The sequence below is a fragment of the Micromonospora jinlongensis genome, from assembly GCF_013410645.1.
Lineage (GTDB): Bacteria > Actinomycetota > Actinomycetes > Mycobacteriales > Micromonosporaceae > Micromonospora > Micromonospora zamorensis.
This window is the reverse complement of record NZ_JACCHK010000001.1, coordinates 1,481,995-1,539,665: the sequence shown is the minus strand read 5'-3', so window position 1 is coordinate 1,539,665 and position 57,671 is coordinate 1,481,995. Positions and strand designations below refer to the sequence as shown.

Below are 57,671 nucleotides of genomic sequence, written 5' to 3'. Positions count from 1 at the left end.
TCTCAGCGGCGCGGCGCTCGCGGGCACCGAGCAGCTCGCCTCCTACGCCCGCGTCTGGCGGCACCGCTACGGGGGTCAGGTGTTCCAGCAGTGGCCGGCCGCGCTGAGCGCGCTCGCCGGTCTCGACCGGGAGCTGCCCCGCATCCCCGAGTACGTGCGACACGCACGGACCGTCGCGGCGGCGCTCGCCGCCCTGCCCGGCGCGTTGGTGTATCCGGAGCCTCCGCACACCCAGAGATTCCGTCTGTGGCTGCCCTATCCGGCGCAGGCGCTCGATGACGCCGCGCTGGCGCTCGCGGAGGACGAGAAGGTGTGGTTCGCCGCCGGCTGGCAGGAGACGGACGTGCCCGGCATGGCGATGACCGAGATCACCGTCGCCGATCCCGCTCTCGACTGGACCATCGAGGACGTCGCCGAGATCGGCGCACGCTTCCTCAGCCGCGTCCAGGACCGCTGACCCTCCGCCGGCGAACGAGGTCCCACGGGCCGCCGACGGGCTAGATCGGGGCGAGGCGGAAGCCGACCCCGCGTACCGAGTGGATCGTCGTCGCGGCGTTGAGTCGCGCGAGCTTGCCCCGCACCCGGCGGACCACCGAGTGCATGTCGGAGTTGCGGCCGAGGTGCCGGTTGCCCCAGACCTCGAGGTGCAGACGCTCGTAGGTCCAGATCTGCCCGGGCGCGTGCACCAGGCAGAGCAGGACGTCGTGCTCCAACCGGGTCAGGTCGATCTCCTGGTCGCGCCACCGCAGCACCCGGCGGTCGGAGTCGACGGCCAGGTCCGGTGGCGGCGGCTGCGGGCTCGGTGCCACCTCGGCGAGCACGGCGACGGTCTGCGGGGCCGCGACCGGAGGTGCCTCGATCACCCCGAGAAACTCTCGGGCCTGGTCGACGTTCGAGACGATCAGAAAGGCGTCACTGCCGCCGAGCAGCCGGGCCAGGTGTCGGCGTTCGGCCGGCGAGGACGCGATGCCGATGACCAGGCTGGCGACTGGAATTTCCTGCATTCCCCAACCCCTTCCGGTTCCCCAGCTCACTCCGGATGGATTTTCTGCACCGTCGACCAGACATCGATCAGCGTCCTGACCCTAGTGGTGGCTGATCTCGGCTGGGTAAAACATCGTTGCATACAGGCATGTGAATCCCGCTGCCTCGTCCGGGCCCACCCGGCCCTACCGCCGACGATCCGCTTTCCGGAAGCGACGGGGGCGGTTGTGACAGAACCAAGACAATTCGAGTACGGCGTACGGACCTGCCGGGGCGAGCATGGTCGGCATGTCCATCGGATCGTCGTACCCCGTCGGGCGGTCGACGCCCGGTCCGCAGCCGGCGCGACCGCTGCCGCACGCCCACGCGGCGGCGCCTCTCGGCCTCCGGCTACTCGCGGTGGCGCTGTGCTGTCTGCTCGCCCTGACCCTCACCGCCACCGTCTTCGTGCGGACGCACCCCGGCCAGTGGCTGGACGGAGTGCTCCTGCCGAGGGCGGAGCGGGGCGGAGGGTACGAGCAGCAGACCGTCCTGGTGGGTCCGGCCAAGACCGTGCTGGCCACGTTCGGCAGCCCGACGCTGCTCGCTGCCCTGCTCGGCGCGATGCTGCTGGTGGGTGTGCTCCGCCGCCGGCTGGTGGCGGGCATCGTCGGCGTGGGCATGGTCCTCTGCGCGGTGGTGGTGGCCGGTGCGGTGAAGTCGGCGTTGCCCCGCCCCGACCTCCAGATCGAGAGTTCGACCACCCACAACAGCTTCCCCAGCGGCCACGTCGCGGCGGCGACGACACTGCTGCTGGCGTTCATGCTGGTCCTGCCCGGGTGGGCCCGACGCTGGCTCGTGGTGCCGGGCGCGGCAGGTGTCTCGGTGATCGCGGCGGCCACGATGATCGCGGGCTGGCACCGGTTCAGTGACGCGCTCGGCGGCGTACTGCTGGGTGTGGCGCTGTTCTGCCTTGCCGCGGCCTCGCTGGGAGGGTGGCGTGGCGACCACGACAGGGTCGGCGGGCCCGACGGTGGCGCTCTGTGGCGCAGGTTGGCCGAGGCGGCGCTCGCGCTGGTCGCGCTGGTCTGGGCGCTGGTGGTCCTCGTGCCCGGCCTGGTCGCGTCGGTGCAGCGCGGGGCGCTCGTCGCCATCGTGGCGGCTGGCGCGTCCACGATGTTCCTGGTGGGTTCGGTGGTGTTCCTGGTGCGTTCGGCCGATTTCGCGGTCCGGCTCTCCGCCCGCCGTGTCGGGCCACCGCAACCGGTGGCCGAACCCCAAAAGATCTCATGATGGGATACTTGACGACATGTCCCAGGTCCTGCTGATCGAAGACCACCAGACGGTGCGCGACGGGCTTCAGTTGGCGCTCACGCGACAGGGCCACACGGTGCACGCCGTGGGGACGGGGGAGCAGGGCCTGGAGCGGCTGCGCACCACCTCGGCCGACGTCGTCGTCCTCGATCTCATGCTGCCCGGCATGGACGGGTTCGAGGTCTGCCGCCGGATCCGGCAGCTCGGCGACCTGCCGATCATCATGCTGACCGCCCGCAACGACGACATGGACGTGGTGGCGGGCCTGGAGGCCGGCGCCGACGACTACGTGGTCAAGCCCGTGCAGGCCCGGGTGCTGGAGGCACGCATCCGCGCGGTGCTCCGACGGACCGGTGGCGAGTCGCGGCGTCCCGGTGGCGAGCGGGCCGGCCTGGAACAGCACGGCGCGCTGACCATCGACCGGGCCGCGCTGGTGGTCAGCAGGGACGGGGCGCCGGTCAGCCTCGCCCCGACGGAGCTGCGCCTGCTCCTGGAGCTCTCACACACCCCAGGTCAGGTGCTCAGCCGCCAGCAACTGCTGGAGGCGGTGTGGGAACACGGCTATCTCGGTGACTCGCGGCTCGTGGACGCCTGTGTCCAGCGGGTACGCGCCAAGATCGAGGCCGACTCCTCGGCACCGGTCTTCATCCAGACCGTGCGCGGCTTCGGATACCGGTTCGGGCCGCTGTGACACCGTGGCGCTGGGTCGGCGCCCGGGTCTCGGGCCTGCGGGTCCGGCTGCTCCTGGCGTTCGCGTTGCTGGGCGTGACCACGACGGCGGTCGTCGCCAGCGGCAGCTACTTCCAGGCCCGGACCGTCATCCTCCAACAGGCACAGGACGCCGCGGTGATGTCGCTGACCGACCAGATCACCAAGGTCTACCCGATCGCCCAGCTTCCGCCGACCCAGGGCGATCTGGACCTGTTGGCCCAGCGGCTCTCCGACCGGGAGTCGTCCGCGGTGATCGTCTACCGGGACATGCGGTCCCAGGGCGCCTGGGCGTTTCACCTGCTCACCCCCGAGCTACGGCAGGAGGTCGGCGACGGCCGCGTCGCCTGGCAACGTGTCGCGTTCGACGGACAACCCACGCTGCTCATCGGCACCCGACTGGACCTCGAACGACCCGACGGAACGTCCCAGCCGTCCGGGCTGGAGGTCTACTCGGTGCGCAGCCTCCTGGCTGAGCAGCAGAGCATCGACCGGCTCGCCACCCTGGCGTGGCTGACCGGCGGGCTGTCCCTGGTCCTCGCCATCCTGCTGGCCCTGCTGGCAGCCCGTGGTGTGCTGCGACCCGTCCGCGATCTCGGCCGGGCGGCGCGCCGCCTCGGTGAGGGCGATCTGAGCACCCGACTGACGGTTCGGGGCGCCGACGAGCTGGCGGACGTGGCCCGGACCTTCAACGACACCGCGGGCACGCTGGAGCGGCAGGTCGGTGAGCTGCGGCGGATGGAGTCCGACGCCCGCCGCTTCGTGGCCGACGTCTCGCACGAGCTCCGTACGCCGTTGGCCGCGATGACGGCGGTCACCGACGTGCTGGACGAGGAGGCGGACCACCTGCCCGGGGACGCGGGGCGGGCCGCCCGGCTGGTCAGCCAGGAGACGCAGAACCTCACCCAGCTGGTCAACGACCTCATCGAGGTCAGCAGGTTCGACTCCGGCACCGCTCGGCTCGCCCTGGACGACGTGGACGTGGCCGCGGCGGTGACCGCGACCCTGCGGATCCGGGGCTGGCTGGACCGGGTGCGCACCGAGCTGCCACCCGGAGTGGTGGCCCGGATCGATCCCCGTCGGCTCGACGTCATCGTCGCCAACCTGGTCGGCAACGCCTTCCGGCACGGTGCCGAGCCGGTGTCCGTACGCCTGGACGCCGACCCGGACTGGATCACGATCGAGGTGGCCGACGAGGGGCCGGGGCTGGACCCGGAGGTGCTGCCGCACGTCTTCGACCGCTTCTACAAGGCCGACACCGCGCGGACCCGGTCGGAGGGCAGCGGCCTCGGCCTCGCCATCTCCTGGGAGAACGCCCGCCTGCACCGCCACGGCGAGCGGCGGGGCAGTCTCGTCGCGGCCAACCGCTCCGGCGGCGGCGCGGTGTTCACGCTTCGCCTGCCCCGGGACCCGGCGGACACCGGAGGTGCCCGGTGACCGGCCGGCGGACGGGCCGCGCGCTGCTCGCCGGTGGACTGCTGCTCGCGCTGCTCGCGCCTGGTTGTGGGGTACGGCCCAGCGAGGTCATCCGGGGTCGTCCGGCGGTCAGCGGCCCGGCAGTGGGCACGGGGCTCTACCTGCTCGCGCGGGGCGAGCTCGTGCTGGTCCTGCGCCCCGCGAAGGTGGTTCCGTCGCCCGCCGACACGCTCGCCCTGCTCGCGGCTGGTCCGGAGGAGCACGAGCGCGGCCAGGGTTTCACCAGCGACGTTCCGGCCGCGCTCGATCCGGTCACTGTGACGTCGGGGGCCGGTCCGGCCGGTGGTCTCACGGTCCGCACGACCACCGCCGTGCGGACGTTGTCGGCCGACGCGGCCGACCAGATCATCTGCACGGTCACCGACGCCGCCGCGCAGGTCGGCTCCGCGCAGAATTCCGCCCCGGTCACCATCGTCGGGTCCGACGGCGCCCGACCGCCCCGGCCGTGCCCGATCAGGTGAGCGGGCACGGCGACCGACTCAGACCAGGTTGGCCGCTCGTGGCCGGGGCAGCCCGCTGTGGCCGGTCCGGTCCCGGTCGACAAGCGCGCCGGAGATCAGGATGTCGATCAGGGCGGCGAACCCGATGCCGGCCTTCTGCCAGATCTGGGGGAACTGCGACGCGGCGGTGAAACCGGGGAACGTGTTGACCTCGTTCACGATGGGCTCCGGCGACCCTTCGGCGGGCAGGAAGAAGTCGACCCGCAGCAGGCCGCGACAGTCGAGGGCCTGGAAGGCGCGGATCGCGCGGTCCTGGAGCACCTCGGTGGTGGCCGCGTCGAGCGGGGCGGGGATCTGGAAGACCGCCCCGCCGTCGTACTTCGCGTCGTAGTCGAAAAAGCCGGCACCGGTCACCCGGATCTCCAGCGGCGGGCCGGCCTGCACCCGGCCGTCCGGGTGTTGGAGGACCGCCACGTCGATCTCCCGCCCCCGGGCTCCCTGCTCGATGAGCACCTTCGGGTCGACCTGTCGGGCCAGCTCGAGAGCGGCGGGAACTCCCGCCCAGTCGTCCACCTTGACGACGCCCAGGCTGGACCCGGCCCGAGCCGGCTTGACGAAGACCGGCAGGTCCAGTCGTCGCCGGTCGTCGGGCGACAGCTCCTCGCCCGGCCGCAGTGTCACTCCCGGGCTGACCCGCAGGCCGTCCGCCGCGAGGAGCCGCTTGGTGACACCCTTGTCCATCCCGGCGGCACTGGCGAAGACACCGTTGCCGACGTACGGCACGCCGAGCCACTCCAGCAGCGACGCCACTGTGCCGTCCTCGCCGTACGGGCCGTGCAGGGCCGGGAAAACCACATCCTGGGCGCGCAGGACACGCAGCGCCGCAGGCAGTGGCGTCGGGCGTCCGTCGACATGCCATCCGCCGTCGCGGTCGATGAGCACCTCGGTGACCTGGTACCGCTTCCGGTCCAGGTTGGCGAGGATGCTGGCCGCCGAGCGGCAGGACACGTCGTGTTCGCCGCTCTGCCCGCCGTACAGCACTGCCAGTCGGATCGTCATGAGGTCCGTGCCCTTCCCTGGAGGTGGTCGCGGGCCACCCGGGGCCCGATGCAGGTCAAGATCTCGTGCGGGTTCGTGCCCGCCCAGCGGGCCCACTCGACGACCGTGGGTGGGCTCTGGTCACCCTCGGCGGGACCGAACACCACGACCGGGTCGCCGATCGCCACGGGAAGGTCCCCGGCGTCGACGACGCACTGGTCCATGGCGATGCGCCCGACGATCGGGCACCGCCGACCACCGAGCCACACCTCGGCGCGGCCCCCGGCGGCCCGGGGCAGCCCGTCGGCGTAACCGAGCGGCAGCAGCGCCAGCGTGGTCGGCGCCCCGGTCACGTGTTCCGGCCCGTAGGAGACGCCCGTGCCGGCCGGCACCCGCTTGACGTTGATCACGCTCGTGCGCAGTGTCATCGCGGCGTGCAGGCCGAACTCGCCCGGGCCGGTGGCGCCGAACGGGTCGACGCCGTACAGCGCGATCCCGATCCGGCAGAGGTCGAAGCGGGTCCGGGGCGCCGACAGCGCGGCCGCCGAGTTGGCCAGGTGGACGAGATCGGGGTCGAGACCGGCCGACCGCGCGATCCGCAGGGCCTCCTCGAAGGTCGCCACCTGCCGGCTCAACTCGGGAGCGCCGGGCAGGTCCGCGTCGGCGAGGTGGGACCACACGCCGCGCACCCGGATCCCGCCCTCCCGTTCGTACTTGCGGGCCCAGGCGACCAACTCGGACCAGTCGTCCCCGGCGGCTCCGTTGCGGGACAGGCCGGTGTCCGCCTTGAGCTGCACCATCGCCGGTACGCCGTGCAGGTGGACCGCGTCGGCGACGGCGTGCAGGTGCGTCGTCGTGGACACACCGACGTCGACACCACTCTTGATCAAGGTACCGAAGTCGTCGTTCGGCCCGTGCAGCCAGCTCAACGTGGGCGCGGTCACACCCGCGTCGCGCAGGGCCAGCGCCTCGGTCACCGAGGTCACCCCCAGCCAGGTGGCGCCGGCGCGGAGCGCGGCACGGGCCACCCGCACCGCGCCGTGGCCGAACCCGTCCGCCTTCACCACCGCCATCAGGCTGGTGCCGGTGACCGACGTGATGGCCCGCACGTTGCTGGCGATCGCGTCCAGGTCGACCAGCGCCTCGGCCAGGGCGCTCATCCGGCCGCCTCCACCCGACGCGGGCCGGGGAGCGCGAACAGCCAGCCCGCGCGCACCGCCAGGAGCCCGCGGTGGACGGCCAGGCTCAGGGCGATCACCAGGCCGGTCAGCAGAATCGGATATCCGAGCACGATCAGGCCCTGAGCGGACCCACCCAGGCCGGAAACCGGTACGAGCAACAGCCGGTGCAGTAAGGCCAGAACCGGCATGTGGACGACGTAGATCGGCAGGGTGATGCGGCCGAGCCTAGCCAGCGGTCTGCTGATCGCCGACCAGCGGGCCAGTCGGGCGGCGGCGGTCACACCGAAGGCGACCGCCACCACCGAGACCGCCGTCCATACGCCGAACCACTGCTGGGCGCCGGCCACCGCCATCGCGGTGAGCGCGAGGACATAGGCGCCGGAGGTCAGCACGAGCCGACGCCGGCTGGCGGTGGCAGCCCACTGCTGGATCTGCGGCCGCAGGTACAGGCCGGCCAGGAAGAAGACCAGGTTCTGGTAGAGACCGGCGCGGTTGCCCGGGGTGTCGAGCAGGCCGGCGGCGGCGACGGCGGACAGCAGGGCGGCGGGTACGAGCATCAGCGCCCCGGGGGCCCGGCGGGTCGCCTTGGCGATTGTGAAGTACACCGCCAGGGCGTACAGGTACCAAAGGTTGGACGGCGTGATGGTGAGCTGCTCCAGCAGGCCGAGGGCGGAGGTGGCGCGGTCGGTCGGCAGTTGCGGGGCCGCGGCGAGGATGGCGGTGTGGATCAGCAGCCAGACGGCGTACAGGTAGAGGAACCCGGCGATCCGGCTGCGGGCGACGACGCGCCAGGGCCGCTGGGCGGCGTTCGCCGCGAAAACGCCGGAGATGGTGAAGAACAACGGCATCCGCAGCGGCAGGAACTGTTCACCCAGCGTCCCCCACAGGCCCGGCACCGGTACGCCGATGTGCCAGTCGATCTGTAGGTAGTCCTTGACGACGACGTGCCACAGGACGACGAGAATGATGCAGGCGCCCTTCGCGGCGTCGGCCCACTCCGCCCGCTGTGACGGTCCCGCGACGGGCGCGGGCCCGGTCCGGTGCCGGTGGCGGAACCGGACGCGCGCCGTGTCGGGCTCCGTCTCGGGCTCCGTGTCGGCGGGCCTGGGCTCGGTGGGAGACAGCTGTTGGATCACTCATCAGAAGCTGCCAGCCGGATATCCGCAGGTGATCCACGAATTGTCATGAACCGGTAATGGACGTCGCGCGGGCCGGCTCGACGGGGTACCGCCGAGCCGCATGCCGGTGACGCCGAGGAGCACTAGGCTCGTTGCGGAGGTGCCGAACATGAAGCTCGGGCTGCACTACTGGAACTACTCCACCCCGGCCGACCCGGCCGCGATCGCACCCACCCTGGCGGAGGCGGCGACCACCGCCGAGCAGGCCGGCGTCGCGTCGTTCACGGTGATGGACCACTTCTTCCAGATGGACGCGGTGTTCGCGGCCGAGGAGCCGATGCTGGAGGCGTACACCACGCTGGGCTACGTCGCGGCGAAGACGCAGCGGATGACGCTGGGTGTGCTGGTCACCGGTGTGATGTACCGCTACCCGGGGTTGCTCGCCAAGACCGTGTCGACCCTCGACGTGCTGTCCGGCGGCCGGGCCCGCCTCGGCATCGGCGCGTCCTGGTACGAGCGGGAGCAGCTCGGGCTGGGTGTGCCGGTCGTTCCGGTGGCCGAGCGGTTCGAGCGGCTGGAGGAGACGCTGCGCATCTGCCTGCAGATGTGGAGCGCCGACGACGGCCCGTTCAACGGACAGCACTACCAGCTCGCCGAGACCATCAACTCGCCGCAGCCGTTGAGCCGACCGCACCCGCCCATCATGATCGGTGGCGGGGGCGAGAAGAAGACCCTCCTGCTGGTGGCCCGGTACGCCGACGCCTGCAACCTGTTCGGCCGCGGCGGCACCGACGACGTCGCGCGCAAACTGGATGTCCTGCGCGGGCACTGCGCCGCTGAGGGCCGCGACTACGACACCATCGAGAAGACGGTGGTCGCCGACCGGTCGCCCCTCGGCGACACCGACGGGTTCCTCGCCGAGGTGTCCGCCTACGCCGCGCTCGGGGTGACCGAGGTGCAGGTGACGCCGGATCGGCACCCGGTGGAGTTCGCCCAGCGGCTCGGCGACGAGGTGCTGCCACGGTTGGCCGACATCGGCTGATCCCGCTGCGCGAAATTCGGTGGTCGTGGGGCTGTTCGCGGTCTACCGTGGCCCGCCGTGCTCACCAACGAACAGATCATCGAACGGGCCCTGGATCGGATCGAGGCAGGGTACGTCTTTCCTGCGAAGGTCGTGGACATCGACGCCGCGATCCGGCGCCGTCTCGCGGAAGGCGAGTACGACGGCCTGGCCGGGCCGGCGCTCTGCGAGACGGTGACCGCTCACCTTCAAAAGGCGTGCCCGGACAAGCATCTGCGGTTGCTGTGGTCCGACCAGCCGCAGTCACTGGATCCAGCGGACGAGGACGGGGGGCGGGCAGCGTTCCTCGCGCTGCTCAGGGCGGAGAACCAGGGGATCCGCCGTGTCGAGCACCTGGACGGGAACGTCGGGCTCATCGACGTGCGGCGCATCGCGTACGCGAACGAAGGCGCCGAGGCGATCGGCGCGGCCATGCAACTGGTCGCCCTCAGCTCCGCGCTCATCCTGGACCTGCGCGCGTGCGCCGGCGGAGCACCCGAGGGAGCCGCGATGTGGTGCAGCTACTTCTTCCCCGACGATCAGGTGCACCTCAACGACTTCTACGAGCGGTCCACCGGCGCCACCCGCCAGTTCTGGACGACCGCGCACCTTCCCGCGCCGCGCTACACGGACCGCCCGGTCCATGTGCTCACCAGCGCGATCACGTTCTCCGGGGGCGAGGACGTGGCGTACACGCTTCAGGCGCACGGCCGCAGCGTCGTCGTCGGCGAGACGACACGTGGCGGCGCGCATCCGACGGCCCGCCATCCGGTCACCGAACACATCCTCGTGACCGTGCCGACCGCCCGGACCATCAACAGCGTCACCGGCACCAACTGGGAAGGCGTCGGAGTGGTCCCCGACGTTCCCGTCCCGGCCGACCAGGCACTCGACACGGCACTCAAGGCCATCCGGGGCGCATAGGCGCGGTCACGTTGGCGGCCGTTCGCTCTGGGCTCGGGTCGAACCGTCAGCCACCGATTCGCGGATGGCTCACTGAGCCATTCCGCGCAACGTTGTGATTATCGGTCGTGATCGTGTCGTGCGGTCGTGTTCCGTGTGGAGTAGGACGTGGTTGTCGTGCTTGGCCGACATCCGGGCTCGGGGCTGAGCGGATGGTGTGGTCACCTCGCCCCTACTCCAGACCCCGCCCTTCCCTCAGCCCGCCACGTCGTCACGACGTCGACCCCAGCAACTTCGAGGTGCACCAACGGAATTGCTCTGCAAACGGGGGCACGGTCGAGAATGATCCGGTTCCGCTACGTTGTCCCGCATGGATGCTTCAGAGCAGATCCGGGAGACGTCCGGCAGGTTCGAGAATCCCGCGGGTGGCGGAGGCGGGCACACCGACGCTGTTCGGGACGCGGTCTGCGTAGCGCCCGCGGTCGGCGTGACCGTTCAGCCTGAGCACGGACGAGGGCTGTCCTCCCGTACTGCGGAGAACAGCCCTCGCCGGTGATCGGTCAGGCGACTTGGTGACGGGTCAGGCGACCGAGGCCGGGAACCGTTCCCACACCCGGTGTGCGGCCATCAACTGCTGCACCGCCGTCAGGGCCTCGGCGCCGGAGCCCGCCGCCACGATGCCGGGGGTGCCCGCCACCCCGGCCTGCTCCAGCACTGTGACGCCAGCGCCCCAGGCGCCGATCGCCTTGGCGTGCCGCCAGCACTCCTCGACGAGGAGCAGCACGCGGGGGTCCACGGCCGCCGGGCCCGGCCTGCCCGCCTTGTCGTCACGGGCCGGGATGGCATCCGGTGCGGGTGCCGGCGCTCCCGCCAGCAGGACCGCGTCGAACTCCACCGACCGGCCGGTGGCGAAGGTGCGCTGGACCGGCATGCCGCCGACCATGCCGCCGTGCGGTGCGATCAGCAGCGGCACCATGCCGGCGTCGAACACAGCTTGGCGCACCTCGGCGACGCCGTCCAGGTCACCGTCGGGGTCGACCACGATCCCGACCGTACGACCGTCCGCCGGCCACTCCCGGCCGACCTGCGACAGCGCGGGGCTGGGCGTGACATCGGCCAGCGGCACGGTGGGCTGCGGGGCGGGCAGGCCCAGCCCGGTGGCGACCTGCTCGCACAGCACCGGGTCGATGTTGGCGAGGCACTGGAGCTGGCGCTCCTTGATCGCCTGCTCGTAGCACTTGCCCAGCTCGAAGGTGTACGCCCGGATGATGTGCTCCTTCTCGACCGGCGACATGCTCAGCCAGAACAGGCGTACCTGGCTGTAGTGGTCGTCGAACGAGGCCGGGTTCGCGCGTACCTTCGGCGCCTGGGTCACGGTGACCGGCACGTCGACGAACGCGTTCTCGGCGTCGCCCGCCGGGAACGGGTTGCCGCCGTCGAGCGAGTTCGGTCGGTACGGCGCAACGCCGGCGTGCACGGCGTGCTGGTGGAAACCGTCGCGCAGCATGTCGTTCACCGCGGCGTGCGGCCGGTTGATCGGGATCTGGGAGAAGTTGGGCCCGCCCAGTCGGGTGAGCTGCGTGTCGACGTACGAGAAGAGTCGGCCCTGCAACAGCGGGTCGTTCGTGACGTCGATGCCCGGCGGCAGGTGACCGAGGTGGAAGGCCACCTGCTCGGTCTCGGCGAAGAAGTTCGTCGGCGTCCGGTTGAGGACCAGCTTCCCGATGGGCTGCACCTCGGCCAGCTCCTCCGGCACGATCTTCGTCGGGTCCAGCAGGTCGATCCCCGCGAACGTCTCCTCAGGAGTGTCGGGAAAGACCTGGATGCCGAGCTCCCACTCGGGGTACGCGCCGGCTTCGATGGCGTCGTAGAGGTCCCGGCGGTGGAAGTCCGGGTCGATGCCGTTCAGCATCTGGGCCTCCTCCCAGGTGAGGGAGTGCACACCCAGCTTCGGCTTCCAGTGGAACTTGACCAGCACCGTCTCCCCGGCCTCGTTGACCAGGCGGAAGGTGTGCACGCCGAACCCTTCCATGGTCCGGTACGAGCGCGGGATGCCCCGGTCGGACATGTTCCACAGGGCGTGGTGCTGCGCCTCGGTGTGCAGCGAGACGAAGTCCCAGAAGGTGTCGTGGGCGCTCTGCGCCTGCGGGATCTCCCGGTCGGGGTGCGGCTTGGCGGCGTGGATGATGTCGGGGAACTTGATGGCGTCCTGGATGAAGAACACCGGCATGTTGTTGGCGACCAGGTCGAAGGTGCCCTCGTCGGTGTAGAACTTCGTCGCGAAGCCGCGGGTGTCGCGGACCGTGTCGGCCGAGCCGCGCGAGCCGAGCACCGTGGAGAAGCGCACGAAGACCTCGGTCTCCCGGCCCTTCTTCAGGAAGCCGGCCCTCGTGACCGCCTCGGCGTTTCCGTACGCGGTGAACACACCGTGCGCGCCGGCGCCGCGGGCGTGTACCACGCGCTCCGGGATGCGCTCGTGGTCGAAATGGGTGATCTTCTCGCGGAAGTGGTGGTCCTGCATCAGGATCGGGCCCCGGGGGCCCGCCTTCAGCGAATGATCGGTGTCGCGCAGCCGTGCCCCCTGAGAGGTCGTCAGGTACGCACCCTGCTGACCGTTGGCGATCGTCGGCGCACCGGTTTCGGCGCCGGTCGGCGTACGCGTCTGCGGTGCCCCCTGCTCCGGCTTCGGCGGCAGCGGGTCGTGCGGCGTCGTCGGCTCCTCGACGGTGGGTGTCCCGCTGCCCGGTGCGCCGGGAACATCGGGGGACAGGGCGTCGGCGATCTTCTCTGAGGCGCTCTTCACAACGTTCTTGACCGCCTCGGCGGGCTTGCTTGAATCCACTGAACGAACCTCTCCGTGGTGCGTGTCGGGCAGGCGTCTGCCCTGCTACCCCTGGTCACGGGCTCGAAACACAACTGGGTGCGGCATCCGTCACCGGGACTGGTGATTTCACCGATGCGTGGACGGGCGGACAAGCCAAAACTGACGCACGTCGATATCCCTCGACTCTAGGGAGTGCCCGACGTGTCGTCACCAACCACCACCCGTCCCCGTTCCATCGCCGCCCGAGCAACCCGGTTCGCGCTGGCCGCCGTCCTGGCCGCCGGCGGCGTCCTGGCCGGATCGTCCGGCGCCGCCCAGGCTGCGGGCCCGTACGAGCGGGGCCCCGACCCGACCACCGCGATCCTGGAGGCCAGTCGCGGTCCGTTCGCCACGGCCTCACAGAGCGTGTCCTCGCTGAGCGTCACCGGCTTCGGCGGCGGCGTCATCTACTACCCGACCAGCACCAGCGAGGGCACCTTCGGCGCCATCGCCATCTCGCCCGGTTACACTGCCGCCTGGTCCAGCATCAGCTGGCTCGGACCGCGGATCGCCTCGCACGGGTTCGTGGTGATCGGCATCGAGACCAACAGCCGGCTGGACCAGCCGGACAGCCGTGGCCGGCAACTTCTCGCCGCGCTGGACTACCTCACCCAGCGCAGCTCGGTGCGTACCCGGATCGACAGCAGCCGACTCGCGGTGGCCGGTCACTCCATGGGTGGAGGGGGCAGCCTGGAGGCGGCCTCGTCCCGGCCGTCGTTGCAGGCCGCGGTGCCGCTCGCGCCGTGGAACCTGGACAAGAGCTGGTCCGAGCTACGGGTGCCCACGCTGATCATCGGTGGCGAGAGCGACTCCGTGGCGCCGGTCTCGTCGCACTCGGTGCCGTTCTACAACAGCATCCCGGCCTCGGCCGAGAAGGCGTACCTGGAGCTGAACGGGGCGAGCCATTTCTTCCCGCAGACGACGAACACGCCGACCGCCCGGCAGATGGTGGCCTGGTTGAAGCGGTTCGTCGACGACGACACCCGCTACGAGCAGTTCCTGTGCCCCGGCCCGAGCGGTTCGCAGATCGAGGAGTACCGCAACACCTGTCCGAGCGCCTGACCGTGGTCGCGGGGCGGTCGCCGGTGGCGGCCGCCCCGTCCGCGTGTGTGGCCGGGTATTGAAGGTCTTGACGCGATACCCGAGAAACGTACACTGCGAGTGTAAATAAACACCCGCCACGACAGAGGGATGGGTGATGGAGCGCGGCCTCGAACTGCACCACATCGGCGTCCGTTTCGGCGGCCTCACCGCCCTCGACGACGTCTCACTGCGGGTGCCACCCAACCGGGTGGTGGGCGTCATCGGGCCCAACGGCGCCGGCAAGACCACCTTGTTCAACGTGATCTGCGGCTTCGTCGCACCGGAGACGGGTTCGCTCACCCTCGACGGTCGACCGCTGCGGCCACGGCCGCACCGGCTGACCCGGCTCGGCATCGCCCGGACCCTCCAGGGGACCGGGCTCTTCGCCGGTCTGACCGTGCTGGAGAACGTGATGACCGGCGCCTCCCACACCGCCCGGGCGGGCTTCGTCCCGGCGCTGCTCGGGCTGCCGGCCAGCGACCGCGACGAGCGCCGACTGCGCCGCGACGCCCTGGACATCCTCGACGACCTGGGGATCGCCGGGCACGCCGAGGCCGCACCGACCACACTGCCCTTCGCCGTACGTCAGCGGGTCGCCCTGGCCCGTGCGCTCGCCGCGCGGCCCCGGCTGCTGCTGCTCGACGAACCCGCCGGTGGCCTCGGTGCCGACGACATCGCCGAGCTGGCCGAGCTGGTCCGGCAGCTGCCCCGACGCGACGACAACCCCTGTGCGGTGCTGCTGGTCGAACACCACATGGACCTGGTGATGGCGGTCTGCGACGAGCTCGTGGTGCTCGACTTCGGCCGGGTTATCGCCGCCGGCACCCCCGACGAGATCCGCGACGACCTGGCTGTGACGGACGCCTACCTCGGCGCCGCCGTCGAGGAGGCCTACCCGTGAGCGCGGGCAGCACACCCGACCTGCTCGTGGTGCGCGGGCTGGTGGCCGGTTACGGTGCCGCGCCCGTGTTGCAGGCCATCGACCTCACTGTCCCGGCCGGCACGATCGCCGCGGTCGTCGGCGCCAACGGCGCCGGCAAGACCACACTGCTGCGCGCGCTCTCCGGCATGATCCGCCCGGTCGCCGGCCAGGTGCTCCTCGCCGGGGAGGACCTGCGCGGCACGCCGGTGGAGCAGCTCGTCCGACGCGGCATGGCGCACGTGCCGGAGGGACGGGGCGTGATCAGCGAGCTGACGGTCGACGAGAACCTGCGCCTCGGCGGGTTGTGGCGGCGCGACCGGGCCGACGCCGGGCGTGCCCTCGACGAGGTCTACGAACTCTTCGAGCCCCTGGCCCGGCGACGCCGGCACCTCGGCCACCAGCTCTCCGGCGGTGAACGGCAGATGCTCGCGCTCGGTCGGGCCCTCGTCGGCCGACCCCGCCTGCTGCTGCTCGACGAGCCGTCGCTCGGCCTGGCGCCGCGGGTCGTCGCCCGGACCATGGCCCTGCTCCGTCAGCTACGCGACCGCACCGGCCTGACCGTGCTGCTGGTCGAGCAGAACGTCCGCAGCGCACTCGCCGTCGCCGACCAGGGCGTCGTGATGTCCCTCGGCCGGGTGGTGATCGCCGCCCCGGCGGCGAAGCTTCGTGACGACGTCGACCTGCGCCACGCGTACCTCGGTTTCTGACCACCACCTCGTCCCCGGAAGGAGGACTGTTGGACCGCTTCGTCTTCCTCACCATCGACGGCCTGTCCCGAGGCGCGGTGTACGCCGCGTTCGCGCTGGCCCTGGTGCTCATCTGGCGGGCGGCGCGGGTCGTCAACTTCGCCCAGGGCGCGATGGCCGTCGCCGCCGCGTACGTCGCCTACACCGTCTCCGCCGCGACCGGTTCCTACTGGTTGGGCTTCGCGGTCGCGCTCGTCGCCGGCCTGTTGCTCGGTGCGCTGGTGGACCGCGTCGTGATGCGGCACGTCGACCACGCCTCACACCTCAACCCCGTGATCGTCGCGCTCGGTCTGGTGCTGTTGATCCAGGCAGTGCTGGGCATGGTGTACGGCAACGAGTTCCGCCCCGCCGAGGCGCCGTTCAGTCGGTCCGCTCTCACCGTGGGTGGGGTGGCCGTGCTGTCGCCGTACGACCTGTTCGTCTTCGCCACGATCGGGGTGGTGGTCAGCGGGCTGGCCTGGATGTTCGCCCGTACCCCGGTGGGGTTGCGGATGCGCGCGGCGGCCTTCGCCCCCGAGGTGTCCCGGCTGCTCGGGGTCAACGTCGGTGGCATGTTGACCCTCGGGTGGGCGCTCGCCTCCGGGGTGGGCGCGCTGGCCGCCATGCTGGTCATCCCGACCGAGCTGGGCCTGCACCCGCACGCGATGGATCTGGTGTTCGTCTCCGCGTTCACCGCGGCGGTGGTCGGTGGGCTGGACAGCCCACCGGGGGCGGTGGTCGGTGGCCTGGTGGTGGGTCTGTTGCTCTCCTACGTGAGCGGTTACGCCGGCAGTGACCTCACGCCGCTCGCGGTGCTGGTCCTGCTGCTGGCGGTGCTGCTGGTCCGGCCCGGTGGGTTGTTCGCCCCGGTCGCGGCGAGGCGAGTGTGAGCGCCACGACGGCGGCCGTGCCGCCGAAGCAACGGCCGGACGACCCCGCTGACCGCCCCGTCGACCGTCGACGTGGCTCGACCCTGCTGCGCCACCTCGCGATCGTGCTCGTCGTCGGGCTCCTGCTGGTCGGGGTCAGCTACGCCGTCGAGCCGTTCCGCAACTTCCAGCTCGCCACAGTGGCGGCCTACCTGTGCGCGACCGCCGGGCTGACCGTCCTCACCGGCCTCAACGGTCAACTGTCGCTCGGGCACGGCGCGTTGATGGCCACCGGGGCGTACACCGTGGCCCTGTGCCAGAACGCGTTCTCCGACCGGGGGATGACCAGCGGCTGGCTGTTGCCGCTCTCGCTGGTCGCGGCGATCGTCAGCACTGTCGCGGTCGGCGCGGTCGTCGGCGTGGCGGCGGCCCGGCTGCGTGGTCCCTACCTGGCCGGGGTCACCCTGGCGGTGGCCGTCGTCGTGCCGGCGTTGGCCGTCACCTTCGACGGCGTCTTCAACGGCGAGCAGGGGCTGTCGGTGCCGGTGGAGCCGCCGCCGATGTCGCTCGGCCCGTACTTCCCCTACGAGCGGTGGCAGCTCTGGCTCACCGGCGCGGCAACCCTGCTCGCCCTGCTGCTGCTGGCCAACCTCATCCGCAGCCGGTACGGGCGCACCTTCCGGGCGGTCCGGGACGACGAGGTGGCGGCCCGCCTCGCCGGCATCCACGTGGCCCGCACCCAGGTCCTCGCATTCGTGGTCAGTGCCGCCACCGCCGGGCTCGGCGGGGCGTTGCTGGCGGTGCTCGCGCAGAGCGTCTCGCCCGGGGCGTTCTCGTTGACCCTGTCGCTGTTCCTGCTGATGGCCGTGGTGATCGGCGGTCTCGGCCGGCTCACCGGCGCGCTCTGGGGGGCCGTCCTGCTGGTCGCCCTGCCCGACCTCACCCACTCCGCGACCGAGATGCTCACGCTCTCGCCCGCGGTGGCGCAGCGGCTGGAGGGAAACCTGCCGCTGGCGATCTTCGGCCTCACCCTGATCGTCGTCATGATCGCCGCACCCGGTGGCATCCACGGGCTGCTGTCCCGTCTTGGTCGGCGCCTGCGGGCCCGGCGTTCCTGAGCTGCTCCGCGCCCGGCCCCGGCCGGGCGTTCCACCACACACACCGTTCCCCGAACCGGACCGAGAAAGGTCGGTGTTCTCCATGCACCGTTTGGCACAACGTGGTCTCGCGATCGCCAGCACCATCGCCCTGTTGGCCGCCGCCGCTGGTTGCAGCGGCGACGACGGCTCCGGTCCCGGCGCGGCGTCGGTGCCGGGCGTGACCGACACCGAGATCGTCGTCGGCACCCACATGCCGCTCACCGGGCCGGCCTCGGCCGGCTACTCGAAGATCGCTCCGGCGACGAAGGCGTACTTCGACTACGTCAACGCCAACGGCGGTGTGCACGGTCGGAAGATCACCTACAAGGTCATGGACGACGGCTACAACCCGGCGAACACCCAGCAGGTGGTCCGTCAGCTCGTCCTCCAGGACAAGGTCTTCGCGATCCTCAACGGCCTCGGCACACCGACGCACAGTGGCGTGCTCGACTTCCTGAAGACCAACCGGGTCCCGGACCTCTTCGTCGCCTCCGGCAGCCGCAGCTGGGACCAGCCGGACAAGTATCCCGGCACGTTCGGGTTCAACCCGGACTACACGGTGGAGGGCAAGATCCTTGCCACCTACGCGAAGACGAACCTGGCCGGTCAGAAGGTCTGCTTCCTCGGCCAGGACGACGACTTCGGCCGGGACAGCCTGGCCGGCGTGGAGAAGGTGCTCGGTGCGTCGGCCGTGGCGGTCAAGCAGACGTACGTCACCAGCAACACCAACGTGGCGCCGCAGATCGGCGCGTTCAAGGCGGCCGGTTGCCAGGTCGTCGTGCTCGCCACCGTGCCCGGCTTCACCGCGCTCTCCGTCGGCACCGCCGCTCGGCTGGGCTTCAAGCCGCAGTGGCTGGTGTCCAACGTCGGCGCCGACCACCCGACCCTGGCCAAGCAGCTCGGTGCCGCCGCCCCGCTGCTGGAGGGCATGGTCGGCACCAACTACCTGCCGATGCAGAACGACACCGCGAACCCGTGGATCCAGCTCTTCACGAAAATCAACAAGGAGCACAACGGGGACGCGCCGTTCGACGGCAACACCGTCTACGGCATGTCGGTCGGCTACCTCTTCGTGCAGGTGCTGCTCGCCGCCGGCAAGGACGTCACCCGGGAGAAGGTGCTGGACGCCGTGCAGAAGGGCGGCTTCCAGGGCCCCGGGCTGGTGCCGCTGCGATTCTCCGCCAAGGACCACTCCGGCTACGGAGGCCAGCGGCTGAGCCGGGTGACCGGGGGAGTGCAGACCTACTTCGGGCCCGCGTACGAGACCGACGAGGCGGACGGGGCGGTCAACGAGTACACCGCCACCCCGGCCGCGCCGCCGGCGAACGGGGTGCCGACCGTCTCCTGAGAACCCGTACCAGCGACGCCCGACCGGGTGTGGTCTCGCGTGACCACGCCCGGTCGGACGGCTGTGCGCGCTCGGGTCACCGGGTCTCCCGACCGGCTGTCCGGGACGTTGACCGACACCGATCAGTCCTCCTACTATCTGCACCGTGAATGCATATTCGGGTCGGCTCGCGAAACGCGTCGCCATCGTGACCGGCGCCAGCCGCGGCATCGGCCTGGCCATCGCCCAACGCCTCGTCGCCGAAGGCGCCCGGGTCGGGCTGACCGCCCGACATCCCGAGGCGCTCGCCGAGGCGGTCGCCGCCCTGGGCGGGCCGGCGTACGCCGTCGGCGTGCCCGGCCGCTCCGACGACCCCGAGCATCGCGTCCAGGCGGTGCACCAGGTCAGTGAGGCGTTCGGGCCGGTGGACCTGCTGGTCAACAACACCGGCATCAACCCGGTGCACGGTCCGCTGATCGGGCTGGACCTGGCCGCGGCCCGCAAGATCCTGGACGTCAACGTCGTCGCCACACTCGGCTGGGCGCAGGAGGTGTGTGCCGCCGGCATGACCGAGCGCGGCGGCTGCGTGGTCAACGTCTCGTCGATCGCCGGTGTCACGCCGTCGCCCGGCATCGCCTTCTACGGGGTGAGCAAGGCGGCGCTCAACCACCTCACCGCCGGTCTCGCCGTGGAGCTGGGGCCGACGGTCCGGGTCAACGCCGTCGCCCCCGGCGTCGTGAAGACCCGCTTCGCCGCCGCGCTCTACGAGGGTCGCGAGGACGAGGTCGCGGCACGGTACCCGCTGGGCCGCCTCGGCCTGCCGCAGGACGTGGCGGGCGCTGTCGCCTTCCTCGCCTCCGACGACGCCAGCTGGATCACCGGGCAGACCATCGTCTGCGACGGCGGCGTCTCGCTGACCGGTCGAGCCGGATGACAGCCCCGGCGGTCGGCTCGGAACCGCTGATCACCGCCTGTCTAGACTCGGCGGTGCGTCAGGAGGCGCCGTGGCGGTGAGAGGGCGGGGGCGGATGGACGGGGTCGAGGTCGCGAGCCGGGTGGACGGGCGTACCGCCCGGGCCGAGCGCACCCGCGCGGCCATCGTCGAGGCTCATCTCGCGCTCATCGGCGAGGGGGACCTCCGCCCGACCGGGGAGCGCATCGCCGAACGGGCCGGCATCTCGCTGCGGACGCTCTGGACCAATTTCAAGGACATGGAGACGCTCTTCGAGGCGAGCGGCGCGGAGGTGCTCCGCCAGCAGGACGCCGCCTACCGGCCGGTCTCGCCCGGGTTGCCGCTGGCGAAGCGGGTCGACGCGTACTGCCGGCAACGAGCCCGGCTGCTCCAGCTCATCACGCCGTCGGCGCGTGCCGCGCAGATGCGCGAGCCGGTCTCCGACCAACTGCACCGCAACCGCCTCAAGCACATCGACCGGGTCCGCGACGAGGTCGAGGAGCTCTTCGCCGCCGAGTTGGCCCAGGCCGGCCGGGGTCGCGAGCAACTGCTCAACGCCCTGGTCGCGGCGAGCATGTGGCCGGCCTGGTCGATGCTGCGCTACGGCCTCGGGTTGGGCGTGGACCAGGCCCGCGCGGTGATGACCCGGACGGTGGGGGCCCTGTTGGCGGAGGTCTCGGCCGACTGACTCCGGTCCGGCCCGAATCGCCCCCTCTTTCCATTCGGTTTCCGATGAGTGACACTGACATGCATGGTTACTGCATCGAGAGTGCAACTAACCGTGCTGCGTGGCCGGGACGACGAGCGCCGGTCGGTCCGGAGCCTCCTCGACGGCATGCCCCACGGCGGCGGTGCCCTGCTGCTGCACGGTGAGCCCGGATCGGGTCGGACGGCGCTGGTCGGCTACGCCCACCGGCACGCCGAGGGCTGCACCGTTCTCGCCGGGAGCGGGCTCGCCGAGGAAGCCACCCTGCCCTATGCCGGCCTGCAACGTCTGGTCGACCCGGTGCTCGACCGGGCCACCGTCCTGCCGGACGAGCAGCGCCTGTTGCTGCGGCGGGCGCTGGGCGGCGAGAGCTGCCCGTCTGACCGCCGGCTGACGCTGTCGATGGCGGTGCTCGGGTTGCTCACCGCCGCCGTGGGCGACCGTCCGCTGCTCGCCACGATGGACGACGTCGACCGAGGTGACCCGCAGACCGCCCAGGTGCTGGCCTTCGTGGCCCGCAGGCTGCGGCACCTGCCGATTGCCATCCTGCTCACCGCGGACGTGACCGCCACTGTCGACGGGATACCGGCACACCGACTTCGCGCCCTGACCGAGCACGAGAGCGCTGCCGTCCTCACCGACCGGCTCCGATCGTTGATCGAGCGGGGCAGCGGCGACCGGCTTCCCGAGCGGCCTGCCGAGTCGGTCCTGACCGCGCTGGCCGCGATCGGCGGCGGGAACCCGCAGGCCCTGGTGGATCTCGCCGACGTGCTCACCCCGGGCCAGTGGCGGGGGGAGGAGTCGCTACCCGCCGCGCCACCGGCGGACGGTGCTCTGGGCCGGGCGTACCGGGCCCGGCTGGACCGGCTGCCACCGGATACCCGCCGGATGCTGCTGCTCGCGGCGCTCGACGAGGACGGCGAGCCGGGCACCCTGATCCGGGCTGCGGCAGCCGCCGGGTCCGAGATCGAGGCGCTCGCCCCGGCGGAGGTCGCCGGCCTGGTCCGCGTCGAGCCGCGAGGCGTCACCTTTGCTCAGCCCCTGGTGCGCACGATGATCGCGGCCAGCGCCCCACTCGCGGAGCGGCGCGCGGCGCACCGACTGCTCGCCGCTGTGCTGGTGGCCGACGGGCAGCGGCTGCGCCGGGCGATGCACCTCGCCGCCGCGGCGGCGGGCACCGATCCCGCCCTCGCCGACGAGCTGGAAGCGGCGGCAGCCGGCGGCGCTGACGGTTGGGCCACCGCGTCGGCGGCGCTGCGCTGGGCCGCCGATCTCAGCGACCAACCGACCCAGTCGGCCGCCCGCCTGCTGACCGCCGCCCACTACGCCTGGACCGGGGGCCAGCCCGACGTGGCCCGGCTCCTGCTCGACCGTCTCCGCGCCGTCTACCGGGACCCGGCCATCCGGAGCCACGCCGACCTGCTGCGCGGTGAGTTGGAGCTGCGGTGCGGCACCGCCGCACGGGCGTCGGCCAGATTGCTGGCCTCGGCCGAAGCGGTCGCCGGCACCGACCGCGCGCTGGCGATGTCCGGGCTGGTGCGGGCCGGCGAGGCCGTCTGCTTCGCCGGTGACCAGTACCGGTACGCCGAGGTCGGCCGCCGGGCGTCGGCGTTGCGGCGGCCGAACGATCCTCCATCCATGGAGCTGATGGGCAGTCTGGTCGGCGGGGTGGCGGCCACCCTGCGGGGCGACCACGAGCGGGCCGGCCCCGCGCTGCGTCGCGCCGTCGTGCTGGGTGGCCGACTGACCGGGTCGGCGTTGACCCCCACCGCGCTGAGCTGTGCCGCGGCTGCCGGCCTGGTGGTCGCCGTGGACGGCGCGGCACACCGGCTCGCCGATCGCGCCGTCGCGCTGGCCCGGGAGCGGGGTGAGCTGTCCATGCTGTCCCGGGCGCTGGAGTTGCGGGCGGTCGCCGAGTACTGGCTGGGCCGGCACGAGGCGGCGGCGGAAACCTCCCGCGACGGGCTGCGGGTCGCCCGGGCCACCGGTCAGGCCAACTGCGCCAACGTCCACCTCGGCATGCTCGCCGTGCTCGCCGCCGTGCGGGCCGACCGGGACACCAGCCTGCGGCGCATCCGCGAGATGGGCGAGACGCCGACGCCGGGCAGCCGTCCGCACGCGTTCGCCGGGTGGGCCCTCGCGGTGCTCGACCTGGTCGACGGCCGGCACGCCGAGGCCGCGAACCGGCTGGCGTCACTGGCCCGGCTGGGCACCGGGCGCGGTCAGGTTCTCGTGCAGGTGATGGCCACCCCCTACCTGGTGGAGGCGGCGGCCCACCTGCCCTGCCGACCTGCGGCGACGGCTGCGCTCGCCGTGTTCGACAGGTGGGCCAGCAGCACCGCGAGCCCGTTGCGCCGGGCCCTGTCCGCCCGGTGCCACGCGTTGCTCGCGCCGCGCGGCGGCCCCGAGGCCGAGCAGGAGTTCCAGACGGCGCTGCGGCTGCACCCGACGGAGGCCGGCACGTTCGAACGGGCCCGCACCGAGCTGCTCTTCGGTCAGGAACTGCGCCGCAGCCGGCGCCCGCGCGACGCGCGTACGCACCTGCACCAGGCCCGTGAGATGTTCACGCTGCTCGGGGTGAGTTGCTGGGCCGAGCAGGCGACCACCGAGCTGCGGGCGGCCGGGGAGTCGGTCGGTCCGCCGGACCTGCCGGCGGCGCGGCTGCTGACCGGCCAGCAACTGAAGATCGCCGAGCTGGTCGCGGAGGGGGCGACCAACCGTGAGATCGCGGCCCGGATGTTCCTCTCCACCCGTACGGTCGACCATCACCTGCGCAACGTCTTCCACCGGCTGGGCATCCGCTCGCGTACCGAGCTGGCGCGGGCGTTCGCCACCGAGCGGCAGGTCGGGCTGGCCTCGGATCGGTGATCGTCCGGTCTGGACGCGGTAAACTATCACCGCTAGTTTAAGCGTCATGGAGCTCACTCTCTCCGCCGAGCAGGCGGCGGTGCGCCAACTGGCCGCCGAGTTCGCCGACCGGGAGCTGTTGCCGCACGCGGCCGCCTGGGATCGACGTGAGTCGGTCGACCCCGCCATCGTCGGCAAGCTCGGTGACCTGGGCTTCCTGGGGCTGACCATCGCCGAGGCCGACGGCGGCTCCGGTGGCGACCACCTCGCGTACTGCCTGGTCCTGGAGGAGCTCGGCCGGGGCGACTCGGCGGTGCGCGGCATCGTCTCGGTCTCCCTCGGCCTGGTCGCGAAGTCCATTGCCGCCCACGGGTCGGCCGAGCAGCGGGCCGAGTGGCTGCCCCGACTCTGCGCCGGCACCGCCCTCGGCTGTTTCGCACTGACCGAGCCGGACAGCGGCTCGGACGCCGCGGCGCTGCGCACCCGCGCGGTCCGCGACGGCGACGACTGGCTGCTCACCGGAACGAAGACGTTCATCACCAACGGCACCACCGCCGACGTCGCGCTGGTCTTCGCCCGGACCGGCGGCCCCGGGCACCGGGGCATCACCGCGTTCCTGGTGCCCACCGACAGCCCGGGGCTGACCCGACGCGAGATCCACGGCAAGCTGGGCCTGCGGGGCCAGGCCACCGGCGAGTTGGGCTTCGATGAGGTACGCGTGCCCGACGCGGCCCGCCTCGGCCCCGAGGGCGGCGGGTTTCGGCTGGCCCTGGCCACCCTCGCCAAGGGGCGGATGTCGGTGGCCGCCGGGTGCGTCGGCATCGCCCAGGGCTGCCTCGACGCGGCGGTCGGCTACGCCGGGCAGCGGACCCAGTTCGGCAAGCCGATCGCCGGGCACCAGCTCGTCCAGCAGCTCCTCGCCGCCATCGCGGTGGACACCGCCGCCGCCCGGCTGCTGGTGTGGCAGGTGGCCGACCTGATCGACCGCGACCAGCCGTTCGCCACCGAGGCGTCGATGGCCAAGCTCTTCGCCAGCGAGGCCGCCGTCCGCGCGGCCAACAACGCGGTCCAGGTGTTCGGCGGGTACGGCTACATCGACGAGTACCCGGTCGGCAAGTACCTGCGCGACGCCCGGGTCGCCACCCTCTACGAGGGCACCAGCCAGATCCAGCAACTCCTCATCGGACGCGCGCTCACCGGCGTCAACGCCTTCTAGCTCCAAGGAGATCCGGCATGAGAGTCTTCAGCTCGTTCGAGGAGCTGACCGCCGCTGTCGGCGAGACCATCGGGCCCGGCCCGTGGCAGCGCATCGAGCAGAGCCGCGTCGACCTCTTCGCCGACGCCACCGACGACCACCAGTGGATCCACCTCGACCCGGAGCGGGCCGCGGCGGGGCCGTTCGGCGGCACGATCGCCCACGGCTACCTGACCCTGTCGCTGCTGCCGGCCCTGGCTGGCCGGCTCTACCGGGTCGAGGGGGTGGCCATGGGGGTCAACTACGGGCTGAACAAGGTGCGTTTTCCCGCGCCGGTCCGGGTCGGCGCCGCCGTGCGCGCCACCGTCGTCATCGCCGAGGTGTCGCCGGTCAGCGGCGGTGTGCAGCTGGTCGCGACGGTCACCGTGGAGAGCGACAGCGGCGGCAAGCCCGTCTGCGTGGCCGAGACCGTGAGCAGGCTCTACCCCGCCGGTGCTCGGTGATCATCTAGCGGGAACGTCGCTCTGCCCGTACGGGCGGGTGGCTGTTGCGGAAGAAGTTCCGGAACTTGCGGCGGCGCGTTCCCCTTGCCTCCTCCCGGTTCGATGCACACGACCTCACCTTCCTGCGGCACGGGGTGCCACCTGGGCAGCGGTCTCTTGGCGTGATGACCGGGGCGGTCCACGTCTCGTTAAACTTCCGGAAATTCTTGCTCGTCGATGAGTGGCGCTGACATACTCCTCATCCACCGGAGTCGATGACCGAGGGGTTGGCGCCTCTCCCCGGACGCCTTTTCCGTGCGCGGTCCCGGCCCGGCACCCACCACCGCCGGAGCGGTACGTCAGTTGCCCCGCCCCGGGCCCCACGGAAGGAAGAGACATGACCGAAAGGTGCCAGGGGGACACCCGTCCACGGACGGGCCCCCGAGCGCGTACGGCGATCGTTCTCGCCGCCGCGGCTCTGCTCGCCGCCACGAGCGCCGCGTTCCTGCCCGGCACGGCGAGCGCCGGGACGACCCTTGGCGCTTCTGCCGCGGAGAAGGGCCGGTATTTCGGTACGGCGGTGGCGGCGAGCAGGTTGTCCGACGGCAACTACACGACGATCCTCAACCGTGAGTTCAATTCGGTGACGCCCGAGAACGAGATGAAGATCGACGCGACGGAGCCGCAGCAGGGTCGGTTCAGTTACGGCGCCGCGGAGCAGATCGTGAACCACGCACGGAGTCGGGGGATGAGCGTGCGGGGTCACACGCTGGCGTGGCACTCGCAGCAGCCGTCGTGGATGGAGAGCATGAGTGGTAGCGCGCTGCGGTCGGCGATGCTCAACCACGTGACGCAGGTGGCCACGCATTTCCGTGGTCAGGTCGTGGCGTGGGACGTCGTGAACGAGGCGTTCGAGGACGGCAGCTCCGGTGCGCGTCGTAACTCGAACCTTCAGCGCACGGGCAACGACTGGATCGAGGCGGCGTTCCGGGCCGCGCGTGCGGCTGATCCGGGTGCGAAGCTCTGTTACAACGACTACAACACCGACAACTGGACGCACGCCAAGACGCAGGCTGTGTACAACATGGTCCGCGACTTCAAGTCTCGTGGTGTGCCGATCGACTGCGTCGGTTTCCAGTCGCACTTCAACAACGACTCGCCGTACGTGAGCAACTACCGCACCACGTTGTCGAGCTTCGCGGCGCTGGGTGTGGACGTGCAGGTCACCGAGCTGGACATCCAGGGCGCGCCGGCGGCCACCTACCGCAGCGTGGTGGAGGACTGCCTGGCCGTGGCCCGCTGCAACGGCGTCACGGTGTGGGGTATCCGCGACAGTGACTCGTGGCGGGCGTCGCAGACGCCGTTGCTGTTCAACAGCAGCGGTCAGAAGAAGGCGGCGTACGACGCAGTGCTGGCGGCGTTGAACAACGGCACGACGCCGACCGACCCGCCCACCACCCCGCCCACCACCCCACCGACGACCCCGCCCGGCGGCAGTTGCACCGCTACCCTGCAGGACAGCACTCGATGGGGCGACCGGTTCAACAGCCAGGTGACCGTCAGCGGGGCGAGCAACTGGACCGTCGTGGTCGCCGTCACCCCGCCGCAGAAGGTCTCCAACACCTGGAACGGCAGCCCGACCTGGGACAGCAGCGGGAACGTCATGACCATGCGGTCGAACGGCAGCGGCAACGTCTTCGGCTTCACCACCATGGCCAACGGCACCTGGACCCGTCCAGTGGTGCGCTCCTGCACCGCCTCCTGAACACCACCACCACCACCCGCTGATGGGGCGGCGACGGATCCCGTCGCCGCCCCGTCATCTGTGTACTCGTGGACAGCGGTGACATCCAGGTCCAGAAGCCCGCGGGCACGGCGACGTGGACGAGGGGGTCGGCCTCGGGACGAGGAGCGCCCGCCAGTGGTCGGCGATGGCGGGCGCTCGCCGTCGCGGTGCCGAGCTTCTGCTGCCCGGCACCGCGGACGGGTGGTGTCAGACGGTCGTGCAGGCCATGCCGTTGAGGGTGAACGCGGACGGTCGGCCGGCGTTGCCCGTGTGGGTTGCCTGGAAGCCGACGTCGACCGAGGTGTTCGGCGCGATCGTCGCGTTGTAGGAGACGTTGCGGGCGGTGACCGCTCCGCTGGACGGGGCGAAGCTGGCGTTCCAACCGCTGGTGATGCTCTGCCCGCCCGGGAGCGTGAACGCCAGGGCCCAGCCGTTGACCGTTGTGCTGCTCGTGTTGGTCACCGAGATGGACGCGGTGAGACCGCTGTTCCACGCGTTGACCGTGTAGGCGACACGGCAGCCGTCCGACGCGGGCGGCGTGGTCGGTGGGGTGGTGGTCGGAGGCGTGGTGGTCGGAGGTGTGTCGCCCCCGATGCTGCCGGGCACGCTCCGCAGCGCGTCGTACCAGGCCGCGGCCATCTTGCGGTAGCCCGTGGCGTTGGGGTGCACGCCGTCGGCCAGGTCGCCGAGCGTCAGGGCGCGGTACATGTCGACCAGGTGGACGCGTTTCCCGGCGGCGGCCCGGGTCTGCACGATCCCGGGAATCGCGGCGTTGTACGCCCGGACCTGATTGTCCGCGCCGGACTTCGGGACGATCGTCGCGACGAACACGTCCGCGTTCGGTGCGTTGTTGGTGATCTTGTCGACCAGTGCGGCAAGCCGACCCGGGGCGCCCGACGTGTCGCCGTACATGTCGTTGGTGCCGATGTGCAGCAGCACGGTCCGGGGATTCGTGGCCCGCAACCAGGTGACGACGTTGGCGTCGATCTGCGCGATCGTCCAGCCGGAATGGCCCTGGTGGTCGTGGTCGCCGAGGCTGGCGGGACCGTTGAACTGGGAGCCGACGAAGTCGACGCGGTACCCGCCGGTCGCGAACCGTTGCCAGAGCTCGATCCGGTAACCGCCGGGAACGTTGAACCCGTCGGTGATCGAGTCGCCGAGGGGCATCACGCGTACGCCGCCGTTGGATTCCGCGCTCGCTGGTGTGGTCGCGATCGGCACGGCGGCGACCATGGCGGCGACGGCGGCCAGGACGGCCCACCACCGGCGAACCGATCGGGGTCGCGACGTCGTCGTGCTGGCGGCGGGTGGGGGAGGGACGGGACGGTCGAGGGTCGAACTGCTCATGGGGCTTCTCCTGGTGGGGGTACGCGGCGGCGGCCACCGAGAGACGGTTTTTGCCACGACGCGGTACGCGGAGGTGGGGGTGCGCACAACGACCAGGAACCGGACGTCTTCACTGGCGGTCGTGGCGGTGAACCTGGCACCGGCCGTCGAGGATCTGGCGCGACGGACCGATGGGCCGTGGGCGGAAGTGTGCCCTGCACCCCGCCTGACGCACCATAGCGTGTTATCGCTAACATCGGCAATGCATCAACGAACGACTATGAATCATCGGTGGCCGCTCAGGCCGGGGGTTGTGCACCGCTGAGGTGGTCTCCTGGACGTTCCCGCGCCGGCTGCCGTGGTCGCGCCGCTTCACGCCATGATCGACTCGGTTTCCCAGGAAGGCGCGGAGTCCGGACCGGTGCGACACCCCGGTTTCCTGAAAGCCGTGTCGATCATGGCGGGGCACCGACGTCGATCATGGAGGGGTACCGGCGTCGGCCATGGTGGGACGCCGAGTCGATCCTTGCGGCCCCGCCATGTGCCCGAGGCCGACGCCGCCGACGGGTGAAGAGAACAGCGGTCCCGGGGCGGAGTCCTGCCACGTGTCAGGGTTGGAGCACCGAGTCGAGCCAGCGCAGCTGCCGCCGGACGTGGACGGCCTCACCGCCCTCGTGACCGTTGAACGGGTAGACGTGCATCTCCCGCTCCGGCCGGACCGGCCTCCCGTTGCCGGCGCCGTAATGGTTGTAGGCGGCGAAGGCTGTGCGCGGCGGGCAGACGGTGTCGCGTCGGCCCACCCCGAAGTGCGCGGGCGCCGTAGCGCGCCGAGCGAAGTTCACACCGTCGACGTAGGACAGGGTGCGCCACACGGACTCCTCGGCCTCCCGCTGCACGGCCAGGTAACGCGCGATCTCGCCGTACGGCGCGGGTTCGCTGAGCTGGACGGCCCGTCGCATGTCGCAGAGGAACGGCGCGGTGGTCAGCACCGCGCTCAGGTCGGCGACGAGACCGGCCACCGCCAGGGCCAGACCGCCGCCCTGGCTGTTGCCGACCACGGTGACCCGGTCGACGTCGACCCCCGGCAGAGCGCGGACCGCCTCGACCGCTCGGACCGCGTCGGTGATCAGACGGCGGTAGTGGTAGTCACGCGGGTCGTGGATGCCCCAGGTGACCGGCGAGGGTCCGCCCGGCGCGCCGTGCGGGTCGGGGGTGTCCCCGGCACCGTACTGACCCGCCTGACCCCGGTTGTCCATCAGCAGGTGCGCGTAGCCGGCCACCGGCCAGGTCAGCCGCTCGTGTGGCAGGCCACGGCCGCGGCCGTACCCGGCGTACTCGACCACGGCGGGCAGCGGCTCGGGTCGACCGGCCGGGCGGGTGTACCAGGCCCGGACGGGGTCACCGCCGAAGCCCGCGAACGTGACGTCCCACGAGTCGAGCAGTCGCAGGTCGGTGGGCTCCGGACGGACGTCGACGAGCACCGGTCGGGCCGCCGCCTCGGCGAGCGTGTCCCGCCAGAACCTGTCGAAGTCGTCGGGCTCGGCGACCTCGGGGACGTACCGCTGGAGTTCGTCGGGGATGAAGGCGGAGTCAGACACGGGTCCTCGCAGGGGGCCGGGATCAGTGCGGGTCGGCGGGGGGTGCGGTGCTCTCCCGGACGACCAACTCGGTCACCAGGTCGATCCGGCTGGTCGCCGGCTCGTTGCCCCGGGTCAGGTCGAGCAACATCTGGGTGGCGATGCCAGCCATGTCGCGCAACGGCTGGTTGATCGTGGTGAGAGCCGGGTCGGTCCAGGCGGAGACGGGCAGATTGTCGTACCCGATCACCGAAAGGTCCTCGGGCACTCGGAGGCCGCACTGGCGTGCGGCCCGGAGCACCCCCATGGCCTGGATGTCCGACCCGGCGAAGATCGCCGTCGGTCGGGACGGTTGGCGGAGCAGTTGCAGCCCGTGGGAGTGCCCGGCGCCGGCGGAGAAACTGCCGTAGCGGACCAGCTCGCGGTCGACCGCTATCCCGGCCTCCTCGTGGGCCGACTGGAAGCCGGCGGCGCGGGCGCGGCTGCAGAGCACGTCGGGTGGCCCGGAGATGATGGCGATCCGCCGGTGCCCCAGATCCAGCAGGTGCCGGGCGGCGAGCAGGCCGCCGTTCCAGTTGTTCGAGCCGACGGTGGGCACGGACGCCGAGGTCGCGCTGTCGGTGTCGACGACGACGAACGGTATGCCCTGGCGCCGCAGGTGCTGTTGTTGCGCCTCGGCCAGGTGGGAGAGGACGAACACCACGCCCAACGGCCGGTCGGCGAGCAGCGCCTCCAGCCATCGGGCCGGCGGGCGGTGCGCGCCGTCGAGTTGGGCGACCGACAACCCGATGCCGGCCGCGGTGGTCACCGCCTCCACGCCACGCAGGATCTCCATCGCCCATCCCGTGTCGAACTCGTGGAAGACGAGTTCGACACGTCCTCCGCCGGGCGAGGGCCGGCGGGCGCGGCGCTGGTACTGGTGGCGGTCGAGACTCGCCTCCACCCGGGCTCTGGTGCTGGGAGCGACATCGCCACGTCCGTTGAGGACCTTGGACACCGTCGCGACCGAGACGCCGACATCGTTGGCGATGGTCGCGATGGTGGTGGAGGCGGGTGGGTCGAGCGGGCGGTGCTCTGTCATCGCGACCTCAAGCAGCATCCGAAAGTTTCGGCAGACCTTAACACGATCAGCCGACCACACCAGCCGGTGCGACGGTCGGTCCGGTCGTGGATGAGCCCGTACGTGGCGCGTGCGCCACGGAGTGCCGTCGGTGGAGTCACTGTGTGCAGGATGTGGCCACTGGGCGTCCGATTGAGACTCTTGACACACATCGATGGGGACCTTAGGTTGCCGAAAAGGTTGCGCGGATTTCCGGAAAGTTTCGGATCGTGAAAAAGTCCGCTACGCAACGGGTTCCACGAGGGCACGGGGACGTGGCCGGAGCTGAGGGGTCAAGGCATGAGTAGTCAGTTGTCCGGGGACAGCGACACCGCGCCGTGGCGCGATCCGCGGCTGACGCCGGCCGAGCGGGCCGAGGCGCTCCTGCCGATGATGTCGCTGGAGGAGAAGATCGCCCAACTCGTCGGCGTGTGGGTCGGCGCGGAGGCCACCGGCGAGGGTGTGGCGCCACACCAGTCCGACATGATCAGCGAGCTGCCGCAGTGGAGCACCGTCATCCAGCACGGGCTGGGTCAGCTCACCCGCCCGTTCGGCACCGCGCCGGTCGACCCGGTGCTCGGCGCCCGGTCGCTGGCGGCCTCGCAGGCGCAGATCGTGGCCGCCAGCCGGTTCGGCCTGCCTGCGCAGGTGCACGAGGAATGCCTGACCGGGTTCGCCGCGTGGCGGGCCACCGTCTACCCGACCCCGCTGAGCTGGGGCGCGTCCTTCGACCCCGACCTGGTCGAGGCGATGGCCGACCGGATCGCGCGTTCCATGCGCGCCGCCGGCGTACACCAGGGTCTCGCCCCGGTCCTGGACGTCACCCGCGACTACCGCTGGGGTCGCACCGAGGAGACGATCGGCGAGGATCCCTACCTGGTGGGGACGACCGGTGCCGCGTACGTGCGGGGCCTGGAGCGAGCCGGCGTGGTCGCCACGCTGAAGCACTTCGCCGGTTACTCCGCCTCCCGTGGCGGACGCAACCTCGCGCCGGTGCCGATGGGCCCCCGGGAGCTGGCCGACGTCATCCTGCCGCCGTTCGAGATGGCGCTGCGCCACGGCGGTGCCCGCTCGGTGATGAACTCCTACGCCGAGATCGACGGCCTGCCCGTGGCCGCCGACCAGGAGCTGCTGACCGGGCTGTTGCGCGACGAGTGGGGCTTCACCGGCACCGTGGTCGCCGACTACTTCTCCGTACGCTTCCTGGAGACCCTGCACGGTGTCGCCGACGGCGCCGCCGACGCGGCAAGGCTCGCCCTGCGGGCCGGCATCGACGTCGAACTGCCCACCGTGGACACCTTCGGCACCCCGCTGGTGGAGGCGGTGCGCCGTGGCGAGGTCGACGAGGCGTTGATCGACGGCGCGCTGCGCCGGGTGCTGATCCAGAAGATCGAGATCGGTCTGCTCGACGAGGGCTGGCAGGAACTGCCCGACGACGTGGCGTCGCTGCGTCTGGACGACGAGGCCAGCCAGGACGTCGCCGTACGCCTGGCCCGGGAGGCCGTCGTCCTGCTGCGCAACACCGGGGTCCTCCCGTTGCCCGTCGGCAACCGGGTCGCCCTGGTCGGCCCCGTCGCGGACGACCCGATGGCCATGCTCGGCTGCTACTCGTTCCCCAACCACGTCGGCGTCCACCACAGCGAGTTCGGGCTCGGCCTGGACATCCCCTCGCTGCGAGACGAGCTGGCCCGACGCGTCCCGCTGCTCAGCCACGAGCGGGGGTGCACCATCACCGGTGCGGACACCTCGGGCATCCCGGCCGCGGTCGCCGCGGCTGCCGCCGCCGACGTGTGCGTGCTCGCCGTCGGCGACCGGGCGGGGATGTTCGGTCGGGGCACCTCCGGCGAGGGGTGCGACGCCGCCGACCTGCGACTGCCCGGTGTGCAGGCCGACCTGGTCCGTGCCGTCCTCGCCACCGGCACCCCTGTCGTCCTGGTGCTGATGACCGGCCGCCCCTACGCGCTCGGCCCGGAGTTCGACGCCGCGGCGGCCGTCGTGCAGGCGTTCTTCCTCGGCCAGCTCGGCGGGCAGGCGCTCGCCGAGGTGCTCACCGGCGCGGTCAACCCGTCCGGGCGGCTGCCGGTGAGTGTGCCCCGGGACGCTGGCGGACTGCCGAGCACCTACCTGGCACCCCCGCTCGGCCGGCGCAACAAGGTGTCCTCGATCGACCCGACGCCGGCCTACCCGTTCGGTCACGGGCTGAGCTACACCACCTTCGACTGGTCCGACGCCACAGTTGTCGAGCCGGCGGGTGGCGCGCCCGACCAACCGGCGGCGTGGCCGACCGACGGCGAGGTGCGGGTGCGGATCACGGTCGCCAACACCGGCGACCGGGCCGGCACCGAGGTGGTCCAGCTCTACCTGCACGACCCGGTCGCGCAGACCACCCGCCCGGTGGTCCGCCTGGTCGGCTACACCCGACTGCCGTTGGAGCCCGGCGAGGTGGCGCACGTGACCTTCGGCGTACCGGCCGACGTGGCGTCGTTCGTCGGCCTGTCCGGTCGGCGGATCGTCGAGCCCGGCGAGGTCGAGCTGCGGTTCGGCAGGTCCAGCGGCGACGTGGCGGCGGCCCTGTCGCTGCGGCTGACCGGAGCCGAACGCCAAATCGGCCACCACCGGGAGCTGTTCACGTCGGTGCGGGTCGAGCCCCTCGTGGCCGTTCCGCAGTCCGCCTAGGAGGCGAGGATGACATCCACGTTGCGGCCACCGCCGCCGGCGCCGCCCCGTTCTCCGGCGGCGGCTCCCAGCCCCGCCCCGCGCTCGCCGCGCCGCCGCCGCAGCTGGCGGCAGGCACTGCGCCGGGACTGGCAGCTCTACTCCCTTGCCATCCTTCCGCTGCTGTTCTTCCTGGTCTTCCGCTACCTGCCGATGATCGGGAACATCATCGCGTTCCGTCGCTTCAAGCCGGGCGGGAGCATCTTCGGCGAGTACTGGGTGGGGCTTCGGTACTTCCGGATGTTCTTCACCGACCCGACGTTCTGGGAGGTCTTCACCAACACCCTGGTGCTCGGGACGCTGACCCTGCTGTTCTGCTTCCCGCTGCCGATCGTGCTGGCGCTGCTGCTCAACGAGGTGCGTGCCCGCCGATTCAAGCGGTTCGTCCAGTCGGTGTCGTACCTGCCGCACTTCCTGTCGATCGTGATCGTGGCGGCGATGGTCATGCAGTTGACCTCGATCGACGGCACGGCCAACCAGCTCGTCCGGATCGTCGGCGGCGATCCCGTGGCGTTCCTCCAGCAGGCGGAATGGTTCCGCACCATCTACGTCTCGTCCGAGGTCTGGCAGACCGTCGGCTGGGGAACGATCCTCTACCTCGCCGCCCTCACCACCATCGACGAGGACCTGTACGAGGCCGCCCGGATCGACGGCGCGAGCCGGCTGCGGCAGACCTGGCACGTGACGTTGCCGGGCATCCGGCCGACGATGGTGACCCTGTTGATCCTCAACATCGGCAGCTTCATGGCCGTCGGGTTCGAGAAGATCCTGCTGCTCTACAACCCGCTGACGTACCCGACCGCGGACGTGATCTCCACCTATCTGTTCCGGATGGGCTTCCAGTCCAGCAACTTCAGCTACGCCGCCGCCATCGGTCTCTTCGAGGCGGTGATCGGACTGATCCTGGTCCTGTCGGCGAACCTCATCTCCCGTCGCACGGTGGGGACGAGCCTGTGGTGACCCTCGGTACGAAGCGCGAGGCCCCGAAGACGCGCGGGCCGGTGGACAGCCGGGGCTACCGGATCTTCCGGATCGTCAACACGGTCGTCCTCATCGGTGTCGTGATCGTGACGCTGTACCCGTTCCTCAACATCGTGGCCCGTTCGCTCAGCGACGAGGCGTACATCCTCGCCGGGAAGGTGAACATCGTCCCGCGCGGGTTCGACCTGACCGCGTACGAGCTGGTGATGTCGGACTCGCTGTTCTGGACGAACTATCGCAACACCCTGGTGTACACGGTGGTCGCCACGCTCATCTCGATCGTGCTGACCACCTGCTACGCGTACGTGTTGTCGAAGCCGCAGCTCAAGGGCCGCGGGGTCCTCGTCGGCATCGCGCTGTTCACCATGTTCTTCTCCGGGGGCCTGATCCCCAACTACGTGCTGGTCACCAGCCTGGGGATGAAGAACACCATCTGGGCCGTGGTGATCCCCAACGCCATCAGTGTCTTCAACCTGCTGGTCATGAAGGCGTTCTTCGAGAGCCTGCCGACCGAGTTGGAGGAGGCCGCGGCGGTCGACGGGTTGAACACCTACGGCATCCTGCTGCGGATCGTGCTGCCGCTGTCGAAGGCGATCATCGCGACGATGGTGCTCTTCTACGCGGTCTCGTTCTGGAACTCGTGGTTCACCGCATTCCTCTACATCGACCAGCAGGATCTGCTGCCGGTCACCGTGTACCTGCGCAACCTGATCGCGGGTGCCACCGACGCACAGCAGTCCGGCGCCGCCGACGCCGACGTCGTGCAGGCCGCGGCCACGCTCCAGGCCGTGACGATCGTGCTCACCACCCTGCCCATCCTGGCGGTCTACCCCTTCGTCCAGAGGTACTTCGTCTCCGGCGTGATGCTCGGCGCGGTCAAGGGATGACGCCGGGCGCTGCATCGCATCACCTCCGAACCCCCCACCACCGAAAGGACGAGCCATGCTCCACAAGACGTGGCGCCGGGTGGCGATAGCCACCGCGGGTCTGCTCGCGCTCAGCCTCACCACCGCCTGTTCCGAGGACCCGGGCGAGTCGAAGGACCTCTCCGAGAACCGGGCCGGCGCGATGGCCAACTACGGCGTCGGCGACCAGTTCAAGGCCACCGAGGCGCTCTCCTTCTCCACGCTCTACAACAACCACACGTTCTACCCGCTCAAGGAGGACTGGCCGTTCTGGTCCGAGCTGACCAAGCGGACCAACGTCAAGATCGAGCCAGTCGCCGTCCCGCTGAGTGACTACGAGCAGAAGCGCAGTCTCCTCATCGGCGCCGGGGACGCTCCGCTGATCATCCCGAAGACGTACCACCCGCAGGAGAACGCGTTCGTGTCGTCCGGGGCGATCCTCCCGGTGAGCGACTACCTGGATCTGATGCCCAACCTCAAGGACAAGATCGCCAAGTGGAACCTCAAGCCGGAGATCGACAACCTGCGGCAGTCCGACGGTAAGTTCTACCTGCTGCCCGGCGTCCACGAGAAGCCCACGCAGGACTACACGGTGCTGGTGCGCACCGACATCATGCAGGAGCTCAACCTGGCGACCCCGAAGACCTGGGACGACCTGTACGCCGTGCTCAAGGCGATGAAGGCGAAGTACCCGAACGTCTACCCGTACTCCGACCTCTTCAGCAAGCCCAACCCGACCGGCGCGCTGCTCAACATCCTCGGCTCCGCCCACGGCACCCAGGCCGGCTGGGACTACCAGCACGCCACCTGGGACCCGGCGGCGAAGAAGTTCAACTACACCGGCGCGTCCGAGCAGTACCGGCAGATGGTCACCTTCCTGCACAAGCTCGTCGCCGAGGGCCTGCTCGACCCGGAGAGCTTCACCCAGACCGACGACCAGGCACGCCAGAAGCTCGCCAACGGCAAGTCCTTCGTGGTCACCGGCAACGCGCAGACCCTGGTCAACAACCACCGGCCCGACCTGGCCAAGACCCTGCCGAACGCGAAGTTGGCCAAGATCCCGCTGCCGGTCGGCCCGGCCGGTGAGGTCAACCCGTTCCCCCGACTGGAGAACGGCATCATGATTTCCTCGAAGGCCCGGGACAGCAAGAACTTCGTGGCCATGATGCAGTTCATCGACTGGCTGTGGTATTCCGACGCCGGCCTGGAGTTCGCCCGCTGGGGCATCGAGGGCACGACCTTCACCAAGGACGCGTCCGGCAAGCGCACGCTCAACCCCGGAGTCGACTTCCTCGGCCTCAACCCGAAGGCCCCCAAGCACCTGCAGAAGGACTTCGGCTTCCAGAACGGCGTCTTCGCCTACGGTGGCAGCCCGGACCTGGTGCGTGGGTTCTTCTCCCCGGAGGAGCTGGAGTTCCAGAAGGTGATGGACGCCCGCCCGCCCAGGGTGGTGCCCCCGCCCGCCCCGTTGACCGACGAGGAGCGCGAGCAGGTGTCGCTCTGGGAGACCCCGTTGAAGGACTTCGTCACCCAGAACACGCTCAAGTTCGCTCTGGGCCAGCGGCCCCTCACCGAGTGGGACGCGTACGTGGCCGAACTGAAGGCCAAGAACTCCGAGCAGTACATCGACGTGGTCAACAAGGCGTACGAACGGTTCCAGAAGAACAACGGCTGATCAGCGGGAGATCCGGTCGGGCGGCGCACCGCCGTCTGACCGGACTTCCCGGCCACCACCGGCCGGTACGACGCGCGCGACCCACCGCGCTCTGCCGGTCGTCGGGACCGACCGGAAGGAGCAACAGTGAGCGGCACCGCCCAGGTCTGGCGACAGTTCGGCGACGGGCCGCTGTCGCGGATCACCTCCCGGGTCTACATCCTGCTCGTGGTCGAGTTGCTGCTCCTGCTCACCACAGTGCCCGGCCTGTTCCCACTGCTGCTGCTGGGTCGTGACCCCAGCAACCTGCCACTGGTCGCACTGTTCCTCCTGCCGGTCGGCCCGGCGATCTCCGCAGCCCTGTACGCCCTGCGACACCAGCGCCTCGACCTGACCGACCTGCGGCCGGCCGCCCTGTTCTGGCGCGGGTACCGGGCGAACCTGTCCGGCACGCTGCGCGTCTGGGTGCCGACGCTGCTGTGGCTGACCGTGCTCGCCCTGAACCTCGCCCACCGGGACGCCGTCGGCCTCGCGGGCTGGTGGGCGGTGCCGCTGGTCCTGCTCGCCGTGGGAGTGACGCTCTGCGCGGCCAACGCCCTGGTCATCACCGCGCTGTTCGACTTCCGCACCCGGGACGTGCTCCGGCTGGCCGTGCACTTCCTCGTGCGTACCCCCGGTGTCACCGTCGGCACGGCGTTGCTGCTGGCCGCGGCGACCGGGATCACCGCGGTCCTCTCCGAGGCGGTGCTGGCGATGCTCGGCTCGGTCGCGATCCTCGCGTTCCTGCGCGTCAGTGACCCGATGATCCACCTGATCCGGAAGGAGTTCACCCCATGAGCCTGCCCGTCACCGCCAAGGTGCCCTTCGGGGGCGACTACAACCCGGAGCAGTGGCCCGAGGACGTGTGGAAGCAGGACCACCGTCTCTTCGACAGCGCCCGGATCGACCTGGTCACCATCGGCGTCTTCGACTGGGCGCTCGTCCAGCCCGCCGAGGGCGTGTACGACTTCTCGCTGCTGGACCGAATCGTGGAGCGGGCCGCCGCCGAGGGGCGCGGAATCTGCCTGGCGACCGGCACCGGGGCGCACCCGGCGTGGTTGGCGAAGGCGTACCCGGAGGTGACCCGGACCGACTTCGAGGGCCGCAAGCGCCGGTTCGGGCAACGACACAACTCCTGCCCCAGCTCCCCGGTCTTCCGCCGGCTCTCCGTCGAGCTGGCCCGCCGGGTCGCCCGCCGCTACGCCGACACCCCGGCGGTCGTCGCGTGGCACGTCGGCAACGAGTACGGCGGCGCCTGCTACTGCGACCTCTGCGCGGCCGGCTTCCGGGCCTGGCTGCGCCACCGCTACGGCACCCTGGATGACCTGAACGCGGCCTGGTACACCACCTTCTGGTCGCACACCTTCACCGACTGGGAGCAGATCGAGCCGCCGTCGGCGCTCACCGAGCACTGGCGCGGTCCGGACCACACCGCGTTCCAGGGAATCACCCTGGACTACCTGCGGTTCTCCTCCGACGCGATGCTGGCCAACTTCCTCGACGAGAAGACGGCCATCCGGGAGTCCAGCCCCAGCCTGCCGGTGACGACCAACTTCATGGGCATGTACCGGCCGATCGACTACCACCGCTGGGCCGCGCACCTGGACTTCGCCTCCTGGGACAACTACCCGCCGGACGACGAGTCGGCGGCTCGGATGGCGCTGACCCACGACCTGATGCGCGGGCTCAAGGACGGCCAGCCGTTCTGGTTGATGGAACAGTCGCCGGGCGTCACCGCGTGCCGGGACGTCAACCCGTTGAAGCGGCCCGGTCTCATGCGGTTGTGGAGTTGGCAGGCGGTGGCGCACGGCGCCGACGCGGTGCTGTTCTTCCAGCTGCGGGCCTCCCGGGGCGCCAGCGAGAAATACCACGGCGCCGTCATCGGCCACGCCGGCCGCTCCGACACCCGGGTGTTCCGGGAGGTCGCCGAGCTGGGCGCCGAGCTGGATCGACTCGGCCCGGCGTCGCTGGGCGCACGGACGCCCGCCCGGGTGGCGCTGCTGTTCGACTGGGACAGCTGGTGGGCGTTGGAGATCTCCGACGGGCCGTCCCGGTTGGTCCGCTACCAGCAGGTCGTGCTCGCGTACCACCGGGCGCTCTGGGACGCCGGCGTGGACCTGGACGTCGTCGCGGTGACCGCCGACCTGTCCGGCTACGACGTGGTCGTCGCGCCGGCCCTGCACATGCTCAAGGGCGATCTGCCGCAGCGCCTGGAGGCGGTGGCGGCGCGCGGCGGATCGGTGCTCACGACCTACCTGTCGGGTCGGGTGGACGAGAACGACCAGGCCTTCCTGATGGACGTGCCAGGCCCGCTCGGGCAGCTGATGGGTGTCCGGATCGACGAGTGGGACGCCCGCGGCCCGGAGGTGGTCAACCCGGTCCGCCTCGGTGGCGGCGCCGATCAGGTCGACGTCGAGGCGCGGCTGCTGTTCGAGTTGGTGATCCCGCAGGGCGCGCAGGTGGTCGGCACGTACCAGGCCGACTTCTACGCGGGCACGCCCGCGGTGACCCGCAACTCCTTCGGCGCCGGCGAGGGCTGGTACGTGGCAGCCGGCCTGGACCAGGCCGGGGTGTCCTGGGTGGTCCGGCAGGTGCTCGCCCGGCACGACGTGCTCGGGCCCTACCCGGACACACCGGACCTGGAATCCGCCGTGCGGGTCGCGCCGGACGGATCGCGGCTGCTGTTCCTGCTCAACCACCGCGCCGAGCCGATCGAGGTGACCGCCCCGACCAGTGGCGTCGACCTGCTCACCGGTGACCGGGCACTGACCGGCTCGGCCCTGCGCCTGCCGGCGTACGGTGTCGTCGTCCTGCGGGAGGACGGGTGAACGCCGAGGAGTCCCTCCACCTGGAGCATCTGATGTTCGTCGAGGAACCGATGGAACCCGGCGAGCCGCGCGTCCACGCGGCCTGGCTGCCCCCGGAGGCGTTCCGGTCCCTCGGCGCGCGCCGCGTCCTCGTCCACGGCGACGGGCTGCTCGTCGACACGGTCCTGAACGAGGTCTCGCGTGCCTGTGCGCGCTACGGCGGTCGGGTGTGGCACTCACCCTCCTGGGATGTCGACGTCGACCTGGTGCTCGCCCTGCGCGGTGCCGACGAGCTGCCCAGCCCGGCGGTGCAGGCGGCGCGGTCGGCTGCGGAGGCGGCGCTGACCGAGATCGGCGGTGAGCCGCTCGGCGACGAGGGATTCCTGCTGGCCCGCGACGGCGAGGTGACAGTGGTGCTGGCCGACGCACCCGCCGGCCTGCTGTACGGGCTGTTCCACGTGGTCCGGCTCTGCGCGGCAGCCTTCGATCCGGCCCGCCCCCCGGAGCACCACCGGCCGGCGCTGCGCCGGCGGATGCTGGACCACTGGGACAACGTGGCAGTGCACCCGGTGATGGGCCAGGTCGAACGGGGGTACGCGGGCGGCTCGATCTTCTGGCAGGACGGCCGCCCGCGCGGCGACCTGGCCCGGGTCCGGGAGTACGGGCGGCTGCTGGCCGCGAGCGGCGTCAACGCGATCTCGGTGAACAACGTCAACGTGGCCCGGACGGAGGCGTTGCTGCTCACCGACCGACTCGGTGACGTGGCCGAGATCGCGGACGTGCTGCGGCCGTACAACATCCGGGTGCACCTGTCGATCACCTTCGCCGCGCCGGCGGTCCTCGGTGGTCTGTCCACCGCCGACCCGCTGGACGAGGCGGTGCGGGTCTGGTGGGCGGCGACCACCCGGAGGGTGTACGAGCGCATCCCGGACTTCGGCGGTTACCTGGTGAAGGCCGACTCGGAGGGGCAGCCCGGCCCGTTCACCTACGGGCGAGACCACGCCGACGGGGCGAACGTGCTGGCCGAGGCGTTGGCCCCGCTCGGGGGAGTGGTGCACTGGCGGGCGTTCGTCTACAACCACCACCAGGACTGGCGGGACCGGTCCACCGACCGGGCGCGCGCCGCGTACGACCACTTCGCCCCGCTCGACGGGCGCTTCCGGACCAACGTGGTCGTGCAGGTGAAGTTCGGGCCGGTGGACTTCCAGACGCGGGAACCGGTCTCCCCGGTGATCGCCGCGATGCCCGCCACCCGGCTGGCGGTGGAGTTGCAGGTCACCCAGGAGTACACGGGTCAGCAGCGACACGTCTGCCACCTCGGCCTGTGGTGGGGTGAGGTGCTGCGGTTCGCGCCGTGGGGGCCCGGCGGGCGGACGGTCGCCGACATCGCCGCGGGGGAGTCGGGCGCGGGCGGTGGTCTGGTCGCGGTCGCCAACGTGGGCGATGACCTCTTCTGGACCGGGCACCCGTTGGCGCAGGCCAACCTGTACACGTTCGGGCGGCTCGCCTGGGATCCGCGGTTGGATCCGCGGGCGGTCCTCGACGAGTGGATCGCGCTGACCTTCCCGCCGTCGGCGACGGCCGAACCGGAGCTGGTGGGGCGGACGCTGCACGAGATCATGGACGACTCGTGGCGCACCTACGAGCGCTACACCGCGCCGCTGGGCGTCGGCTTCATGGTCAACCCGGGCGACCACTACGGTCCCGGCGTCGACGGGTACGAGTACACGCGGTGGGGCACCTACCACTTCGCCGACCGCGACGGTGTGGGCGTGGACCGCAGCCGTGCGTCGGGCACCGGCTTCGCCGGCCAGTACCCGCCGTACTGGGCGCAGGTGTACGAATCACCGCAGAGTTGCCCCGACGAGCTGCTGCTCTTCTTCCACCACGTGCCGTACGGGCACGTCCTGCACAGCGGGTCGACAGTCATCCAGCACATCTACGACACCCACTTCGCCGGTGTCGAGGAGGTGGTGGCGATGCGACGGCGGTGGCAGACCCTGAACGGGATGATCGACCCGGCCGTGTACGAGCGGGTGGCCGAACGGCTCGACGAGCAGGTGCGCTGCGCCACCGAGTGGCGCGACCAGATCAACACCTACTTCTACCGCAAGTCCGGGGTGCCCGACGAGCGAGGGCGCACCATCCACTGATCGGCACGACGGAGAGGCGCGGCCATCGGGCCGGGTCTCCCCGTCGTGTCTCCGGTATGCCCGGCACGTTTCGAGAACGTCCCGGTAATTGCTCGCAACCAGTCGACGGTGCTCACGCCCGTCGATACCGGTCGAAGCGCAGGTGGCCGCCGGATCCGTTGCGGCGAAAGGTTTCCGGAACTCTTGACAATCGAGTGTTCTCGATTGAAGCTGGCATGGTCACGCGAGCCGCGGTCAAGGTCGGGCGAAGGGCAGTCCTCGACTTAAGTCCCCTTCCACGCGCCTTTTTCGCAAGGGATCGCGACGATGACACTGAAGACAAGGACGCTTGGCGTCGTGCTGGCGGCCGTGACGCTGGCCGCCGCCGCGTTGACGTTCCCCACACCGGCGTCGGCGGCGACGCTCACGCAGGTGACCAACTTCGGCACCAACCCCACCAACCTGCAGATGCACCTCTACGTCCCGGACCGGGTGGCGACCCGACCGGCGATCCTCCTGGCCATGCACTACTGCACCGGAACGGGCCCGGCGTTCCACTCGGGCACCCAGTACGCATCCCTCGCGGACCGGTACGGGTTCATCGTGATCTACCCGTCGGCCACCCGCAGCAGCAAGTGCTGGGACGTCTATTCGCCGCAGGCGTTACGTCGTGGCGGTGGCAGCGACCCGGTCGGGCTCATGTCCATGGTCGAGTACGTGCGGCAGCGCTACTCGGCCGACCCCGCGCGGATCTTCGCCACCGGCACCTCCTCCGGGGCGATGATGACCAACGTCATGCTCGGCGTCTACCCGGACGTGTTCGCGGCGGGTGCGTCCTTTGCCGGGGTGCCGTTCGGTTGCTTCGCCACCGGCGGCAGCTCCGAGTGGAACAGCCAGTGCGCGAACGGGCAGCTCATCAAGACCCCACAGCAGTGGGGCGACCTCGTCCGCGAGGCGTACCCGGGCTACACCGGTCAGCGACCACGGATGCAGATCTGGCACGGCACCAACGACGAGACGCTGCGCTACCCGAACTTCGGTGAGCAGGTCAAGCAGTGGACCAACGTGCACGGGCTGAGCCAGACCCCGACGTCCACCGACACCCCGCAGTCCGGCTACACCCGCACCCGCTACGGCAGCAGCGGTGCGATGGCGCCGGTCGAGGCGATCAGCATGCAGGGTGTCTCGCACAACCTGCCGGTCGACGCCGCGCAGGTGATCCGCTTCTTCGGGCTGGACGGCACCACGCCACCGACCACTCCGCCCCCGACGACGCCGCCCCCGACCACGCCACCCCCGACGACGCCGCCTCCGACCACGCCGCCCCCGACGACTCCGCCGCCCAGCGCGGGCGCCTGCCGGGTCGGCTACACGGTCAACGCCTGGAACAACGGGCTCACCGCGAGCGTGACCATCACCAACACCGGCACGGCCGCCGTGAACGGGTGGGCGTTGGCCTTCACGCTGCCCAGCGGACAGGTCATCACCAGCGGCTGGAACGCCCAGTACGCCCCGGCGAGCGGTGCGGTCACCGCCCGCAACGTCTCCTACAACGCCGCCATCGCCCCGAACGCGTCGGTCGAGATCGGCTTCCAGGCCACCCATGCCGGCGGCACCGGCAAGCCCTCGTCGTTCGCCCTGAACGGTGCCGTCTGCTCGGTGCCCTGATTCCCCACCACCCCCTCACCGCAGAAGGAGTCGCACGATGACAAGAACGAAGTGGAAGGCGGCATCGAGAGCCGCGCTCGCGCTGGCCGGCGCGGGTGCGCTCGCCGCCGGCATGGCGCTGTTCGCGACGGCGCCCGCCGCCGCCGGGACCACGCTCGGCGCGTCCGCCGCCGAGAAGGGCCGCTATTTCGGTACGGCTGTGGCCGGATTCAAGCTTTCCGACAGTGCGTACACGACGATATTGAACCGAGAGTTCAATATGGTGACGGCCGAGAACGAAATGAAGATGAACGCCACCGAGCCGCAGCAGGGTCAGTTCAGCTACGGGGCGGCTGACCAGATCGTCAACCACGCGCGCAGCCGCGGCATGAGCGTGCGGGGTCACACGCTGGCGTGGCATTCCCAGCAGCCCGGCTGGATGGAGAGCATGAGTGGCAGTGCGCTGCGGTCGGCGATGCTCAACCACGTGACGCAGGTGGCCACGCATTTCCGGGGTCAGGTCGTGGCGTGGGACGTGGTGAACGAGGCGTTCGCGGACGGCAGTTCCGGTGGCCGCCGGGACTCGAACCTCCAGCGCACGGGCAACGACTGGATCGAGGCGGCGTTCCGGGCCGCGCGTGCGGCTGATCCGGGTGCGAAGCTCTGTTACAACGACTACAACACCGACAACTGGACGCACGCCAAGACGCAGGGCGTGTACAACATGGTCCGCGACTTCAAGTCTCGTGGTGTGCCGATCGACTGCGTCGGTTTCCAGTCGCACTTCAACAACGACTCGCCGTACGTGAGCAACTACCGCACCACGCTGTCGAGCTTCGCCGCGCTGGGTGTGGACGTGCAGATCACCGAACTGGACATCCAGGGCGCATCTGCGGCCACCTACCGCAGCGTCGTGGAGGACTGCCTCGCGGTGCCCCGGTGCAACGGCATCACCGTGTGGGGTATCCGCGACAGTGACTCGTGGCGGGCGTCGCAGACGCCGCTGCTGTTCAACAGCAACGGGTCCAAGAAGCCGGCGTACGACGCGGTCCTCGCCGCACTGAACAACGGCACCACGCCCACCGATCCGCCGACCGACCCGCCCACCGACCCGCCGACCGACCCGCCCACCACCCCGCCTCCGGGGCAGGGCGGCTGCACCGCGACGGTGTCGGTGAACCAGTGGACGGGTGGCTTCGTGGCCACGGTGAAGGTGACGGCCGGCTCGTCGGCCATCAACGGCTGGACGGTCGGCATCGCGTTGCCGTCGGGCGCGACGGTCACCAACGCCTGGAACGCCAACCGCAGTGGTAGCACCGGCTCGACGAACTGGACGAACGTGGCCTACAACGGCCAGGTCGGCGCCGGCCAGTTCACCGAGTGGGGCTTCCAGGCCAACGGCACCGCCGGCACCCTGACCCCAACCTGCTCAGCAAGCTGAACCCCGGAGGGTCGGTGCGGAAGTCCATCCCCTCCCGCACCGGCCCTCCAGCCGCGTGATCAAGAGGTTTGCGTCACCGGGCACGGCGTGTCGTGACGCAAACCTCTTGATCACCGGGCGAAGGGCGGGCAGCGGAGGGGGCGGGGTGGGGGCGGCGGGGAGGTCAGCCGTCTATGCGCGTTATGTTGCGGATCTTGTTGGAGGCGTCCAGGGCCGCGACCTTGTACGCCTCTGCCAGCGTCGGGTAGTTGAACACCGCGTCTATCAGGTAGTCGATCGTGCCGCCGCAGCCCATCACCGCCTGACCGATGTGGACGATCTCGGTGGCGGCGGTGCCGAACACGTGCACCCCGAGCAGTCGGCCGTCGTCCGGGCAGACCAGCAGCTTCAGCATGCCGTACGAGTCGCCCACGATCTGGCCCCGGGCCAGCTCCCGGTAGCGCGCGATGCCCACCTCGAACGGTGTCGAGGTGTCGGTGAGCTGCGCCTCGGTCTGCCCGACGAAACTGATCTCCGGGATCGTGTAGATGCCGATCGGTTGCAACCCGTGCATCTCCCGGATCGGCTCGCCGCAGGCGTGCTGCGCGGCCAACCGGCCCTGCTCCATCGAGGTGGACGCGAGGGCGGGAAAGCCGATCACGTCGCCGACGGCGTAGATGTTGTCGACCGGCGTGCGGTAGTTGGCGTCGACAGCGATCCGGCCGCGTCGGTCCGCCTCCAGCCCGGCCGCCTCCAGCGCGAGGTCGTCGGTCTGGCCCTGCCGACCGGCCGAGTACATCACCGTGTCCGCGACGATCTTCTTGCCGCTCTTGAGGATGCAGAGCGCCGCCGTCTGGTGCTTCTCCACGGCGGCGACCTCCTCGCCGAAGCGGAACGCCACGGACAGGTCGCGCAGGTGGTACTTCAGCGACTCGACGACCTCCTCGTCGCAGAACTCGAGCATCCGGTCCCGGCGCTCCACCACTGTCACCTTGGTGCCGAGCGCGGCGAACATCGACGCGTACTCCATGCCGATCACGCCGGCGCCGACCACGACCATGCTGCGGGGCACGGCCTGGAGGTTGATGACGCCGTCGGAGTCCACGATCGTCCGGTCGTCGAAGTCGACGCTGTCCGGGCGGGCCGGGCGCGTGCCGGCAGCAATAATGATCTTGTCGAAGGTCACTCTGGACTCGCGGCCGGAGCCGCCGTCGACCCAGATCGTGTGCGCGTCCGCGAAGCGCCCGGTGCCGGTGATCATCGCGACCCGGTTGCGGGCCAGCTGATTGCGGATGACGTCGGTCTGCCGGGCGATCACGTGCTGCGTCCGGGCCGCCAGGTCGCTGACCGTGATCTCGTCCTTGACCCGGTAGCTGCTGCCGTAGAGGTCGCGTTGGCTCAGCCCGGTCAGGTAGAGCACGGCCTCGCGCAGGGTCTTGGAGGGGACGGTGCCGGTGTTGATGCACACCCCACCGATCATGTCGCGGCGGTCCACGATGCCGACCCGCCTGCCGAGCTTGGCGGCGGCGATCGCGGCCTTCTGACCGCTGGGTCCGGAGCCCAGCACCAACAGGTCGTAGTCATACACAGGCGTTAGCGTCGCAATATGTCGCGGCGCGCGCCAGACCCCGGAGTCGAGCGTTATTCGTCTGCCACCGTGCAGAGGCCGCCGTTCAGCGTGATCTCCTCCGGCAGTTGCGTGCCGGTGGCGACGAGCCCCAGCGACACGGTGCCGCCGGGCGGGATCACGGCGTTGCGGCTGGTGTTGCCCACCCTGAGGTAGCTGTTGTTGAGGCGGTCGACGACCTTCGCGCCCCAGATGCCCCGCACCTGCTGGCTGGCCCAGAATCGCCACGTCATCGTCCACCCGTCGACCGCCGTCGCGCCGGTGTTCTCGACGACGAGGTGCGCCACGAAGCCGTCCGGCCACTGCCGTACGACGGACCGGACCGCGCAGCTCGGCGGTGGCGGCAGGGTGGTCACGGTGACCGGCGCGGACAGCGGTGACAGGTGGCCGGCCTCGTCGCGGGCCTGCACCACGAAGGTGTACGTGGTGTTCGGCGTCAGGCCGCTGATCTGGGTGCTGTTGCGCCCGGGCGGGTACTGGTAGACCTCGCTGACCCTGGTGAGGGTGCCGCCGGCGTCGACCCGGAACACCTCGTACCGTTCGAGGGCGACGTTCTCCACCGAGTGCGCCCAGCGGAGCCAGACCAGCGTGGCGGCCACGTCGTAGGCGACCGGTTGGCCCGGCGCGCTCGGCGGTTGGTCGTCTCCCGGTGGCATGGTCAGCCGCAGGGTCGGGTTGGACAGTGAGCTGTTGCCGGCCGCGTCCAGCGCCCACACCGAGAAGGTGTACGTGCGCGACGGCCGCAGGCCGGTGATCCGGATGCTGTTGGTGTCGGTCGAATACTGGCTGCCGAAATCCTCGAACCGCGCGCCGACCGGGTAACGGACCACGCCCACGTTGTCGGTCGAGGCCGCCCAGGTCAGCTCGACCGAGGTGGTGTCGATGGCGACGACCGTGATCGGGCCGGGCGCGGTGGGACGTTCGGTGTCGTCCGCGGCGTACGCCGGGGTGGCGCCCGCCGCGACCAGGGTTGCCGCCAGCACGCAGGCGGCCAGCGCGGTGGCCCTGGACCGGACGCCGCAGAACGGATGATCACGCATGTTTGCCTCGCTTCCGAGTGAACGCAGCGGATCAGCCATAGACCACTATTGATTCTAGGTCAGTGCCGGCCGCGTCGTTGTCCGGTCAGCCGACGAGGCGTCGTTCCCAGGCCCAGGCGGCGATCTCGACCCGGTTGCGGGCCTTGAGCTTCATCTGCACGCTGGCCAGGTGGGTCTTGACCGTGCCGACGGCGATGAAGAGCTGGGCGGCGATCTCGGCGTTGGTCAGGCCCCGGGCGACGAGCTTCGCCACGTCGAGTTCCCGTGGTGACAGCCCGGCGTCGTCGTGGGCCGGAGCGGGCGAGCTGAGGTGCTCCAGCAGCCGTACCGTGATGGACGGGCTGATCAGCGCCTCACCGGACACGGCCGCGCGGACCGCCTCGATGAGCAGCGCCGGGCCGGAGTCCTTGAGCAGGAAACCGCAGGCGCCGTTGGACAGCGCGGTGTGCACGTACTCGTCCAGGTCGAAGGTGGTCACCACGACCACCCGGATCGGGTCGGCGACGCCCGGCCCCGCGAGCAGCCGCAGTGCCTCCAGACCGTCGAGGCGGGGCATCCGGATGTCCAGCAGCACCACGTCCGGGCGCAGCCGCCGGGCCAGTTCCACGGCCGCGACTCCGTCCGCGGCCTCGCCGACCACCGTCATGTCCGACTGCGACCCGATGATCATGCCGAAGCCGGTCCGGACCATCGCCTGGTCGTCGGCGATCAACACCCGGATCACCGCCCCACCGCCGTGCGCAGCGGGAACGCCGCATCGAGCACCCAGCCACCGGCGACGCCCGGTCCGGCGGTGATCGTGCCGCCGAGGGCGCGTACCCGCTCGGTGAGGCCGATCAGACCGAAGCCGTGCCCCCGGGCCGGCGCGGTGCGCCCGGTGGCGCCGTCGTCGGCCACCCGGACCAGAAGCCAGTCGCGGGTACGTCGCACTGCCACGTCCACCGATCGGGCGTCCGGCGCGTGCTGACGGGTGTTGGTCAGCCCCTCCATCACCACCCGGTACGCCGAGGTCGAGACCTCCACCGGCAGTCCGCCCAGGTCGCCGTCGACATGCAGCCGGGCCGGCGCGTTCGCTGCCCCGTTGAATCCCGTCACCAGCGGCTCCAACTCGCTCACCCCGGCCAGTGGGGCCAGCGGCGCGTCCGGTGGGGCGTTCGGGTTACGCAGGATCCCGACCATCCGCCGCATCGAGGCCATCGTCTCCGCACCGGCCCGCTCGATCTGCTCCAGGGCGACGATGACCCGTTGCGGGTCCTGTTCGGCGACGAACCGGGCGCCCTGCGCCTGCACCACGATGCCGGTCACGTGGTGGGCGATGAAGTCGTGCAGGTCCCGGGCGAACTCGGCACGCTGCTCGGCCCGGACCAGCGCGATCGCCCGCTCCCGGCCGGCGGCCACGATCCGCAGGTAGAGCCCCACCCCGGCGGCGCCCGCCGCGGCGAGCACCTGGAGCAGACCGAAGATCACCAGCAGGTTCTCGGTGCCGACGCGCAGCGGCATCGCGGCGACGGCGAGCCCGGCGGCCACCGCCGCCCACGGAGCGAGCCGGGGCGCGCCCCAGCGGCTCACCACGAAGACCACGCCGATCAGCCCGGCCGACTCGGCGAGCCCCCAGGTGCGGGCGAGCAGGATGCCGCCGCCTCCGGAGAGGAGCACCACCCCTGCGGTCACGGCCAGTGAGGCGGTGGCGAGTGCCAGCGCGGCCACCGGCAGCCGTTGGGAACCCGGACGGTGCACCGGCAGCCAGAGGGGCACCGTCGCCACTGCCAACCCCATCGGCACGAGCAGCAGCAGGAGACCGACGATGCCGCGGTCGTCCGCCGTGCTGGCCGTGAAGTCGAAGAAAGCGAGCAGGCCGAAGGCCACCAGCCCGGCAGCCTGGGCCAGGCGTACCCACAGACGTCGAAGATCCGGCGCGCTCATGATGACCCAGCGTAGCCAACCGGACGGAGGTGCAGATCGGCCGAAAGACAGACCCGGCGACCGCGATACCCGGCCCCGGGCCGATGCGCCCACCCGCCGACGGCGGCGAGGCTTCCGGTGTCACATCGCAGCCCCTGGAGGAACAATGACGACCCACGCCCCACCGGACACCAGCCAAGCGGCCGTCGCCGCCGTCGACCTGGTGAAGGTGTACGGCAGCGGGGACACCGCGGTCCGTGCCCTGGACGGCGTCTCGGTCGGCTTCGGCCGGGCCGAGTTCACCGCGATCATGGGTTCGTCCGGGTCCGGCAAGTCGACCCTGATGCACTGCCTCGCCGGTCTCGACACCGCCACCTCCGGCCGCGTCCTGCTCGGCGGCACGGAGCTGACCGGCCAGTCGGACCGAACCCTGACCCGGGTACGCCGGGAGCGCATCGGGTTCGTCTTCCAGTCCTTCAACCTGCTGCCGCAGCTCACCGCCGCGCAGAACATCACCCTGCCGCTGGACCTCGCCGGCCGGCAGCCCGACGCCGATCTCCTGGCGCGCCTGGTCGACCTGCTGGGCCTCGGCGACCGCCTGAAGCACCGGCCGAGCGAGCTCTCCGGCGGCCAGCAGCAGCGGGTGGCGCTGGCCCGGGCCTTGGTGGCACGGCCCGAGGTGGTCTTCGCCGACGAGCCGACCGGCAACCTCGACTCCCGCTCCGGCGCGGAGGTGCTCACCATCCTGCGCGACTCGGTGCGCGACCTCGGTCAGACCGTCGTCATGGTGACCCACGACCCGATCGCCGCCGCGTACGCCGACCGGGTGGTGCTGCTCGCCGACGGCCGGGTCGCCGGCGAGATCGACAAGCCGGACCAGGTGTCGGTCACCGACGCGCTGCGTGATCTGGCGGCCCGCGGATGAGAGCGACGGTGCTGCGTACCCAGACGAGCGCCGCGGCCCGGCGGCCCGGCCGGCTGATCCTGACCGGTCTGGCGATCCTGGTCGCGTCCTTCGTCGTCTTCGGCACCGTGCTGGTGCAGCAGATCACCGAACGGACCGTGCGGGACAACCTGAGCGGCACCCCGGCCGCCACCGACCTGGTGATCGGCGACTCCGACCACCCGCCACCCACGGTGGCGGATCTGGAGCGCGTCCGCGCCGTGCCCGGTGTGGCCGAGGCGGTGAGCCGGGTGTCGATCGGGGTGTCCATCGGTGAGGGGTACCTGAACCTCCAAGCCGATCCGGGCACCGGCCCGCTGACCACGGTCCGGGTCGTCGAGGGCAGCTACCCCGACGCCCCCGGCGAGATCGCGGTCACCCCGCGTACCGCCGAGCGGCTCGGGCTGTCGGTCGGCGCCACCACCAGTGGCACGGGCGGTGAACTCACCACTCCCGCCCGGCTCACCGTGACCGGGTTGGTCGACACCGCCGCCGACGCCGGGTACGACGCGTACGCCCCGGACAGCGTCGTGACGTCCTGGGGACGCCTGACGGCCCTGGAGCGCGTCGACGTGCGGGTGGCGCCGGGCACGTCGACGGAGGCGGTTCGTCAACAGGTGGTCGCGGCGGTCGTCGGCCAACCGATCCGGACCGGTGCCGAGGTGCGCCAGGCGGAGGCCAACGCGGCGGCCGAGGAGGTCGGGAGACTCTTCATCCTGGTCGGCATCTTCGTCTCGATCGCGGTCGTCGCGGCGGCGCTGGTGGTCACCTCGACCTTCCGCATCGTCTTCGCCCAGCGGATGCGGCAGCTCGCGTTGCTGCGTGCGGTCGGCGCGGACCGGGGCGCGCTGGTGGGGGCGTTGACCGCCGAGGGAGCGCTGACCGGGCTGGTCGCCGGCGTCGTCGGGGTGGCCAGCGCTCTCGCCCTCGGGTACGCGCTGCCGGCCATCCTGCGCGTCTCCGGCATGGCCGTCTCCTCGCCGGGTCTGCCACTGGCGACCGCGGGCGTGGTGGTGATCGGCGCCGTCGTGGTCACCGTGCTGGCCGTCCTGGCGCCGGCGCTCTCGGCCGCCCGGGTCTCCCCACTGGAGGCACTGCGGACGGCGAGCACCACCTCCGGCCGGCGCGGCATCGGGGTGCTCCGCCTGGTGTTCGGGCTGCTCCTGGCAGTCGGCGCGGTGCTGGCCGCCGTCGGGACGGTCAGCCAGTTGCCGGAGCCGGACCAGTCGACGTACGACCCGGCGATGCCGCTGCTCCTGCTGGTCGGGTCCGGCGGGCTGGCGTTCTTCGCGCTGGTGGCCCTCGGGCCGCTGCTGGTGCGGCCGGTGCTGGCCGTGGTGGGTTGGCCGCTGCGCCAGCTCGGGCCGCTCGGGCGGATGTCGGTCGGCGGGATCGGTGGGGCGCCGCGGCGGGCGGCGGCGGTCTCCGTCGTCGTCGCGCTCGGCGTGACCCTGATCTCCGGGGTGGTCATCGGCGGCGCGTCGCTTCAGGTGCTCGCCGACCGTGAGGTGGCGCTCTCCGCACCGACCGACTTCGAGGTCACCAGCAACGGCGGGACGCTGCCGGGGGCCCTCGTGACCCAGGCGAAGACGGCGGACGCCCTGGCCCGGGTGGTGCCGTACCGGCGGGTCGGCGACGTCACCCTGACGCGCGGCGGTGACCAGCTCGGCGACGTCGAGTCCGGCTACCCGACGAGCGACCTGGATGTGGCCGCGTTGCCGACGATCCGGGACCTGGACGTGGCGCAGGGTGTCCTGGCCGACCGTGGCCCAGGTCGGATCGTGCTCGCCGGCTGGGTCGCCCGGGACGCCGGACTGCACGTCGGCGACACCGCCACGCTCACCCTCGGTGGGCGGACCGTCGACGTACGCGTCGCCGCGATCCTCCCCGCCGAAGGGCCCCTGCACGCCGGCATCCTGGTCGACCGGGGGGACCTCGACCGGCTCGGCGTGCCCACGGCGTACACCGGTCTGCTGGCCGACGCGGCCGGCGCCGACGAGGACGGCCGGACCGCCGGTGTGCGGGCGCTGCGGCAGGCGATCGCGGGCAGCGACGGGGTGGGCCTCGCGGTGCTCGCCGACGAACGGGATCGCAACGACGCCCTGGTGCGCACCCTGGTCTGGATCGCGGTCGGTCTGGTCAGCCTGACCGTGCTGATCGCGGTCGTCGGCGTGGGTTCCACCACCGCGCTGTCGGTGGTGGAGCGGATCCGCGAGTCCGGGTTGCTGCGGGCGATCGGCCTGTCCCGGACCGGCCTGCGCACCATGCTGACCGTCGAGTCCGGCCTGTACGGGGTGATCGGTGCGACCATCGGTCTGCTGCTCGGCGTCCCGTACGCCTGGTTGGCGGTTCACGCCCTCGGGATCAACGCACCGCTGACCGTGCCGGTGCTGCCGCTGGCCGGGCTTTTCGTGACGCTGGTCGTGCTGACCGCGTTGGCCGGGGTGCTGCCGGCTCGGCGGGCGTCGCGGGTCAGCCCGGTGGCGGCGTTGGGGGCCGACGGCTGACCACCGCCACGGGTCGGTGCCGGAGTGCGGCGCCGACCCGTGGTGACACGGTCAGTTGGGGTTGTTGGCGTCACACCCATCGATATCAATGCCTTTGCCGCGACGAATGCCGTTACGGGTGCATCGACGCGCCCTTGAGCACCTTGTCCACCACGTTGCGCGGGGCGTGCAGCGCCAGGCCCACCAGGTCGAGCTTCTCCCGACCGACCGCCTGCACGGCCGCGCGGTTGTCCCGGTCGTTGCCGGTGGCGAACAGGTCGGCCGTGAAGACCGCGAGCCGCAGCCCGCGGGAGAGGGCTCGCGAGTGCGCGCCGACCAGCGTCGCCCGATCGCCGGCGAAGACCAGCACGGGCTGGCCGAACATCGGCAGGTACCGGGTGCCGTCCGCGTCGCGGTACTCCTCGCCGAGCAGCTCCGGCTGGGCGTTCGCGATGCCGCTGACCAGGAAGGCGGTGACGTTCAGCCGCTGCCAGCTCGCCAGGTCGTCACGGAGCAGCACAGCGATCTTGGTGGGAAAGCGAATCGGTTCGGTCATGGCGTCGAGCCTGCCCGCCCCGAGGCCGACCGGTCTTGTACGTTCTTAGCGTGGCCACCCGCCCGGCGGGCTCGCACGTCAACGCGTGGCGACCCCTGGTAGCCGGGGTCGCCGAGGTCTTCCACGCCCATTTCGTGGATCACGCCTATCCCCGACACATCCACGACGTGTGGACGCTGCTGATCGTCGACGACGGGGCGGTCCACTTCGACCTCGACCGGCACCGGCACGGTGCGCTGCGCACGTCGGTCACCCTGCTCCCGCCGTACGTGCCGCACGACGGCAGCTCCGCCACACCGGGCGGGTTCCGCAAACGGGTCCTGTACCTCGACACCTCGGCGCTCGGTGCCGAGCTGGTCGGCCGGGCGGTCGACGAACCGGACCTGGCCGACCCGCAGCTACGCGACCGGATCCACCACCTGCACCAGGTGCTCGCCGCACCCGGGGACGAGTTCGAGGCCGAGAGCCGGCTCGCGCTCATCCTGGACCGGTTGCGCGGCCAGCTCCGTCAGCGCCCCCCGGTCGAGGGCCAGCCGGCCGGACCCGGCCTCGCGGTGCGACTCCGGGAGCTGCTGGACGCCCGGACCGTCGAGGGCGTCACGCTGGGGGAGGCCGCGGAGCTGCTGCACGCCCACCCGACCCACCTGGTCAGGACGTTCACCCAGGTGCACGGCGTGCCGCCGCACTCGTACCTGACCGGCCGGCGGGTCGAGCTGGTCCGTCGCCTGCTCCTCGCCGGGCAGCGACCGGCCGAGGCCGCCGTCGCGGCCGGGTTCTTCGACCAGGCGCATCTGACCCGCCACTTCCGGCGGTACCTGGGCGTCAGCCCGGCCCGCTACCTCGGCGGGCCGGTCACCGGGATCAGACGAGCTGGCCGCCGATGACGGCGAGCAGCCGCAGCTTCTCGTCGCTCTCCGAGCCGGGCACGGCGGTGAAGACCAGCAGCGTCTGGGAGTGGTCAGGGTCCACCAGGGTCTGGCAGTGCAGCTCCAACGCGCCGACCTCCGGGTGCAGGAAGCGCTTCGACGGGCAGTAGCCGGTAGGCACCGGGTGTTCCCGCCACAGCTGCGCGAACTCCCGGCTCCTGGCCAGCAGGTCGTCGACGAGCGCGGCGGCCCGCGAGCCGCGCCCGTCACGGGTGTACGACGCCCGCAGGTCCGCCACGAGCAGGCGGCTCTGCGTCCGGTGGTCCTCCGCCGGGTGCAGCTGCCGTGCGGTCGGGTCGGTGAACCAGCGGTGGTGCGCGCTGCGGGCCAGCCCGGCGTACCGGGTCTCGTCGCCGAGCAGGGCGACGGCCGGCGCGGTCTGCGCCAGGGTCTCGCCGAGGTGGTTCACCACCTGGGCCGGGGTGTCGTGCATCCGGTCGAGGATGCGCATCATCCCCGGGTTGACGTGGTCGGCCCGTACCGCCCGGTGGGGGATCGCGTGGCCGGCGAGCTGGAACAGGTGGTCGCGTTCGGCCAGGGAGAGCCGCAGACCACGGGCCAGGGCGGCGAGCATCTGCTCCGACGGGTGCGGCCCCCGCTGCTGCTCCAACCGGCTGTAGTAGTCGGTGGACATTCCGCTCAACGTGGCGACTTCCTCGCGCCGCAGCCCACCGGTGCGCCGACGCGGCCCCCGGGGCAGCCCCACGTCCTCGGGCTGGAGCGCTTCCCGTCGGGTACGCAGGAAACTGGCCAGTTGGGCGCGGTCCACGGTGTCTCCGATCACTGCGTGCCGGCAGGGGCCGGCCTGTTCACTGCAACAGGCGAGCCCGGTGACAGTGTTCCGCCTGCCCCAAGATCGCACGGGATCCTGGGGCAGGCGGCCCAGCGGGGCCGGCGGGCCGAGATCAACACCGGCCGGTTCGGTCAGCGCTGGATGGACTTGGTCTCCAGGAACTCCTCCAGGCCGAAGCGGCCGAATTCGCGGCCGTTGCCGGACTGCTTGTAGCCGCCGAACGGCGCGAGCGGGTTCCAGTGCCCGGCGTTCACGTCGACCTGGCCCACGCGCAGCTGCCGTGCCACGGCGAGGGCGTGCTCCGGCTCGCCGAAGACACCACTGGTCAGGCCGTACAGGGTGCCGTTGGCGATGGCCACGGCCTCCTCCTCGTCGGCGTACGGGATGATCGTCAGCACCGGCCCGAAGATCTCCTCCTGAGCGATCGCGGAGGACGGGTCGACGTCGGCGAAGATCGTCGGCTGGACGTAGGCGCCGTTCGTCAGGCCCTCCGGCCGGTCCGGCCCGCCGAACACCAGCCGGGCACCGTCGGCGCTGCCCCGCTCGATGTAGCCGACGACCTTCTGCCGGTGTGCCTCGGAGGCCATCGGACCGATCCGGGTGGCCTCGTCGTTCGGGTCGCCGACGGTGTACTGCTCCGCCGCCTCGACGGCCAACGCCACGACCTCGTCCTGGCGGGAGGCGGGCACCAGCATCCTCGGCCACGCGCCGCAGACCTGACCGCCGTTGGCGAACGCCATCATCACGCCGGTGGTGACCGCCGTCGGCAGGTCGGCGTCGTCGAGGATGATGTTCGCGCCCTTGCCGCCCAGCTCCAGCGCGACCCGCTTGACGGTCGCCGCAGCCACCGCGGAGATCCGCTGCCCGGCCCGGGTGGAGCCGGTGAAGGAGATCATGTCGATGTCAGGGTGGGCGGAGATCGCCTCGCCGACGACCGCCCCGGCGCCGTAGACGATGTTGAACACACCGGCCGGGACGCCGGCCTCGGCGGCCGCGTCGGCGAGGAGCCGCGCGGTCAGCGGGGCGTTCTCGGACGGCTTGAAGACCATCGTGTTGCCGGCGAACAGCGCCGGCGCCAGCTTGGAGACGATCTGCTGCAACGGGAAGTTCCACGGTGTGATCGCACCGACCACACCGATCGGCTCACGGACGATCAGCGAGTTGCCGACCTCCTCGGTCCACGCGAAGTCGTCGGCCAGGCCGGCGACCGACTCGACCACAGCGGCCGGGAAACCGACCTGGGCGGTCCGGGACATCCCGATCGGAGAGCCCATCTCGGCGGTGATCGCCTGGGCGATCTCCTCCGTGCGGGCGGCGAGGCCCGCGCCGAGGCGGCGCAGTACGTCCGCCCGGTGCTGCGGCGTGGTCGCCGCCCAGGCCGGGAAGGCTGCCCGAGCGGCGGCGACGGCACTGTCGACGTCGTCGGCGGTGCCGGCCGGGGTCTCGGCGACGACCTCGCCGGTGGCGGGGTTCACGACGGGAAGGGTGCCGGCGGCGCCGGCGACGGTCTCGCCACCGATCCAGTGGCCGGTGACGGCGTAGGTGGAAGTTGTCATGGACCGACCGTCGCACCGGCCCGGCACCCCAACCAGGTGCGCTCTATCCAGGGTCTCGCGGTCCCTGGCTGGGGCCCGGCCCGGTCAGAGCGCCAGCACGATCCGCCCGGCGGCGGTGCCGGCGTCCTGCCGGGCCCAGGCGTCAGCGACCGAGTCGAACGGCACGATCTCGTGGTCGACGGTGAGCCGTCCCGCCGCCGCGTGCCCGGCCACCACGCCCAGCGCCGCCGCCCGTTGCGCGGTCGACAGCCCGTTGTTGGTGTAGCCGACCAGACGCAGCGAGCCGCCGCGTAGCACGGCGGACTCGATCGGCGCGGTTGCCCCCGCCGCGCTGCCCAGGTTGACCAGCCGGCCACCGGGGCGCAGCACCCGCAGGGCCGCCGCCGCCGGGACACCGAAGACCGGGTCGAGGACGAGGTCGACCGGACCGTCGGCGACCTCAC

General features: G+C 71.3%; 47 protein-coding genes (2 of these 47 only partly in view). 31 read left to right on the top strand and 16 right to left on the bottom strand.

Annotation, left to right across the window (positions count from 1 at the left end):
- Window positions 1–457 carry the end of a threonine aldolase family protein gene (locus HNR22_RS06550; protein WP_179779556.1) on the top strand. The gene continues 644 nt to the left of window position 1, outside the view, so 457 of the gene's 1,101 nt are visible here — the last part of the coding sequence; its start codon lies off the left edge, out of view; it ends in the stop codon at window positions 455–457.
- Window positions 458–497: 40 nt separating this feature from the next.
- Here HNR22_RS06550 and HNR22_RS06545 read toward each other — a convergent pair whose 3' ends face one another.
- Window positions 498–1,004, bottom strand: a complete 507-nt coding sequence (locus tag HNR22_RS06545; RefSeq protein WP_179779555.1) for a winged helix-turn-helix domain-containing protein — start codon at window positions 1,002–1,004, stop codon at window positions 498–500.
- Window positions 1,005–1,272: 268 nt separating this feature from the next.
- Here HNR22_RS06545 and HNR22_RS06540 point away from each other — a divergent pair, with 268 nt between their 5' ends.
- The 4 genes from HNR22_RS06540 to HNR22_RS06525 are packed head-to-tail and all read left to right on the top strand — an operon-like array spanning window position 1,273 to window position 4,922.
- Window positions 1,273–2,256, top strand: coding sequence for a phosphatase PAP2 family protein (locus HNR22_RS06540; protein WP_179779554.1), 984 nt, complete (start codon window positions 1,273–1,275; stop codon window positions 2,254–2,256).
- A gap of 16 nt (window positions 2,257–2,272) precedes the next feature.
- Window positions 2,273–2,968, top strand: a complete 696-nt coding sequence (locus HNR22_RS06535; RefSeq protein WP_179779553.1) for a response regulator transcription factor — start codon at window positions 2,273–2,275, stop codon at window positions 2,966–2,968.
- Window positions 2,965–4,422: an ATP-binding protein gene (locus HNR22_RS06530; protein WP_179779552.1), complete on the top strand. Its 1,458-nt coding sequence runs from the start codon at window positions 2,965–2,967 to the stop codon at window positions 4,420–4,422. The genes HNR22_RS06535 and HNR22_RS06530 overlap by 4 nt, the downstream gene beginning before the upstream one ends.
- A complete protein-coding gene (locus HNR22_RS06525) occupies window positions 4,419–4,922 on the top strand; it encodes a hypothetical protein (RefSeq protein ID WP_343059706.1) in 504 nt (167 codons plus the stop codon). The genes HNR22_RS06530 and HNR22_RS06525 overlap by 4 nt, the downstream gene beginning before the upstream one ends.
- 18 nt (window positions 4,923–4,940) lie before the next feature.
- Here the strand turns inward: HNR22_RS06525 and HNR22_RS06520 are convergent, their stop codons facing one another.
- From HNR22_RS06520 to HNR22_RS06510, 3 genes are read right to left on the bottom strand one after another with little or no spacing between them, the layout of a single operon-like run.
- Complete coding sequence (locus HNR22_RS06520; protein WP_179779551.1) at window positions 4,941–5,960, bottom strand: D-alanine--D-alanine ligase family protein; 1,020 nt, start codon at window positions 5,958–5,960, stop codon at window positions 4,941–4,943.
- Window positions 5,957–7,099 (bottom strand): alanine racemase, encoded by a 1,143-nt coding sequence (gene alr, locus HNR22_RS06515; RefSeq protein ID WP_179779550.1) that lies wholly within the window; start codon window positions 7,097–7,099, stop codon window positions 5,957–5,959. The genes HNR22_RS06520 and alr overlap by 4 nt, the downstream gene beginning before the upstream one ends.
- Window positions 7,096–8,256 (bottom strand): acyltransferase family protein, encoded by a 1,161-nt coding sequence (locus tag HNR22_RS06510; protein ID WP_179779549.1) that lies wholly within the window; start codon window positions 8,254–8,256, stop codon window positions 7,096–7,098. Before HNR22_RS06510 ends, alr begins: the two co-directional genes overlap by 4 nt.
- A 151-nt stretch (window positions 8,257–8,407) precedes the next feature.
- Between HNR22_RS06510 and HNR22_RS06505 the strand changes: the two genes are divergently transcribed.
- Together HNR22_RS06505 and HNR22_RS06500 are read left to right on the top strand one after the other, a co-directional pair.
- Entirely contained in the window at window positions 8,408–9,280 is an 873-nt protein-coding gene (locus HNR22_RS06505) for an LLM class F420-dependent oxidoreductase (RefSeq protein ID WP_179779548.1), read from the top strand.
- Window positions 9,281–9,337: 57 nt separating this feature from the next.
- Window positions 9,338–10,222 (top strand): S41 family peptidase, encoded by an 885-nt coding sequence (locus HNR22_RS06500; RefSeq protein WP_179779547.1) that lies wholly within the window; start codon window positions 9,338–9,340, stop codon window positions 10,220–10,222.
- A gap of 559 nt (window positions 10,223–10,781) precedes the next feature.
- On the opposite strand, the gene HNR22_RS06495 is transcribed toward HNR22_RS06500, so the two are convergent.
- On the bottom strand, window positions 10,782–13,043 hold the full coding sequence (locus HNR22_RS06495) for a catalase (protein WP_179779546.1): 2,262 nt from the start codon (window positions 13,041–13,043) through the stop codon (window positions 10,782–10,784).
- Window positions 13,044–13,226: 183 nt separating this feature from the next.
- On the opposite strand from HNR22_RS06495, the gene HNR22_RS06490 reads away from it, so the two are divergent.
- From HNR22_RS06490 to HNR22_RS06435, 12 genes are all read left to right on the top strand, one after another.
- Window positions 13,227–14,126 (top strand): poly(ethylene terephthalate) hydrolase family protein, encoded by a 900-nt coding sequence (locus HNR22_RS06490; RefSeq protein ID WP_179779545.1) that lies wholly within the window; start codon window positions 13,227–13,229, stop codon window positions 14,124–14,126.
- A gap of 136 nt (window positions 14,127–14,262) precedes the next feature.
- Window positions 14,263–15,048, top strand: coding sequence for an ABC transporter ATP-binding protein (locus HNR22_RS06485; protein WP_179779544.1), 786 nt, complete (start codon window positions 14,263–14,265; stop codon window positions 15,046–15,048).
- Window positions 15,045–15,776 (top strand): ABC transporter ATP-binding protein, encoded by a 732-nt coding sequence (locus HNR22_RS06480; RefSeq protein WP_343059705.1) that lies wholly within the window; start codon window positions 15,045–15,047, stop codon window positions 15,774–15,776. Before HNR22_RS06485 ends, HNR22_RS06480 begins: the two co-directional genes overlap by 4 nt.
- Window positions 15,777–15,805: 29 nt before the next feature.
- On the top strand, window positions 15,806–16,684 hold the full coding sequence (locus HNR22_RS06475) for a branched-chain amino acid ABC transporter permease (protein ID WP_179779543.1): 879 nt from the start codon (window positions 15,806–15,808) through the stop codon (window positions 16,682–16,684).
- Complete coding sequence (locus HNR22_RS06470; protein WP_179779542.1) at window positions 16,681–17,781, top strand: ABC transporter permease subunit; 1,101 nt, start codon at window positions 16,681–16,683, stop codon at window positions 17,779–17,781. Before HNR22_RS06475 ends, HNR22_RS06470 begins: the two co-directional genes overlap by 4 nt.
- 82 nt (window positions 17,782–17,863) lie before the next feature.
- Window positions 17,864–19,150, top strand: coding sequence for an ABC transporter substrate-binding protein (locus HNR22_RS06465; protein WP_179779541.1), 1,287 nt, complete (start codon window positions 17,864–17,866; stop codon window positions 19,148–19,150).
- A gap of 145 nt (window positions 19,151–19,295) precedes the next feature.
- Window positions 19,296–20,063 (top strand): glucose 1-dehydrogenase, encoded by a 768-nt coding sequence (locus HNR22_RS06460; protein ID WP_179779540.1) that lies wholly within the window; start codon window positions 19,296–19,298, stop codon window positions 20,061–20,063.
- 94 nt (window positions 20,064–20,157) lie between these two features.
- Window positions 20,158–20,769, top strand: a complete 612-nt coding sequence (locus HNR22_RS06455; protein WP_179783435.1) for a TetR/AcrR family transcriptional regulator — start codon at window positions 20,158–20,160, stop codon at window positions 20,767–20,769.
- 63 nt (window positions 20,770–20,832) lie between these two features.
- Window positions 20,833–23,655 (top strand): AAA family ATPase, encoded by a 2,823-nt coding sequence (locus HNR22_RS06450; protein ID WP_179779539.1) that lies wholly within the window; start codon window positions 20,833–20,835, stop codon window positions 23,653–23,655.
- A 46-nt stretch (window positions 23,656–23,701) separates the two neighbouring features.
- Window positions 23,702–24,850: an acyl-CoA dehydrogenase family protein gene (locus HNR22_RS06445; protein WP_179779538.1), complete on the top strand. Its 1,149-nt coding sequence runs from the start codon at window positions 23,702–23,704 to the stop codon at window positions 24,848–24,850.
- Between the two features lie 17 nt (window positions 24,851–24,867).
- On the top strand, window positions 24,868–25,332 hold the full coding sequence (locus HNR22_RS06440; RefSeq protein ID WP_179779537.1) for a MaoC family dehydratase: 465 nt from the start codon (window positions 24,868–24,870) through the stop codon (window positions 25,330–25,332).
- Window positions 25,333–25,708: 376 nt separating this feature from the next.
- Window positions 25,709–27,076, top strand: coding sequence for a glycoside hydrolase family 10 protein (locus HNR22_RS06435; protein WP_179779536.1), 1,368 nt, complete (start codon window positions 25,709–25,711; stop codon window positions 27,074–27,076).
- 228 nt (window positions 27,077–27,304) lie between these two features.
- On the opposite strand, the gene HNR22_RS06430 is transcribed toward HNR22_RS06435, so the two are convergent.
- The 3 genes from HNR22_RS06430 to HNR22_RS06420 all read right to left on the bottom strand — a co-directional run bounded on the left by HNR22_RS06430 (window position 27,305) and on the right by HNR22_RS06420 (window position 31,081).
- Window positions 27,305–28,444, bottom strand: coding sequence for a cellulose binding domain-containing protein (locus tag HNR22_RS06430; protein WP_179779535.1), 1,140 nt, complete (start codon window positions 28,442–28,444; stop codon window positions 27,305–27,307).
- A gap of 587 nt (window positions 28,445–29,031) precedes the next feature.
- Window positions 29,032–30,021: an acetylxylan esterase gene (locus HNR22_RS06425; protein WP_179779534.1), complete on the bottom strand. Its 990-nt coding sequence runs from the start codon at window positions 30,019–30,021 to the stop codon at window positions 29,032–29,034.
- A gap of 22 nt (window positions 30,022–30,043) precedes the next feature.
- A complete protein-coding gene (locus HNR22_RS06420) occupies window positions 30,044–31,081 on the bottom strand; it encodes a LacI family DNA-binding transcriptional regulator (protein ID WP_179779533.1) in 1,038 nt (345 codons plus the stop codon).
- Between the two features lie 318 nt (window positions 31,082–31,399).
- Between HNR22_RS06420 and HNR22_RS06415 the strand changes: the two genes are divergently transcribed.
- The 9 genes from HNR22_RS06415 (at window position 31,400) to HNR22_RS06375 (ending at window position 45,420) form a co-directional block, all read left to right on the top strand.
- Window positions 31,400–33,775, top strand: a complete 2,376-nt coding sequence (locus tag HNR22_RS06415; protein WP_179779532.1) for a beta-xylosidase/alpha-l-arabinosidase — start codon at window positions 31,400–31,402, stop codon at window positions 33,773–33,775.
- Between the two features lie 9 nt (window positions 33,776–33,784).
- Window positions 33,785–34,774 carry an ABC transporter permease gene (locus tag HNR22_RS06410; protein ID WP_179779531.1) on the top strand — a complete coding sequence of 330 codons (990 nt, stop codon included), beginning with the start codon at window positions 33,785–33,787 and terminating at the stop codon, window positions 34,772–34,774.
- Window positions 34,771–35,682 (top strand): ABC transporter permease family protein, encoded by a 912-nt coding sequence (locus HNR22_RS06405; RefSeq protein WP_179779530.1) that lies wholly within the window; start codon window positions 34,771–34,773, stop codon window positions 35,680–35,682. Before HNR22_RS06410 ends, HNR22_RS06405 begins: the two co-directional genes overlap by 4 nt.
- A gap of 55 nt (window positions 35,683–35,737) precedes the next feature.
- Entirely contained in the window at window positions 35,738–37,375 is a 1,638-nt protein-coding gene (locus HNR22_RS06400; protein WP_179779529.1) for an ABC transporter substrate-binding protein, read from the top strand.
- Window positions 37,376–37,501: 126 nt separating this feature from the next.
- Window positions 37,502–38,191, top strand: coding sequence for a DUF624 domain-containing protein (locus HNR22_RS06395; RefSeq protein ID WP_179779528.1), 690 nt, complete (start codon window positions 37,502–37,504; stop codon window positions 38,189–38,191).
- Complete coding sequence (locus tag HNR22_RS06390) at window positions 38,188–40,221, top strand: beta-galactosidase (RefSeq protein ID WP_179779527.1); 2,034 nt, start codon at window positions 38,188–38,190, stop codon at window positions 40,219–40,221. Before HNR22_RS06395 ends, HNR22_RS06390 begins: the two co-directional genes overlap by 4 nt.
- A complete protein-coding gene (locus HNR22_RS06385) occupies window positions 40,218–42,353 on the top strand; it encodes an alpha-glucuronidase (protein WP_343059704.1) in 2,136 nt (711 codons plus the stop codon). Before HNR22_RS06390 ends, HNR22_RS06385 begins: the two co-directional genes overlap by 4 nt.
- A 306-nt stretch (window positions 42,354–42,659) precedes the next feature.
- Window positions 42,660–44,000 (top strand): extracellular catalytic domain type 1 short-chain-length polyhydroxyalkanoate depolymerase, encoded by a 1,341-nt coding sequence (locus HNR22_RS06380; protein WP_179779526.1) that lies wholly within the window; start codon window positions 42,660–42,662, stop codon window positions 43,998–44,000.
- A gap of 37 nt (window positions 44,001–44,037) precedes the next feature.
- Complete coding sequence (locus tag HNR22_RS06375) at window positions 44,038–45,420, top strand: glycoside hydrolase family 10 protein (protein ID WP_179779525.1); 1,383 nt, start codon at window positions 44,038–44,040, stop codon at window positions 45,418–45,420.
- A gap of 163 nt (window positions 45,421–45,583) precedes the next feature.
- On the opposite strand, the gene sthA is transcribed toward HNR22_RS06375, so the two are convergent.
- From sthA to HNR22_RS06355, 4 genes are all read right to left on the bottom strand, one after another.
- Window positions 45,584–46,987 (bottom strand): Si-specific NAD(P)(+) transhydrogenase, encoded by a 1,404-nt coding sequence (sthA, locus tag HNR22_RS06370; RefSeq protein WP_179779524.1) that lies wholly within the window; start codon window positions 46,985–46,987, stop codon window positions 45,584–45,586.
- Between the two features lie 53 nt (window positions 46,988–47,040).
- Window positions 47,041–48,066, bottom strand: coding sequence for a fibronectin type III domain-containing protein (locus tag HNR22_RS06365; RefSeq protein ID WP_179779523.1), 1,026 nt, complete (start codon window positions 48,064–48,066; stop codon window positions 47,041–47,043).
- Between the two features lie 85 nt (window positions 48,067–48,151).
- Window positions 48,152–48,790 (bottom strand): response regulator, encoded by a 639-nt coding sequence (locus HNR22_RS06360; protein WP_179779522.1) that lies wholly within the window; start codon window positions 48,788–48,790, stop codon window positions 48,152–48,154.
- Entirely contained in the window at window positions 48,787–49,989 is a 1,203-nt protein-coding gene (locus tag HNR22_RS06355; protein WP_179779521.1) for a sensor histidine kinase, read from the bottom strand. The genes HNR22_RS06360 and HNR22_RS06355 overlap by 4 nt, the downstream gene beginning before the upstream one ends.
- Window positions 49,990–50,134: 145 nt before the next feature.
- On the opposite strand from HNR22_RS06355, the gene HNR22_RS06350 reads away from it, so the two are divergent.
- Both HNR22_RS06350 and HNR22_RS06345 read left to right on the top strand, forming a co-directional pair.
- The gene (locus HNR22_RS06350; protein WP_179779520.1) at window positions 50,135–50,893 is read left to right on the top strand and encodes an ABC transporter ATP-binding protein; all 759 of its coding nucleotides are present in this window, start codon (window positions 50,135–50,137) and stop codon (window positions 50,891–50,893) included.
- Window positions 50,890–53,418 carry an FtsX-like permease family protein gene (locus tag HNR22_RS06345; RefSeq protein WP_179779519.1) on the top strand — a complete coding sequence of 843 codons (2,529 nt, stop codon included), beginning with the start codon at window positions 50,890–50,892 and terminating at the stop codon, window positions 53,416–53,418. The genes HNR22_RS06350 and HNR22_RS06345 overlap by 4 nt, the downstream gene beginning before the upstream one ends.
- 112 nt (window positions 53,419–53,530) lie before the next feature.
- Here the strand turns inward: HNR22_RS06345 and HNR22_RS06340 are convergent, their stop codons facing one another.
- Window positions 53,531–53,953: a DUF2000 domain-containing protein gene (locus HNR22_RS06340; RefSeq protein WP_099854356.1), complete on the bottom strand. Its 423-nt coding sequence runs from the start codon at window positions 53,951–53,953 to the stop codon at window positions 53,531–53,533.
- 50 nt (window positions 53,954–54,003) lie between these two features.
- Here HNR22_RS06340 and HNR22_RS06335 point away from each other — a divergent pair, with 50 nt between their 5' ends.
- Window positions 54,004–54,837: an AraC family ligand binding domain-containing protein gene (locus HNR22_RS06335; protein ID WP_179779518.1), complete on the top strand. Its 834-nt coding sequence runs from the start codon at window positions 54,004–54,006 to the stop codon at window positions 54,835–54,837.
- On the opposite strand, the gene HNR22_RS06330 is transcribed toward HNR22_RS06335, so the two are convergent.
- The 3 genes from HNR22_RS06330 to HNR22_RS06320 form a co-directional block, all read right to left on the bottom strand.
- Complete coding sequence (locus HNR22_RS06330; protein ID WP_179779517.1) at window positions 54,815–55,648, bottom strand: MmyB family transcriptional regulator; 834 nt, start codon at window positions 55,646–55,648, stop codon at window positions 54,815–54,817. The genes HNR22_RS06335 and HNR22_RS06330 overlap by 23 nt on opposite strands.
- Window positions 55,649–55,803: 155 nt before the next feature.
- Window positions 55,804–57,228, bottom strand: coding sequence for an aldehyde dehydrogenase family protein (locus tag HNR22_RS06325; RefSeq protein WP_179779516.1), 1,425 nt, complete (start codon window positions 57,226–57,228; stop codon window positions 55,804–55,806).
- A gap of 84 nt (window positions 57,229–57,312) precedes the next feature.
- On the bottom strand, window positions 57,313–57,671 hold the final stretch of the coding sequence (locus HNR22_RS06320) for a zinc-binding dehydrogenase (protein WP_179779515.1). It continues 607 nt past the right edge of the window; only the last 359 of its 966 coding nucleotides appear in the window; the start codon falls outside the window, past its right edge; it ends in the stop codon at window positions 57,313–57,315.

Excerpts from the sequence above, each read along its gene's own strand:
- HNR22_RS06455 (WP_179783435.1), top strand. The coding sequence starts at position 20,158 with ATGGACGGGGTCGAGGTCGCGAGCCGGGTGGACGGGCGTACCGCCCGG.
- HNR22_RS06545 (WP_179779555.1), bottom strand. The coding sequence starts at position 1,004 with ATGCAGGAAATTCCAGTCGCCAGCCTGGTCATCGGCATCGCGTCCTCG.
- HNR22_RS06520 (WP_179779551.1), bottom strand. The coding sequence starts at position 5,960 with ATGACGATCCGACTGGCAGTGCTGTACGGCGGGCAGAGCGGCGAACAC.
- HNR22_RS06375 (WP_179779525.1), top strand. The coding sequence starts at position 44,038 with ATGACAAGAACGAAGTGGAAGGCGGCATCGAGAGCCGCGCTCGCGCTG.
- HNR22_RS06410 (WP_179779531.1), top strand. The coding sequence starts at position 33,785 with ATGACATCCACGTTGCGGCCACCGCCGCCGGCGCCGCCCCGTTCTCCG.
- HNR22_RS06485 (WP_179779544.1), top strand. The coding sequence starts at position 14,263 with ATGGAGCGCGGCCTCGAACTGCACCACATCGGCGTCCGTTTCGGCGGC.
- HNR22_RS06450 (WP_179779539.1), top strand. The coding sequence starts at position 20,833 with ATGGTTACTGCATCGAGAGTGCAACTAACCGTGCTGCGTGGCCGGGAC.
- HNR22_RS06355 (WP_179779521.1), bottom strand. The coding sequence starts at position 49,989 with ATGAGCGCGCCGGATCTTCGACGTCTGTGGGTACGCCTGGCCCAGGCT.
- HNR22_RS06325 (WP_179779516.1), bottom strand. The coding sequence starts at position 57,228 with ATGACAACTTCCACCTACGCCGTCACCGGCCACTGGATCGGTGGCGAG.
- HNR22_RS06440 (WP_179779537.1), top strand. The coding sequence starts at position 24,868 with ATGAGAGTCTTCAGCTCGTTCGAGGAGCTGACCGCCGCTGTCGGCGAG.
- HNR22_RS06345 (WP_179779519.1), top strand. The coding sequence starts at position 50,890 with ATGAGAGCGACGGTGCTGCGTACCCAGACGAGCGCCGCGGCCCGGCGG.
- HNR22_RS06340 (WP_099854356.1), bottom strand. The coding sequence starts at position 53,953 with ATGACCGAACCGATTCGCTTTCCCACCAAGATCGCTGTGCTGCTCCGT.
- HNR22_RS06365 (WP_179779523.1), bottom strand. The coding sequence starts at position 48,066 with ATGCGTGATCATCCGTTCTGCGGCGTCCGGTCCAGGGCCACCGCGCTG.
- HNR22_RS06540 (WP_179779554.1), top strand. The coding sequence starts at position 1,273 with ATGTCCATCGGATCGTCGTACCCCGTCGGGCGGTCGACGCCCGGTCCG.
- HNR22_RS06415 (WP_179779532.1), top strand. The coding sequence starts at position 31,400 with ATGAGTAGTCAGTTGTCCGGGGACAGCGACACCGCGCCGTGGCGCGAT.
- HNR22_RS06465 (WP_179779541.1), top strand. The coding sequence starts at position 17,864 with ATGCACCGTTTGGCACAACGTGGTCTCGCGATCGCCAGCACCATCGCC.
- HNR22_RS06400 (WP_179779529.1), top strand. The coding sequence starts at position 35,738 with ATGCTCCACAAGACGTGGCGCCGGGTGGCGATAGCCACCGCGGGTCTG.
- HNR22_RS06380 (WP_179779526.1), top strand. The coding sequence starts at position 42,660 with ATGACACTGAAGACAAGGACGCTTGGCGTCGTGCTGGCGGCCGTGACG.
- HNR22_RS06420 (WP_179779533.1), bottom strand. The coding sequence starts at position 31,081 with ATGACAGAGCACCGCCCGCTCGACCCACCCGCCTCCACCACCATCGCG.
- HNR22_RS06505 (WP_179779548.1), top strand. The coding sequence starts at position 8,408 with ATGAAGCTCGGGCTGCACTACTGGAACTACTCCACCCCGGCCGACCCG.
- HNR22_RS06445 (WP_179779538.1), top strand. The coding sequence starts at position 23,702 with ATGGAGCTCACTCTCTCCGCCGAGCAGGCGGCGGTGCGCCAACTGGCC.
- HNR22_RS06390 (WP_179779527.1), top strand. The coding sequence starts at position 38,188 with ATGAGCCTGCCCGTCACCGCCAAGGTGCCCTTCGGGGGCGACTACAAC.
- HNR22_RS06535 (WP_179779553.1), top strand. The coding sequence starts at position 2,273 with ATGTCCCAGGTCCTGCTGATCGAAGACCACCAGACGGTGCGCGACGGG.
- HNR22_RS06430 (WP_179779535.1), bottom strand. The coding sequence starts at position 28,444 with ATGAGCAGTTCGACCCTCGACCGTCCCGTCCCTCCCCCACCCGCCGCC.
- HNR22_RS06350 (WP_179779520.1), top strand. The coding sequence starts at position 50,135 with ATGACGACCCACGCCCCACCGGACACCAGCCAAGCGGCCGTCGCCGCC.
- HNR22_RS06435 (WP_179779536.1), top strand. The coding sequence starts at position 25,709 with ATGACCGAAAGGTGCCAGGGGGACACCCGTCCACGGACGGGCCCCCGA.
- alr (WP_179779550.1), bottom strand. The coding sequence starts at position 7,099 with ATGAGCGCCCTGGCCGAGGCGCTGGTCGACCTGGACGCGATCGCCAGC.